The sequence below is a fragment of the Rhizobium sp. CB2179 genome, from assembly GCF_057653455.1.
Genome location: NZ_JBYGKR010000006.1, coordinates 1 through 57671, shown reverse-complemented (window position 1 = coordinate 57671; position 57671 = coordinate 1). Strand labels below are relative to the sequence as shown.

Below are 57671 nucleotides of genomic sequence, written 5' to 3'. Positions count from 1 at the left end.
TCGGAATTTCCGAATATCGGGAACTACACCAAAAACCGTAGCGCATGGTCTATCGCATTATGGGCACCGATGTCGCCGGCTACGGCGGCGTAGACGGACGGCGCGAGATGCGAAGCTTTCTCGAGCGAAGGCTCATCCGCTGACGTCCGGCATATCGTACTTCAGCGCTTTGGATATCCAAGCTGCTTTACTTGAGCTGAATCGAGCCCTCATGAGGCTTCCAGCGCCATTCCCCTTCCACAGGCTGCGTCAGCGGCAATAGGAAGCGTCCGAGATCAGCGACCACCGTGCCCAAGGCGGGTGGTGCGGCCGCCATTCGTTCGCGACCAAGGAACGACCGCCGATGCCCCTACGTTTTTCTTGAGTTCACGCGCCATCGGCCACCGTCGCTTCGACATAGGGTCGCATGATCGACCAGATCCTGGCCTCTTTCGCATATGTCCAGAGGTCGTCGCTTGTGGTCTTGCGCCGACGGAGCCCCTCGCGCAGCCCCTCCATCGCAACATCGAGGCCGACTTTCGCCCGATAGCGGAAGCAATCGACGATCGAACGCGCCGGATTTGTGATCGGCACCTCGACGCCCTCGATGCAAGCAGATCAGGAAGACCGAGCCGATCCGCTGCTCATCGACACGCAGAACGATCCGGCCCAAATCAAAAAGACCACCGGTCGGAGATGGAACTCTACATCCCCAATCCCAAACTCTTCGTGCGCGAAAGTGACCGCTTCAACTCCATCTGCTGGGTGAGCTCCGCACGATGATTACGATCGGCAAGGCGAGCAACCTGGCGGATCCGCTCGACGTCCTCAACCTGATCGGGCCCCACTCGCTTCAGCTGATCCGCGAGATCTGAGGGATCGGCGCGACCGAAGCGCGTTTCGATCGCAGTAGCGATGTCCTTTGCCTCGGCAAGCGCCTGACGGCCCTCCGGTGTCGCCGCCAGTCGTTCGACGAACTTGGCCTTGTCGCTATAGGGGAGATCGTCGAGCTGGCGCAGCAGCGCCTCACTCCGGCGGCTCGGCCCCAGAACCTCGACGACGTCCTGCTTTTCTCGCTTCCAGCGTTCCGAGCCGCATTCGGCCGCAAGGCGACGCTGCCAGGTCTTGGCGGATTGGCGAACATGCGACGCCAGCGCATCGATCCGCGAAAGCGCGTGTTTGCGTTCGGCGTTGCCTCCGAACAGGCCGGTCTTGCCGGCGAGCGCACCGATCGTCTCCGGCAAAGTGCTGAGTTGACTGGCAAGCGCGACCGGATCTGCGTTCTCGTTCAGGATGCGGCCGCGCAACACGTCCATTGCCGCTGGCGCGTCTTTGAACACCTGCGGCGCGAGCTGCTTTGCCGCCTCCCAATCTCGGTCGAATGCCAGCATTGCCCTTGACCGCCCAACCGCTTCGACGCTCATCGCATAGGTCTTAACCGCCGCAACGAGCACGCGGCGTTCATCGTCGCGTTCATCGCCAGTGGGATCCTGGTGCGAAGAGCCGCCATCGGCGATGCTGCGGGCTGCGAGCGGCCGCGGTTCTTGCATTGGCTTGGGAACCGCCGTGTCCGGAATGGGCTGTATCCCTTTGCTGATTTCGTGAGATGCGACCTCGCTCTCGCCCTGCCCCCGGCGATCCTCCATGCCGCGCCGATTGGCAAAGTCATGGGTATAGTCAAGCGTCGTCTCCTTCACGCCTGAGCGGCTCAGTGTCTCTGTCAGGGATCGCACAGTCTTGAACGCATCCAGCCCGGCATAGAGCTGCACCTCCTCGCGATGACGGGTCATCGCCACGTAGGTCAGATGCCGGTCCATCGTCGTCGACGCCAGGACAAAACTCCGGTCGACGGTAGCGCCTTGCGTCTTGTGGATCGTCGTGGCGTAGCCGTGGTCAAAGGATTGGTAACGATTGACCGGTACGGTCAACTGGCGTTGCCCATCTTGCGTCTGCGCCTTGCCGTCAAGCCGAACCTGTATTGCATCCGGTTGGACGGCGATCACCTCGCCCAGCATGCCATTCTTGACGCCGAGGTCGCGATTATTCTCCAGGAAGACGATGCGATCGCCGCGTGCGAAGGATCGCTTCCCATTGTTGGTCTGGTAGCTCAGTTCCCACCTTTATCACCAGGCGGGTTGCCGGATTTTGCCAACTCACCGCGATCCTGCAACCGAGCACGAATGCCGGCATTGATCGCAGCCACATCTATCCGCCGATGGGCCATGGCAATGCGCGTGTCGTTGGGATTGGCCGATCGGTCAGCGACGTAATCGGCAATGATCGCCTTCAGCACGTCGTCGCGGTTTGCTTTCAGCTGGATGTTGCCATGTGCTTGGTAGGCAGCAAGCCCGTCCGCAGTCCGATGCGAGGCGAAGTCGATCGAGGCCTGCTTTTGCCAATCGGTTTTTTGCCGTCGGACGTCCGACAATTGCGCATGGCCGACGGCTTCGGCGATTGCCCGGAACGGCGCGCCCGCTCCGATCGCCTGAAGCTGTTCATGATCTCCGACCAGGACGAGCTTGGCGCCGGCCCGTTTGACCTCGTCGACGAAGCGGGCGAGCTGACGGCTTCCGACCATGCCGCCCTCGTCGATGACGAACACGTCACGAGCATTCAGCCGACCACGATCAGCCTGCCAGCTGTATTCCCAGGACGCCAAGGTGCGGCTGGCGATCCCCGACGATTGCTCCAGGCCTTCCGCGGCCTTGCCGGCCAACGCCGCGCCATGAACGCGATAGCCCTGCGCTTCCCAGGCCTGGCGGGCAGCCGCCAGCATCGTGCTCTTGCCGGCACCGGCAAAACCGATCACCACGGCGATCTGAGAGCCGGCGGTGACATGCTCCATCGCCTGGCGCTGTTCCGCCGACAGCCCCTGCCCCGGTGAAGGATTTCCCGCCTGGATCGATCTGTCCTGATCGGCGATGGCCGCATCGACATTGCGCTTGAAGACACCGTGGTTTTGGCGCGTCTTCATCGCAACAGTGGCTGTTGCCATCGCACCCTCGATCGCCACCATCTCGACCGTCGAATAACGTGCCTCGCCGTCACGGCCGCGAAGGCTTGAACTGTCGGGTCTGAGCTCGACAAGTGCTTTTGACGCCATGACCGATGCAAAAGCATTCTGGAAGGTCTGCGCATCGTCATTGATGGTGCGATGCAGAGCCCTGGCAATGTCATAGCGGCTGAAGACGCTTTTCTCGTTGGTAATCAGCTTCAATATCTCTTCGGGTCGCCGGCGAATGATCTCGGCATTGCGATCGGCCGATTGCGGTGAGATGCGCACGCGCGAGACTGCCCCACCCTGCCGATTGATCTGAGTGGCGTGCACACCGACATGTTCGCTCGGCTCGATCGTGATCCCGGCTTCCAGATGCGAGCGATGATCGATGCGGATATCGTGGCCGGCCCTCTCAAGGTGCGTGTTGGCAAGATGCTCCCACGCCTGTCTGATATCCTTCAGCTGCAGCTGCGATGGCGGCAGGTGATTGGCGAGAAGCCATCTGTTTTCCCGCTCGAGCAGCGTCTTGTCGCCAAGACCGGTTTCCCTCACCTCACGCGTCGTCATCATCAGATGCGCGTGGCTGTTTCTGATATCGCTTGCCCCACCCGGCCGATGGATCGCGAAGTCGACGGCAGCGCCATAACGATTGGCCAGATCTTCGGCAAAGGCCCGCGTCAGCGCCAGGCGTTGATCGGAACTCAATTCGTTCGGCAGGGCGACTTCGAATTCCCGGGCGATACGGGCGTCGCTGCGCTTCTCGGCACGCTCGGCGGCATTCCACAAGGCCGATCGCTTCATCGCCCAATAGGCGGAAGACCCAGTCGGCAAGACGATCTCGGCATGCTCGACACCTGTCCTGTTGCTAAAATCATGGGTTAGCCCATCACGCTCGTTGGTCAGCCGCTCGGCCGCACGATAGGCGGCGGACGCCACAGCGCTACGGCCAGCGCTGCGGGCGATCGGCTTCATGCTGAGATGATAGATCGCCATCGCCATCCCTTTGTTAGCGGGCCGCCGGCCCGCGCCTTGAGTTGCCCCGCAACTCGTAAGTGCGCCCTTGTGCCTTCGTCGCTTCGCGCCTTCGGGCACTGGTGGGAGCACGCGGCAATCTCCCGATGACCTCGTAAGCCGTTCAGCCCGTCGCTTCCACGCGCAGATTTGCGAGTAGCCGACATGCACCCATCGCGGCAGCATCTGCGCATGCGATCGTGTGCGGTCATTGTCCTGATGGCGCTGGGCCGATCGCTGATTGTGGAACAGGGAGACAACGACAGTGGTACGCAAATCCATCGGCGAACGGCTGGCGCAGCTGGAAGCGCAGCGCAAGACATTGCAGATCCGTCTCGGCAAGCAGGAACGCGCCATCGATACGCGCCGCAAGGTGCTGATCGGCGCACTTGTGCTGCATCGGCTGGAGAATGATCGCGATGTGCAGATCGGCGGAGGACTGGCAGCCTGGCTCAGATCGGAACTGCCAAAGTTCCTGACCCGCGATGGCGATCGGGATCTGTTCGACGATCTGCTGAAGCCACAGCTACACGAACCGTCGCGCGGCAATATCGGCAATGTCGGCAACGGGAGTGCGGCATCATGATCCATGCCAACCAGATCAAGATTGCCTTCGCAAACATGATGCGCATGGCGGCCCGCGATCCGCTCTGGGCGATCGTCGCCCTGATCACCTTTCCGCTGCGATATGCCAAGTCGTTTGTCATGGGTGCATTTGGCTATTTGCTTGTCGTCTTCACCGTCTACTTCGGGATCGACTACCTCAGACGCGTGATCCTCAGCGGCCACAGGGGTGACGTCATCTGGCATATCGGCGATTGGGTGGTGATGGCCTTTGCGGTCGTGCTGCTCATTCGATTGTTGTCGGTACCGTTGATCACCCATTTTGGAACTGTCAGCGACGACACGCATGGGTCTGCGCGCTTTGCCGGCCGAAGAGAGATTGCGCCGCTGACAAAGGCGGAACGCGGATTGCTGATCGGCCGCGCGCAAGGTTCCGGTCGCTTGCTGCGATATGAGGGGCCGGCTCATCTGCTCACCATGGCGCCGACGCGCAGCGGCAAGGGTGTCGGCACCATCATCCCGAACCTTCTGACCGCCGACCGCTCGATCATCTGCATCGATCCGAAAGGCGAGAATGCGAAGATAGCCAGTGATGCACGAGAGAAGTTCGGGCCGGTTCATATCCTCGATCCGTTCGGCATCACCGGCAGACCAACGGCTGCCTTCAATCCGATGGACGGTTTTAATCCAGCCGGCATCGATGTTGCCGAAGACGTCTCCACCTTGGCCGATGCACTGGTGTTCGACGAACCTGGTCTTTCGGGTGACGCCCATTGGAACGAGGAAGCCAAGGCGCTGATCGCTGGATTGCTGCTGCATGTGCTTGCCAGCCAGCCAGACGACAAGCGCACGCTGACCACGCTCAGGCATTTGCTGACGATGGCGCCGGCGGCATTCCAGAATCTGCTTCATGAGATGCAGGGGAATGATGCGATTAGCGGACTGATTGCACGGGCCGCCAACCGTCATCTTGGCAAGTCGGATCGCGAAGCCAGCGGCGTATTGTCGGCGGCACAGCGACACACACATTTCCTCGACAGCCCGCGCATGACCGAGGTGCTGTCACGATCGGATTTCCGGTTCGGTGATCTCAAGGCAAACAAGGCGACCGTGTTTCTGGTCTTGCCGCCAGACAGGCTTGCGGCCTACTCGCGTTGGCTGCGTTTGCTGGTGGCCCAGAGCCTGACGGAGATGGCGCGCACGGCACCCTCGCCGCAACCATCTGCGCCACCTGTTCTCTATCTGCTCGACGAGTTCGCCGCCCTTGGTCATCTGGCACCGATCGAACGGGCCATGGGATTGATGGCCGGTTACGGTGTGCAGCTCTGGCCGATCGTTCAGGACATTCATCAACTGCGCGCCACCTATGGCCAGCGTGCCGGCACGTTTCTGTCAAACGCCGGCGTGCTGCAGGTGTTCGGCGTCAATGATCACGACAGCGCCCGTCTGGTCTCCGATCTGCTTGGCCAGGAAACCGTGGTGTTCAACACGGCGGCGCGTGCGCTCGATTCGGAAAGGACCGGCCTCTCCTTTGCCGAGCAGCATGTCGGCCGGCCGCTGCTGACGCCCGACGAAGTGCGCAACATGAATGCCGAGACCGAGCTGCTGTTCATCGCCGGCCAGCGGCCGATCGTTGCGACAAAGTTGCGCTATTATGCCGATCCGGAGTTTGCCGGATTGTTCGCCAGGCAGGAGCGATGAGTCAGGCGGTCCCATCACCCCGATGAATCGATCGGGCCTAACCGATTCACAAATGTCGTTGGACGCCGTGAACCGTTCTTTGCGATTCTGCCGGCATGACAGTTCAGCCCTATCGTCTCTACATCGAACGAATCGATCCATCGAAGAACATGGCCCGCTTTTATGCGCTGTCGATCGAGCCGAACCTCTTCGGCGAGACCTCGCTGGTGCGCAGCTGGGGACGCATCGGCAGTCGCGGGCAGCAGAAGATCCATGTCTTCGACAGCGAGGCAAAAGCCGTCGATCTCCTGCTCAGCCTTTTGCGCAGGAAGCGGTCGCGAGGCTACCTTCCGCTGCGGTGATCGGCATCCGCGTCTCGCATGCCTGAGCGAAGGAAGAGACAGTTGAGTGAAGGAAGAGACGGCTCACGCCGCCTCCTCCTCGTTGCGCTCCGGCTGCAAGGAATGCAGGTAGTCGACGGCGCGCTGCGCATGGGCCGCCGCCGAGAAGATGGCGCGCTTGTCGTTGGCCAGAACCTTGAGCCAGCCATCGAGATAGCTGGCGTGGTCGGGGCGCGGTTCGAGCTCTGGGACGATGCCGAGATCGGCGCAGAGAAACGCGCTGCCGAGTTCGGCAATGAGCTCCTCGCGGGCGCGTTCGCTCCTGTCTTTCGCGTAGCGGCTGAGATCGCGATCAAGGCGTCGCGGTGCGGCGGTCCAGTGCGTCATCTCGTGGCTGAGGACGGCGACATAGGAAGCATCGTCCCTGAAGGCATCCAGGCATGGCATCTGGATGTAATCACGCTGAGCGGCATAATAGGCAGCCGACCCACCGTGGCGGATCAGCGCGCCGGTATTGGCAAAGAAGCGGCCGGCATTGCCGATCCGGCTCATCGGATCCCGGAGAGGTGCGATCTCGTCAAAGCGGCCGTTAAGACCGGCGATCTGATCGGTGTTGAACACCGTGTAGGTCTTGAGGAATGGAATATCCTGTTCGATCTCGGTGCCTGTCTCGGTCGTCTCGGTGCGGATGAACGAACTGGCAAAGACGACGGTCGTGCCGGTTTCGCCCTTGCGCACGGCGCCGCCGAGTTCGATGGCCTGGCGGAACGTCATCCAGCGTGATGAGGCAAAGCCACAGGCGATGGCTTGCGACCAGAGGAGCAGGACGTTGATCCCGGAATAGGGCTGGCCGTTGTGGCGCAGTGGCCGGCCGACCTCGGCTGTCGCATGTCCCGTCGTCCAGGGTTTGGTCCATGGCCGCACGCCGCCTTCGAGATCGGCGATGATCGTGTTGGTGATGCGGCTGTGGATATCGGTTCGTTGGTTGGATTGCTGCCTGCTCATGTCTAAACCTCCGTTTCGAGGTCGCGGCCATCGCGACCTGCTACGGCGGTCCGAAAGCCGGGCTGCAAGCGCTGCCTGCACCCCGCGGGGCCGCAACGCAGTGGAGGACGGCAAAGCCGTTGCGGGCGGCGCGAGCCTGGCAGGACCAAAAGCCGGGGCAGGACGCGATGGTCGAAGTCTAGGTGGGGGGTTTAGACGCAGGCATACGTGGCTGATCCGCGAGGCGTCGTCACATCGCTCGCGTCACAGCTGACCGAAGCGCAGATCGTTTACCTGGCCGGCCGTGCCAGCGAGCGGGCGATATCGACAATGTCGTCGCGCGAGGCGGTTGGGTCGTCCTTGCTCCAGGCAACACCAAGCCCGATCCTGAAGTCGATGCCCCTCACCGCCTTCAGCTCGAAAGCCCGGTTCGGCAGGCCCTCGGTCCATTCCGGCGCAAAGCCGATGCCAAGCCCGGCAGAAACCAGCGACACCAGTGAATAGGTGTCGTCGCAGCTGTAAGCGATGTTGCGGGTCAGGTCGTATTCCTCGAACTTCTCGTTGAAGTACCGCTCAGTATAGGAGAGGTTCTTGCGGTTGAAGGCGATGATCTTCTCCCCGCGCAGATCGTCGATGGCGATCTCCGCCTGCCCGGCCAGCCGGTTGGTGCGGGCCACCGCCAAGAGATAACGCTCATGGGCGATCGAGGAGAAGCGCAACGAGCCGATGTTTTCCACCGGTCGGATGAAGCCGAGATTGATCTGGCCGTTTTCCAGGCCGCGGATGATGTCGCCGGTATTGCCGCTTGATATATGAATGCGGATATCCGGGTACTTGCGGGCGATCTTTCCCAGAAACGCCGGCAGCACGCCGGTGGTCGCCGGATAGACGGTGCCGATCCTGATCTGCCGGATCGTCTTGCCGGCCACGGCCCTGGTGATCTCGGCACTCAGATCGACCTCGCTCAAGATCCCGACGCAGCGTTCGTGGAAGATCTCCCCTGCCCTGGTCAGTTCCACCCGCCTGGTCGAGCGGATGAACAGCGCGCAGCCGAGCTCCCGTTCAAGCGCCTGCACATGATTGGAAAGTGCCGGCTGGGCGATGCGCACCTTGGCGGCCGCCCGGCCGAAGTGCAGTTCCTCGGCCACCGCGACGAAGTAGGAGAGCTGGCGTAGTTCCATGAACCCGACCTTTCAATTTCTAAAACTACAGTTTGTAGTTATAACACTCCATATCGTTCGTGGCCAGATCGTTATCAATGGGGAACAAATCGTTCCCATGGATATTCTTTCAAAGCGGCTTCGCGAAAGAGCTGAACAGCTAGGCATTTCGAACGCCGAGGCAGCAAGGCGGGTAGGCCTCGATGAGCGCCGATATGCGCACTATGTGGCCGGCCGAAGAGAACCAGACCTAGCGATACTGGTAAGAATAGCGTTGTCGCTGGGCACAACACCAAATTGGCTGCTGGGCGTCGCAGGACACGCCGACGGAGTTGCTGAAACGACAGATCTCCTGGAACGCTTTGCAAATGCCGCGAACGGCATGACGCTCGAAGAACTACAGCTATGTATCATACTGGCGGAAGCGATCGTCGCAGCAAAAGGACGGCGCTAATATCTCAGATGGACATGCCCTTGCTCGTCGGCGAAACCCATCCTTGTCGCCTTGAAGGGAAGCGAGGAACCAGCGTAATAACCGTAGGCAGTCAATCCCGACTGCACCTGGATGACGATCCGCCTGACCTTGTTCGAGTTTCCGGGAAGTGGCTTCGCGGGTGCAATTTGCTACGGGGCGGCCGGCGCAGGAGCGGGTGTCGGTGCAATCAGAGAGCCGCCGGTGGGGACCGGGCCGCCCCTGTGGACATCTCGCTCCGACCGAGAGTCGCTCGGGCAAGCCCGGCATCGATCTGTAAGATCAGTCGCCGGAATTCTGACGGACGGCTTGGCCGCCGGCCCTCTTGCGCCGACGCCACGGCAAGGGCGCCCCTCCAAACAATGAGCATACCAGGCGAAGGCGCGTCCGCGCCGACGCCAGTTCGCGCACGGCTTGACCGGTTAAAAGGGCAGCCGCAGGAGGGTTAGCGGAGCGCCGCTCGGGAACGAGCGGAACCCGGGACCGACTGCCCCCGGCAAGCCGTTCCGCTTAGGTCGGCACCGCGATACCCCTCGCCTCACCTGCCCGGCCGTGCCAGTGACCGTGCGATATCGACAATGTCATCGCGCGAGGCGGTTGGATCCTCTTTGTTCCAGGCAACACCGAGCCCGATCCGGAAATCGATGCCTCTCACCGCCTTGAGCTCGAAGGCCCGGTTCGGCAGGCCCTCGGTCCATTCCGGCGCAAAGCCGATGCCAAGGCCGGCAGAGACCAGCGACACCAGCGAATAGGTGTCGTCGCAGCTGTAAGCGATGTTGCGGGTCAGATCGTATTCCTCGAACTTCTCGTTGAAGTACCGCTCGGTATAGGAGAGGTTCTTGCGGTTGAAGGCGATGATCCTTTCCGAACGTAGATCGTCGATACCAATCTCCGCCCTCTCCGCCAGTGGGTTGCTCCTGGCCACCGCCAACAGATATCGCTCATGGGCGATCGAGGAGAAGCGCAAGGAGCCGATGTTTTCCACCGGTCTAATGAAGCCGAGATTGATCTGGCCGTTTTCCAGGCCGCGGATGATGTCGCCGGTATTGCCGCTTGATATATGGATGCGGATATCCGGGTACTTGCGGGCGATCTTTGCCAGAAACGCCGGCAGCACGCCGGTGGTGGCGGGATAGACGGTGCCGATCCTGATCTGCCTTATCGTCTTTCCGGCCACCGCCCTGGTGATCTCGGCACTCAGATCGACCTCACTCAGGATCCCGACGCAGCGTTCGTGGAAGATCTCCCCTGCCCGCGTCAGCTCCACCCGTCTGGTGTGCTGGGTCGGAGATGATCCCGGTTCCGAATGGGGTGAAGGTCTGGTTGGCAACTGGCCATACGGACATGCGCAAGGGCTTTCCGGGTCTGTCGCTGATGGTGCAAGAGACGCTGAAGCGCGATCCGATGTGCGGGTATCTGTTCGCATTCCGCGGTGTGGCGGCGGCCTGATTAAGGTTATATGGCATGACGGCCAGGGAGCCTGCCTGTTCACAAAAAAGCTAGAACGGGATCGGATCGTAGTGCCGATCGCGCCACATTCATGGCGACACTGATCATGAGCGCCAAGCTCAACGACATCGATCCGCAGGCTTGGCTTGCGGACGTCCTCGCCAACATTGCGGACACCCCGATCAGCAGGCTGGAGAAATTGCTGCCGTGGAACTGGACACCGACGCAAACAGCAGCCGTTGCGGCATAGGATCAACGATGGATCGCAAAACCAACCGAGCTATCATTCGGAAAATAATGCTCACCGAGTGGGACCCCATCGGCGTGTCGGGCATTCCTGAAGCGCAAGACGAATATGATGCCCATGCCGATACCGTCTTTGACATGCTGGTCAACCAAACCACCTCAGTTGATGCCAATGCGGCCCGCAGGTCTTCAGCGGCGAGTTGAAGCGATCGAATTGGCGCTGACGAAAAGGGTCGCAGCAACATAGGCGGTTGGGCCCCGAGCCGACACTGGCAGCAGGGCCACGCGCCGCCTCCAGTGCGTCGGTCGCTTCAGGGCGTTCCCCCGCTCTTGCTCCCGTTCTTGGCTGCGTCTCCCTTGGCGACGTCCCCCTTCGCCTCCTCCTGAGCCTTGAAGCCGAGGTAAAGCCCGCTCACCAGCCCCATCAACAGGAGCAGTGTTGGGTCGAAGACAGGCAGGCGAAAGTTGCGTGCGACGGTCCACACAAACAGCGCCCCCAGGATCAGAGTCCAGGCGATCGCCTGGATGCGCTGCAGTTGCGGCGCGCCATCGACACTCAGGACGTCGCTAACGAAGCCGCGAGATGTGCGGCCTTCGGTGGTACCGGCATTGATAAGGACAGACCCGAGACCGGTCGCCCCGCTGATGCCGAGAAGCCAGAGGATCTCGTTGCTAAGGAGGCCGTAGTAAAGGTCGAAGCTCATGGCGATGAAGACATAGCCGGCTATCACCAGAAAGAGCCAGAAGGCCATCTGGGTGCGGCCGAGGCTGTAGGGGCCGATGGCTCGGTCTGCAAATTGCGATGTGGAGTAATTCCGCTGGATATCGGCCACCTTGCCGGCCGCTGGGCCGACTGCAAGTTGCGCGTCATCCAGAGCTTTCTCGGCGTCCTTCAATTGCTGCGCGACCTGGTCAATTCCGGCCTGCTTTTGCCTAATACCCGATACAGCTTCCTTGATGTCCGTGCCGGCAGTCTCGAGCTCTGCTTCGGTTGCCTTGATCAGAGTTTCATTGGTCGAGACGATCCGATCTCTTGCGGCTTTGGCGTCGTCGCGTGCCTGCGTCGAGGCACCGGGCGAGGCAGTGAGGGCAGCCTCTGCTTGGTCAAGCGCAGCCTGCGCAGCGGTCAGACCGCTTACCTCGTCGAAGGTCTTCCCAGCCGCATCACGGGCTGCCTGCGCCGTGTTCCGTCGGGCCCGCAGCCTCGCGACCTCCTCCTGCGGCTTGATGAGCAGGTCTTCCAGCCTCATTCGCTGCACCCTTGCGTTTCTGTGCGCAGGGTCAACGTCGAGAACCGTCTCTAGTCTGCCATTTTCCGCTCTGGCGGCAACGAGGGCACTCCGTGCGGCGTCGTAGGCGGCGAACTTGTCCGCGTCGCCGGGGGCTGCGGCGAGGTCGGTGTCGGCGAGGCCGAACTCGCGCTGCCGTCGCTTCTCTTCGAGCCTCACCGCCTCGAGCCGATCCAAAACATCTCGGCAGGTCAAGCTGTTGTCGCGGAGGAGCGGCGTCCGCGCGGCATAGGCGATGAAAGCGGCGGTAAGCAGGGCCAAAGCAAGCAATCCGACGAGCACCGGGCTCAGCGAGAAAACGTACATCGTGATCTGGTCAATGGTGCCGTTCCGGGCGGTCTCGGGGATGGAAGCTGTCGATCCGGCGTGCGACAGGCCGATATCGATCTGACGCTTGCCCAAGGGCTTGGCAAATGCCACCTCGCTCAACAGTTCCTGCCAAAACTTCGCCGCAGGGTCGGTCGCGTCCTCGGGCGTCCACAGGGGGAAGTAGAGCCGCTGCACTGCGTCAGTCGCGTGCGCCTGCACTTTGAGAAACGGCGCGAGCTTGTCATTGAGAAAGACAGAGAGTGGCACCGGATCGAGCGGCTTCGCGTACGCGGCCTTCGCCGTGCGGAGATCGGTCTTCGGCTTGTCAACAGCGCTTTGGAACTGGGTGATCTCGCTGGCCGGCTTGCCTTCGTCCGTTGCCTTTGTAAGCCTGGCCTCGCTCGCGGTCAGCGCTTCCTGCATTAGCTTGACGTCGTTTCCCCGCTCCTCCACCGTTTCCCTGGAGACGACGCCGGCCACCAAGACGCAGATATTCCGGCCGGGCTCCGTCTCCCCCGGCATCACGCGCACTATGCGCAGGATACCGGCCCGGTCGTTAGCGGCGTCAGCTTTGGTCAGGCTCTGTTTGGCTGTTGTTTCGGCTTGCCCGCATTCCGTGCTGGTGACCTCCCCAACATTCGGTCCGGAGGCGGCCGCGAGGTAAAAGCAAAGAACTAGCGCAGCGAGCCCCAGGAGGACGAGCCGCCCGGCGGGCCACGTGGCAGGATCCATCAGCCGACGGGCTGCGGCATTCACTGAGCTTGCTGCCATAATATCCTCCTCCGCGGTCCGCCGGTGCACGAGCGTGCCTGAATCACTGCAGAAACCGCATACATTTCAGTGTTATGGTACAGCCGGGCCGCACTGGTCTTCATCGCCCTTCATATCGACCCAACAGATGATATCGCAGGCAAGCTGTTTCATACTGTGTTGGCTAAATGGACCCGAACCGGGATTACCCAATCGGAACGTCGAACGAAAATTAAACCGCAGTTCCGTCTCCTTGGGATTGTTTTTTCCGATCGGTTTTAGTTGCCGCTGTATTGAACGGAGGGGTGCAAGAACCTCGCCCCGTTCATAGATCCTGAAGATATGGTCGCCTTTTCTGTTGGCGGCACTTACTCTTGGGTCCGCGCTCGTCGAGCCTGTGACAGGTGAGGAATCAAATGCATAAGCGGTGTGTATGCGCGGGGAGGCGTACGCAGCCTGTTGAGCGAGCCCGCCACCCAGCGAGTGCCCAACTGCTATTATCTCAGCATTCGGGCCGAAGTCCTTATCTACACGGCTTGTCAGTGCTTCAACGAGATCACGGGTCTGGGCATACTGGTCGCGTGTGAAGGGGTTTAGCCGCGTCAGCCACCTCAAGTTAGCAATCCAGTCTCCGAGTTCACCGAGATCGGTCCCTCGGAAAACAAGCGCTAGCCGTTTTTGGTCAGTTGCCTCCGTATCGCGCCAGAGCTGATAGCCAAGTCCTCGGATCTTAATAGGGCCGCCGGGAGTTTCGACTACTGGGTCGCTCTCCAAATAGTCGGGAAGTTGTTTCCATCGGTGTCGAGGCACCACAACAGCTGGACAATAGGCGCCCCCTGCCAGCCTCTCATCATAGGCCGCCGCCGCAAGAAGAGCGTAGTCTGACAGGTGGACAAAGGCTGGATCGCGAGGTTCACGCAGCCAAATGTCAACAGCTTTGCGAGACGGATCAGGATCGCGAACAATGATCCTCGTATCCCGCGGCACCTGACATGCTTGGGTGGCAAGAAGAGCCACTCCGAGCAATACGCTTTTGCTAAAACCGTTCGTCACTGATCTGATCTCCGCATACTGGACCAGTCCGATCTGAAACAACCTTCTCCTGATCGGCAATCTGCATAACCCCCACCTCTCAACGCGACGGCTCTCATATTTATGACAAAGGGACATAATCATGGATGATGGTCTAAGGCCCTCGGCGCTGCGCATGCATCCGGCCCGAGACCGTCAGGCTTCTTCGGGCGGCCGAAGAGGGCACAGCGTCATCTCACACCGTTGCAGGCTCAATGAACTTTGCGAATACAAACCCATCCTTCACCCGATCGCCCTCGAGATCTACGAGCGCCCATCGACCCCTCGTGTTTTCCTCGAATTCAAGGACATTGAGAGGCGTGCCGTCGAGCAGTTCCTTGATGATCGGAAACTCCGGTCCAGGCCCGCCCCGCAGTTTGAGGTCGGTCCGCACCCGGACGACAAACGCGCCAGGCACCACAGCCTGCGCGCCGGCCGCCAGCACGTTCTCGACAACGCAGATAAGCTTGGACCGGATCGCCGATTGATCCAGAAAGCCGTTAACGTCCAGCGCGAAGAACTTTTTTCCGACTGTGCCGGTCCCGTGAGGAATGGCCTCGTTTCCGCCGATCGTCACGGCATGCCGCACGCCATTGCGTGTCTCGAAGCCGACGACGATGGCGCTGTGCGAGGGGTAACCAGTGTTTCGCTGGGCAAAGTCGAAACTCAGTGTAGCACCATCCCGATTGTGATGAATAAGGTCTCCCAGCCTCGGCGCATATTCACTGATACGATGACCGCGGAATACGCCGGTATGCGCGTCACCATTTGCGATGGCGGCGTGAACAAACACGCTGTGACTCAAATTGAACTTAAACTGTTGCGGCGTCGCACCTGATTTCTTGACACAGAAGGATACAAACGCGGCGGACCACGCATTGTCGTTGAGCGTGGGATTGAGATTGCGGCTGCCGCCCCCAGCCTCATAATAATCTGCGATGTGTCCTCGCAGCGGCTCGTCGCCTTCATCGATACCGTTGAACCGATCGAATTCCGCCTTGGCAATGCTTACAATCGATGGTTCAGCAACGACTGCGGCGGCGACCATGATATGGACAGGAGCATCCCCGGTCGCCGGGTTTGGAATCTCCCGCGCGATCTTGATGAACTGGTCGATGTTCTCGCCATAAAAATGCGTTCCGTCGAAATGCCCTTGCTGAAGACCCTTACTTTTCCTGAAATTGCCAAAGCCCGTATTATAAACGATTGCAGTGAACGCCGACTCCAGATCCGTCAGCGATTGCCTATCGTCAAGGTCAAGTTGGCCGAGAGCATGCTTGAGCTCCGTGACCATTTTGTCAACGCAGGCGTCGATGTTCTGCCAACGCTGATCGAGGAAGAAATCGGGGTCGGTTTTGAAAAACTGCAGATCATATTGGAAGATGCCATAACCGTGGACGAACTTCTCCGGTCGCCGCGCCACCCTTTGATACGCCTCGATACCGGTGGCTTCGGCCATTTCGCCAAGCAGCCCATGTGCAAAGTCGAACATTTCCCCACCGCGGTTCGCGTCGACAAGTTCGGCCCGGTTCTTTGGAAAGGCGCTACGGTTCGGCGTGTCGAGCGTATCGCCGACAGACAATCTCAATATCTCCTCACGCGGCAGGTGCAGTCGGAGTTTGCTCCAGAGTTCACCGGACTCCTGAAACGCAATGGCGCAGATCAAGTCGAAAGACAGGGGCGTTCCGGCCAGCGCCGGCACAATGTCCGACGCGAAATTGGTCTTGAACCACTTGATCTCTTCTTTGATGCTCATTGAACTCTCCTAAAGTAAGGGGCCAGTGTGGCGTGAAGGCAACGCGTTCTCTTCGGCGAAATCTGAGCACAGATCGCCGTTCTTGAATGCAATGCCGTCGAATGCTGCTGCTTCAGTTGCCGAGTTTGATTTCGGTACTTCTGAACGCTCTTTGCGAAAGCGGAGTCTTTTCGTCGTCGCAGGTCTGCGAGCCATCATCACTGAGGATTTGAACCATCCCTGAGCCAGGGATCTGCATTAACGCCTCCGGCCGCAACGACCCGAATGCCGGCGCCTTCAATTCCTCAGGCGATGATTTCCCGCCAAGCCAGCGGTACAGCGCGAATGGTCCTTCATCGGAAACTGGTCCGGCAACGATCAGGTAGTGGTCATCAACCCATTCGACACTGCGGATACCCAGCCCACCGAGATCCAGGCGGAAGGGTTCTCCAAGCACGGCACTTCTTTCAGGATGGCTGATAACTTCGGCAGGATTGGCGAATGGGATCACCACAGCTTTGTCGTCGATTGTATCGCGAAGACCGATCAACAGCGCCCCATCTGGAGCCGTCGCCAGTCCCTCGATATTAAGCTCGGATTTCCTGTCGCCGATCACGCCAAGGATCGCGTCGCGAAGCCGGAGGAATTCCCCCTCCCATTTCAGGCTGACTGCATTGCCTGCGGCGACAACCTTTGTGGCAAAGAATATCTTGCGCTTGTCTTTGTCCTCACCGCTGCTGTTAAGCGAGTGCGAACTAATCCAATAGACGACGTCTCCATCTCGGGCGGCAGCTTCGACGTCGGATTTGTCAAATCCACTTGTGCCCTGAAAATCGACAGGGACTCCCTCGGACTGGTCATTTCTCGTATAAAGCCGCAGAATATTTGTTTCGTCGCTCGCAACGACGAAATGATTGTCATCTATGTACGTGGCGGCTGAAGCCTCGCACAGACCTTTATAGTGAACCGCGTCAGCGAGCTCTGAAACGGACGCCGCCCCAGGCAAAACCAATAGCACACTTAATAACCAGATCTGGAATCGCATGCCTCCCCCTATCAGCGCTCCACTGCGGCTGACTTGAACCGGTTCTTGAATCCCACGAGCATCCACCGCAGCCGAGATAAAATCAGTAGCGTCCGTTCGCCGTCCTGTAGAAAACGGCCGACGTCCCAGCTTCCCTCCCAAGCATCCGAAGGGATGCCATTCCGCAATAGTAAAGGCGAAGGCGATTGAATTATGCTACATATGATTGCATCATAGCAAATATTTTAAATAACACAAGTAGTAAAGCGGAATATATAATACCGACATACAAAAGATATATGACTCTCCGCAGTGCCTGTCCCGGAAACATACTTTTTGTCTTTTAAGAACTTAGTTTCGGCCCCGACCTCCTCTGGGCACAGGCTCGTCAGTGATCCAAAGTAGGTGCGCAAAATTCTTCCTGTTTCAGATCTAGGTCTGCCTTTCTCTCTCGGCTCTTCTTGATCGATCTTTTCTAAGGCTGTTGGGATTGACAGCTTCCACTCGGGAAGTATTTCCTCCATAATGAATAGTTAAACGCTTCTATTCTATTGAGGTGGCTCGATGCGGTGACGGGCAGGCAAACGGCAAGCATCGGTGGCCAAGGCTCTCACCTTGCAAACACAAAGAGACCGAGCGCGAGGGCGTTGCGCCGCCTGTTTCGACGGCGCATTTGCTTGCCTGCTCGCGCCTTCAGCGCCGCCATCCTTTCGCCGAGGAGCCAAAGGGCCTTGTTGAGCTTGATATCCTGATCGATGCCGTTCACGGCGCGGGACTTCACCTGCAGAGATCGTCGCGGCCGACGCCCCTCAGCCCGCCGTTGATGGCGATTTCCTGAACCACGTTCCATACGGTCCAGGCGCTCCAAAACAATGAGCATACCAGGCGAAGGCGCTCCCGCGCCGGCGCCAGTTCGCGCACGGCTTGACCGGTTAAAAGGGCAGCCGCAGGAGGGTTAGCGCAGCGCCGCTCGGAACGTGCGGAATCCGGGACGACTGCTGCCATGGAAATTTTCAAAACGGGTGGGTGCATTCCTCTTCAAGAAATCGAAGGCGCGGAGATCATCGTTCTTAAAGTGGGTAATGAATACTGTGATGGCGACGGCGCGTGTGGACTTGAAAAGATTTGTAATATCAATGATGAGAAGTACATTTACGAGAGGCGTGCATCGGATGAAAACGGCGCAGTGGCGATGTTCCGCATAAGCACTGAGTGTGATCTTGGAAGTTCAACAGTCCGAGGCTGTCCAGCGCAAGCGTTCCAGGTCCGTCGGCACCTTCGCATCGATCCGGCCAGCTCTTGAACACGAAGTAAGCGGGCCGTTTACCCATTGGCGTATCCATCCCACGTCTGTTTGTTCACGATCTACACAAAACTTTCGTGAATTTTGCGAGCGACCGTCGGGTCACCAAGATATCCGGTGATCCCATGCCGGTTGGATGTACCGTTCCTGACACCGGAATAATTCTCGATCGGTGGCCGAATAGCGAAATTGGCACTGTCCAGGGCATTTAGCGCTACGACATCCCGGGTATCGTATGCATTGAACCAACTGGTGACGCTTCTTGGAAAGCCTATCGGGCTGAGAGGCGTCCGGATAGCCCTTATGCCTAGCGGCGAGCCAATCGTTACCAACATCGGGACTTTGAAATCTGGGTTTGTCTTCAGCACGTTATAAGCAACGACCGAGCCCAGTGAATGGCCAACTACGATCGTCGGTTCGCGGTTCATCGTTTTCAGAACGATTTTGTCAATTTGGTCTCTCACCAGATCGGAGGTGAGATAAAGGTACACATCGCGCGTGAATGCCTCGATCGCATCAGCGCTTAGTCCGCCGCCATGCTTATCGAGCGCCTGCAATATCGCCTGTACCCACTCCCAGTTCAGTGGCCCACGGGTCTTTGGATTATTTCCGTATTCGGCGTCAATTTGCGCATCACTCACGCCAGCGTTCACGACGAGTTCATTTGCTACCTGCGCCTGGAATGCCAAGAAATCGTCCTGCTGAACACTTCCTCGGGCGCGAACCTGGGAAGCAACTTGAATTTTCGATTGATTGACGAATTTGTCCAGCGCATCTCCGTAATAAGGGAACTCAATATCAATAGAAGCCGGGAGTTTGAGGTTCTGTATCGCCAGCGCGGATATCAACGCGTCGCTCCACGTTTTTTTCAATACCACCGGATCCAGGCCCTGCTGGCTACGGCCGTGGATGAACACGAGCCGCAATGGAGCTGCAGCCTCGGCGTTCATACCTCGCATGCAGGCGATGGCCGACGCCAAAGTCAGAAATGTACGGCGATTAATCATGGAACAGTTCCCAAGTTTCAAGGTACGATTTGAGCGGATGCCACCAGCTGGTCCATCCCTGCGGCGTCGAAAGTCGTCCACAATGACGGCTTCAGATGCCTCTTGAGGTTGTCCAGCTGCGGCGAAGACAGTCCCAACACGCGCAAGAATTCCCATCCCTGCGTTAGCATGGGGCAAAAAGGGATTACTTTACCCACCAAGCTTCTCCCCTTCCACGCAAGCATTTCGACATCGAACAAACCCAGCCCTAAGTCGCCGCTCATGAACTGCGAGACTGAACGAACATCTTCGATGAGATCGGCATCCCAATAGGCATAGGCGGCATAAACGCCAAGCGTCGGATCTACAGATTTGAGAACGCGAATGTCGTCTCCCATCTTCCTACCCTTGATCGCGCGGGTTGCCCGATCCCCCTCGATACGGAAGGCACCGAGCGACGCAGCCGACGCTACGACCGCGTGTAATTCATTCAAACGTTTGCCCTCGCCCGCATATTCGGACCATCGCGAACTGTTGCTAGAGGGGACATAGCTGACATTGCTGACACCTGCATCAGAGGCGACAATGTTGCCGACAAACCCCTTTATGGCAGCCGCTACCGTTCCCGATCCATCAGCAAAACGAATAACCACGGTCTCACCTGGACTTCCAGGTGCCAGGTCGATCCTCACGAGAGCAGACTGGGTTCCATCGCCACCACGGGTGATTGTTGCTTTGCTGCCTCCCAGCGCAAAGGCCTCCGCAGCAACAGCTCCCATCACTGAGAAACCAGTCTGCGACTCGAAGCTCAAGGGTGCTATTGAAGAGAGGATTAGATCTTTAGTCGCGTCGAAACCCGTGGTCACCGAATAGTTGGAGACATCGGTTTTGGACACATTAGCGGATAGATTGGATGACGAAAGCGCATCATTGTTAAATTTCGCTCCAATGTTTTCCAGAGCAAGATCGACGACCGAGTTCAACGGAACCACTTTAATGTCGAACGACGTTTGTTGCGTGACGACATGCGCTTTGCCAATGTACACGTCGTCATTCGAGGTCACTTCGACATCGGGCAGCTGCCGCAAGGTTATCGACTGTTGCTGAACTCGGCGGGAGACTTCTCGCTTGAGATAGTTTTTGAGAGCACGGTTTGGAACCACCACACCAACGCCCTGCAAAGTGTGCACCATATCCGGTTCCGGCCGCTGAAACGCCTCAAGAAAACAGGCCGTGAAGATTCCCTGATAGCCCTGGCGCACGCTATCGGCGACAGGCAACTCAAACGCCGAGCCACCGGCGCGCGTCGCCATGAACTTGTCGATATCTGCAATACTCGTCGAAGGTCCATTGTTCGGAAATATGAAGCCGCCCCGCACTCGGCCGGCGTTCAAACTGTCGGGCGAGGAGCGGCAGGCGTCCGAGATGAAAATAACATTGGGGATCCCACAGTCCTTCGCCAGCACTGCGCTTTCCAACAAGCTTATCGCTTCATTCGGATTGACAGGAGCACCGGATAACATCCACCACTCGTTGTCGCCGCTCATGAACCCGTGCCCAGCGAAATAGATCACCAGCATATCCATGTTGCCGCGATTGACGAAATCGGCAACAGCGTCAAAAACCCCTTGCAGCGTGACCTTGCCGGCGTCATCGGCAAGCAGCTTAACCTCGAAATTCTCCGAGCCAAGCCAGGTCGCCACCGCCTTGGCGCTGTCAGTCGCAGTGAGTTTCGGAAGTCCGTCGACCATGTCGACGCCGATCACTATTGCACCCCTCGTCAAGCCTTCTTGCCCGAGCGCTTTATGCGAAGCCAAAACAAATGCACTCAAAGCTGCGGTGGCAGAAAGAAACTGACGTCGCTTCATTGGCTCAGTCCTTAAGGCATGAGAGAATGGCTTCTTCCATTTACCCACCTCGGCATCCGAAGTGAGGTAACTTCGAAAATCAACGAGGCCGCCAGTTAGCCATCTACGCTGCGTCTGACGTAAAGGTTCGTCTGCGGGATTGTCGCTCGATACTTGCAGTCCAGCCCCGCCACCACAGGTTGCCATTGACTGTATGCCGCTCAGTCACGCGCAACTCATGCCTCCAACCGTACAAGGTGACGGAAGAGGACGGCGTCAATCGCTGCTGCTTTGACGTTGGTAGGTAGAATGATCTGTTCGACGGCATCTACCCAGCGAGCACGACAACCAGCGGAGCAAGAGTACCGACCGGCTATCGCGTTACTCCGTGAAAAGGCAGCTAATGCGCAGATGCTTGAGGAATAAACCTGCCTTTCCTAACAAATCTTCTGGCCACGAAAGCATCGCATCCCTCGATGAACGTCATTAGCGTCACCAGGAAAATAGAGCAGAAGAATATGGAAGGAATATTCCGCAACAGCCTTTGGTTGTCAATGAATTTCGCAGAAGCTCAACCTAGACCGAGAAATCTAGCTGGTAATCTGCCCCTGCGTTAACCTGGCTCCATCGCCTCGTATGCAGCCGCAGCGGTAATCGAGACCCCACACAGCCTGCTTTTGTTTTAAGAGTTGCAATCCTCCAGGCTCATGCTATCACTTATGCGTGTATACACGGCATGCAGGGATTTCAATCCTTGACGCGCTCTCACGTGCCGGCATTCCCAAAATCTGCCCTATCAAACTGTCAGTTCCGCGCAAGCTCAGACCGAGGTCCGGAATGCCGTCTCCATATAGAGAACGTCTCTCTTTCGCCTTGCGCTCCTTGGGGCTAGCAAGCGGCGCGTCACTCTGGGTTTTCGCGAGCCACGGGCCAGCCGCAGCAAGTCCCGCCTGTTCGTCACGTGACGACTTGAGTGCAAATTCGACGATCACCTGGACAGATATACGCGAAGGGTGCGACGCCGAGCGGACCACCTATCGAAAGCAAAATCCGATTGGCTCGTCGTGGTTCATGAACGCGGGCAATGGCTTTACCGGTGTGCCTTACTTGCTCCAGCGCGTCTTGCCCGATCTCGCGCCCGAAATCTGGGGACGGAACGACGAGAATTTCGGGCGTTTCGGCTTCTTTTCCGATCCGGAAGACAAATCGCGGCCTCTGCCGCTCGGCCTCGGCATCGCCTCGGCCGCGGGCCGCCCGCTCGATGCCGACGGCAATCCTTTGGGAGAAATTGATTTCGCCAAGCCTGGGCTCGATGTGGTAACGCTTGCCTGCGGCGCCTGCCACGTCGGACAAGTGCAGACGCCAGATGGGCCGGTGGTCGTCGAGGGTGCGCCGAACACGAAGATGGACGTGCGCAAGTGGCGGGATGCCTACTCGCGAACAGTGGCGGCCTACCTCTCCACCCCTGAGAAGATCAAGGCGTCGGCCGAGCGCCTCGCCGCCATCATCGATGCCAAACCGGGCGGATATTTCTATCCTCCCGCCTATTTCGGCCGGCCCGGATTTCTGAATTTCACGCCGAATGTCGAAGCCGACCAACGCGCCGCCGTAAAGAAGAGTCTAGTCGGCATTCTGGCGACCTTTGCGTGCGGCACCGTTCAGCGCGAAGCCGGGATCGAGCTTCAGAAACAGACGAGCTACGGCAACTGGAACGCACCCGGCTTTTCCGGCTTCAGCACCGGACAGCAGGACGGTAGCGGCGACCTCATATTCCAGTTGTTGGTCGCTAAGGCAATGCCCCCCGGCGAATGTCAGCCGAACGCCGCAGGAGGCCTGAACCGGAACTTCGACGCCACAGCATTTAAGGATAGCGTTCATCCAGAAATCCCACCATTTGCCACCATCACCGACATTCCGAGTGTGTGGAACCAACAGGCGCGCGCGCTCGCCCAGTGGGACGGCAGCGTGAAGATGGCGTTCTGGCGCAACATCGCCGCGCAGCTTCCGATCGTCGGCGATCCCTCCAAGATCGACCTCGTCAATACCGGCGTCGTCGCTAACTTCCTCGAAGGCCTGCCGCCGGCCCCCTTCCCGTTCGACGTCGATATGGCGAGCGCTGTGCGCGGCGAAGTGCTGTTCAAGGACAATTGCGCCGTGTGCCACAGGCCGCACAACGACACGATCTACCAGTTCCGTGATATCGGCACGGACATGAACCGCGCGGCCGTCCTCAACGGCGCGGCGTTCCAGCTTTTCGCCGCCGGCTTCCAGGCGAGCTGCCACGATCAGGATTTCCTCTATCGCACCCCGACGGGCGAAGACGTCCGACCCTGCCGGATGGCGGGCGAAGACGTGATCACTGCCCGCACGGCGCCGGAGAGCCAGGGCTATGTCGCCGAGGTACTTGACGGGGTGTGGGCGCGCGCGCCCTACCTGCACAACGGTTCCGTTCCAACGCTGTACCACCTCCTGGTGCCCGCGACCCGTCCGACGCAATTCCTGCGCGGCGCGATCCAATACGACACCGCGAAGGTCGGATACGCCTGGGATCCGGCCGCTACCGGGCTCGTTGCCGACACCTCGCCGACGCTGACCGTCTATGACACGCGAAAGGACGGCCATGCCGGTACGGGCCACGATCGCAACCTCGTGGTCGATAGCAAGCTCCGTCGCCTTGACTGGAGCGGCCCGCAATATGCCGACGCCCTCAAGGACCTCATCGAATATCTGAAGACCCGATAGCACCGGCCCCGCATTCACCCACTCGCAGTCTGGAGGACTGGTGTAATGACCGAAACAGCCTCGCCCGACATTGATGCCGGGATCGCCGAAATCGACGAGTTGCAGCGGCTGCTAATGCGCAGTACCGGCCCCGGCCTGCGTGGCCAGCACTACAAGCAGCATGGCTGCGTCTTTGCGACCTTCGAGGTGCTTGCCGACCTTCCCGAGCGCCTCAAGATCGGGGTTTTCGCCAAGCCGAAGGCCTACACGGCTTATATCCGGTTTTCCAACGGCGCGCAGCTCGACGACACCAAGCCTGATATTCACGGCATGGCGATCAAGCTAACCGGGGTCGCTGGCCGAAAGATTCTGGAAGGCGAGGAGGACGCCGCAACCCACGATTTCGTTCTGGCCGACAAGCCTGTGTTTTTCATCAGAAACACCAGCGACTATGTCCGATTCATGGCCGATTTCGCCCAGTCGGCGCCTCGCGGCGAACCGCCGCTCGCATTCATCGCATGGTTGAAGGAAAACCGGCCCGAGGACCTGCCTGTGCTTCTCGGCTTTCGCCAGCAGGTGCAGGACAGCCCGCTTGCGGCACGCTACTGGAGCCAGGTGCCCTATGCCTATGGACTCGACGACGCGCAGGTCTGCCGCTATTCCGTGGTTCCCACCAAGGAAAACCTCGTTTCGCCCATTCCTTCCGAGGCCCGCGGCGCCGGCTATCTGCGTGAGGCGATGATCGGCCATATCACCCGGGCGGCGCGGCCAGCGGTCTTCGACTTCTGCGTCCAGCTCAACGACGACACAAGCGCAAGCACCATCAACAACCCAACCGTCGAATGGACGACTCCGGTCGAACCGGTCGCCCGCATCACCATACCACCGCAGACTTTCACCTCGACAGCGCAGCTCGCCTTCGGGGAAAACCTCTCCTTCACGCCGTGGCACGCGATGCCTGAACACCGGCCGCTTGGCGAGATCAATGAGGTCCGCCGGCGGGTCTATCTCAGCAGCTCCGGCCTCCGGCACGAGACCAACCAGGTCGTTCGTCGCGAGCCGACCGGCAACGAACACTGGAGCTTCAACATGCGCCTTTCACCCGAGGAACTGACCGCCGGCATAAACGCCGACTTCAAGGCAGTGCTTGCTAAGCTACAGGCGACGTTCAATTTCATGGCAGCCAATCTCCAGCACGGGCGCGCGACGCACACTTACGGCGTCGTGGCAAAAGGAGAGGCGCGCTGCATCACGCCCGCCGGCTTCCCTGAAACCGACGTCTTCGTGCCTGGCCGCGTCTTCCCGATCATCCTGCGCCATTCCTCGCCGGGCGGTCGCGCCGACGACCGCGCCCGCGACGGTGTCGCCGCCTCGATCAAGTTCTTCGCGCCGGGAGCCAGCACCGATGGCGACGGCTTCTACGACATTCTGATGAATGCCGGCCGGCAGCTCTTCGTGCGTAGCATCCGCGACTTCTCGACCTTCGTCCACACGCCGGACGACGACAGGATAAAGCTCGTCGAGTCCGGCTTGATGCTCGACGATCAACTGCGCGAGGCTTACCGGATCCGCGGCTCGTTCACGGATTCGCAGTATCACACCTGGGTCTGTTTCCAATTCACCGACAAGACTGGCGTCAGCCGCTATGTCCGCTTCCGGCTGATCAACGCCGACCGCGGCCCCGACCGCGGGCTGCCGCGCCCGGAATTCAGGGCCGACGGCCATCCGTCCATGGACGCGACCCCAGACGACGACCGGGCTCCGGACTTCCTGCGCAAGGATTTCATTCATCGCGTCAGGCACAGCGACGTGCGCTACATCCTACAGGCGCAGCTGCGTGACGCGCCGCCGCCGCCGATTGGCAATCACGAGCTATTCGACCCGTCCCAGCCGTGGAACGAATATTGGTTCCCCTGGGCGGACATGTTCGAAATTCGCCTGACCGAGGTCATGGACGACCAGGCGGCCGTGAGCCGATTAGAGTTGAATCCGAATCGGAGCCCGGAATGCATTCGCATTCCTCTTGCAACCAGTCCCGATGATTACGCATCGCTCGGCCACGCACGGGCGATTGTCTATCCGGGCGCGCGAGCGGCACGGGCCGCCGTGCCATCGCCTCAGAACAATTAGAGGGCCGCGCCATGCTGAAGCAGGCGTTTTCAACGCTTTGGGGGTGGAGACGATGAAACGCAAGTCGCGATTTTGGCCCATCCTGCTCGGGGTCATCGTGCTGGTCGCCGCCGGCCTCTATTATATAGTCCGGATGTTCAGCGTCGATCTTCCTGACTATCCGAAGGTGGAAAAGGTCACTTCGCTCGAGCAGAACTGGTCACAATCACAACGCGAGTGGATGCACCATGCCGACCAGGGCACGGTGACCTTCTCGATACCTTACGAATGGCTGGCGGCGCTGGAGCAGCCCACGTTCACACTAACGGCCGGGCCGCCCCTCCTGTCCAGCGACTATCTCGACCGCTTCGGCTTCATCACGGCCGATGCAACCGGCCTTCCGGTCGGCTTCGCCCATGGCGGCGACCTCGTTGATCCCAAAACCGCCCAACCGTGGGTCAACCCGGCAACCGGCAAGCCGCTGACCACCGTTGGGCTCACCTGTGCGGCATGCCACACCGGCCGCTTCACCTACAAGGGCACCGCCGTGATCATCGAAGGCGGCCCGGCGCTCACCGATCTCGGGAAATTGCGCAAGGCGACGGGACTGGCCCTGCTATTCACCCGCTACGCGCCTTTCCGTTTCGACCGCTTCGCCACGGCAGTGCTCGGGCCGCAGGCGGATGACGCTGCCAAGGCCGGGCTCAAGACGCAGCTCGACAAGGCGCTAGCAGGTGGCAAGATCGAAGTCGATCTCGACAAGAAAGTGGCCGCCAAGAGCATCGAAGAGGGATTCGGCCGGCTGGATGCGCTCAACCGGATCGGCAACCAGGTCTTCTCGCTCGATCTCGACCGGCCGGAGAACTACGCCGCCCAGTCCGCGCCGGTCGCCTTCCCGCATATCTGGGACACTTCTTGGTTCGACTGGGTCCAATACAATGCCTCGATTATGCAGCCAATGGTGCGCAATGCCGGCGAAGCGCTGGGGGTCCGAGCCTTCATCAACCTCACCAAGCCGGAGCAGCCGCTCTTTGCCTCGACGGTGAAGGTCGACACAATTTTCGCAATCGAGCAGCAGTTGGCCGGCAGGCAACCGACCGCGGAGACCGGCTTTACCGGCCTGCGTCCGCCGCGCTGGCCGTCCAACCTGTTGGGGCCGATCAATAGGGAGCTCGCGGCCAAGGGTGCCGCGCTCTACGCCGAGCGGTGCCAGAGCTGCCATCTGCCACCGGTCGGCAGTGAGGGCTTTTGGGACCAGAAGCACTGGACGGACGAGAATCCAGCCGGCGAGCGTTATCTTCGCGTTCCCACCATCAAAATCGAGAAAATCGGCACCGACCCAGCCCAGGCAAAGGGCATGGCGGAGCGCAAGGTCAAGGTTCCCGCCGAGCTCGGCATCGATACCGACTCCTTCGGCGACGCGCTCGGCGAGCTCGTCGCAAAGACGAGCGCTCGCTGGTACGGCAGCCAGACGCCGCCGATGCCGCCGGAGCAACGCGAGATCATGAACGGCAATCGCCAGAATGGCATCCAGGCGCCGCTCGCCTACAAGGCCCGGCCGCTCGACGGCATCTGGGCGACACCGCCCTTTCTGCACAACGGCTCGGTGCCGACCATCGATGCCCTGCTATCCCCGGCCAGCGAACGACCGAAGACGTTCTGGCTTGGCAATCGCGAATACGATCCGGAAAAGGTCGGCTACCGAACGGAGGAGCTCCAGGGCGGTTTCAAGTTCGACACCTCGAAGCTGGGCAACAGCAATGCCGGCCACGAATTCAGCGACAACCCCGGCCCGGGCGTCATCGGCCCGGCACTGAAGCCGGATGAGAAGGTGGCGCTTATCGCGTACCTGAAGACATTGTAGGCAGCTGGCAGGAGCCGCGTGAACACGACATCGCCGCGCGCAGAGGCAAACGGCGATGGAGTGCGCATCCTGCGAATAGCCATTTCTTCTTCCTGTTATTACCCTTCAGCTTTGTTCGCGTCTCAAACGATGGTGAAGTGTAAATGCACCACTTGAAGTTTTATTCTGAAAATGACACCAATTAAGAAGGAATAGGCTGAGGGAGATACAATGACGCACGTGACGTTTATTCATGGGATCGGCAACAAGCCGAAGGCCAAGGAACTGCATGACATCTGGTTACGCAGCCTCGCTACAGGAGCCGGCGGGATAGATCTGGGTGGCGAAGGCGTGACTTCGTCTATGGTGTACTGGGCAGACGTATTGTACGCCGATCCAGATCCCAATGTTGCCGCCTATGAAAGCTTCGAGGCGACGACTGCGAAAGAGGTGGAGGCTGACGCGACTGCGCGCACACCTATTCCCGCCACTATTGATGAAGCATCTTTTATCAGCGGGTTGGCCTTGAAACTCGGCGGAACTCTCGCTGCTGCTGAGACAGTGGAGGCTATCCCGCCAAACCGCGAACTTGATGGAATGCCTTATGAGCGCATCCCACTGCCTTGGCCTATCAAGAAAGCGTTTATGGAAACGTTTCTCCGCGACGTCCATCACTACCTATTTAATGTGGAGTTCACTCCGCGACCCGGCACCACGTTTAAAGTTCAGGATGAGATTAGGAAACGCTTCGTGAAAGCAGTTGCCGAGGGATCCAAATCAGGTGAGCCGCAAATTGTCGTTAGCCACAGTATGGGCACGGTGATTGCGTACGATTGCCTCAAACGCGTGCCAGGCATAAAGAAAATTGACGGGTTTATGACAATCGGAAGCTCGCTCGGCCTTGATGAGATCCAAGACAAGTTGCGTCCCGAATGGTCCCGGCCAAATGGATTCCCGTCCGAGCGGGTCGAAGGTGGATGGGTCAATGTGTTTGATCGTCTCGATCCAGTGGCGGGCTTCGACCCTTTTCTTAAAAACGACTATCAACGCGACGGGAAGGGAGATATCGAGGACGTGGCGGTCCTCAACGAAGGCGCCTGGCGTCACAGCATAGTGAAATACCTAAGAGCACCGGACCTGCGGAAAGGCGTCGAAAAGCTGCTAGCGTTGTGACGGGAGTCCGTGATGAAAGAACCAAAGCCGCCACAATCAGCCGTTTCCGAACAGACATTCAGCGTTCGAGAGATTGTGTCCGCCGTTGATCACTTTAAGGCCTTGCAAAGGTCAGACACCCTGAAGTCAGTGTCTGACTTTATAAGAAAAACAGATGTGAAAGATCTGCTAGCTAGAGGCGTTCAGGTCCAAAACCTAGTCGATAACGGTCTCTCGACCGGGGCATCAACGCTCGCAGAATTCGTCCATAAGCACGATACCAACGGGAAAATCTCCGAGGCGATACGTGCAAGGGCGTGGAAAGAACTCGCGATGAAGGCCTCCGAAGCCGGCGTTTCCGGTGCAGGAGAAGCAATCGCAAATGCCATGGAAGCCTACCGGCGCCAGTATGATAGCGACCCGGAATCAAGGGTTCGCTCAAGCTTGAACCTTATCGGTCTGGCAACCCTTGCTCGGCAATTTGATGTCCCTGTCCCTGTCGATATTGATCGCATCAAGCTCGCAACGATAGTCTTGGAAGATCTTCACAGAACCCCGCAGGGGCTCCGAGGAGCACGATTTTACGCGTCCAAAGCGGAAGCGTTCATAGCTCTCAATGACTTGGATCGTGCGCAGTCCGAATTGGCAAGAATCGTCCAGAATAAAACTACAAGCGCCGAAACTCTTGGTGCGGTGACTCGACAGCTTCGCGATCTGTGGCAGCTTGGTACCCAGAGCAACCAGGGCGCAGGAATCATCCAAACGATGGGCGCGGCGGTTCTTACTCGAAATTTCGATGTCGCTTTGCTGCCTGCCGGGGACGTGAAGGCTTTGGCCGAGGCGACTGCTCCCTCGGACCGCCAACTTGAGTCAATTCTCGGCAAAGACGGTCCACTCTCATACGAATGGGTGAAGAGAGGTATGGAGTCCGCTCAATCCGTTGGTGTCGTCAGGATGAAAGGCGTGAATACGAGAGTTGGCACGGGTTTTATAGTTCGCGGAGGCGATGTAGTTCCGGCCCTCGGTGATGAGATTTGCGTGCTTACGAATGCCCATGTAGTCAGTGATAACCCAAGCGATAAAGCCTGCTTTCCCGAGGAGGTCGAGATTGTCTTTGAGGCAGCCGACAAAAATATCTCATTTGGCTTTTCGAAATTGCATAAGACTTGGCCTAAGGAGCATCTCGATGCGAGCTTGTTGAGTATCGACGGCATGATACCCGCCGTCAAACCTCTGTCGTTTGCGCCGCGGCTTCCCCTGAGAGATGGGACTCAACGCGTCTACGTGATTGGCTACCCCAATGGCGGAGAGTTAGCTTTTTCGTTGCAGCATAATCACCTGATCGATCACGAAGGACCTCACGAAGGCACGCCGGTAGACAATTCTGTACGCCATGTGCAATACACGGCTCCTACTGAGCCCGGAAGTTCAGGTAGCCCCGTTTTCAATGCTAGAAACTGGCAGGTAATTGCCCTCCACCAGAAGGGTGATAGAGACGAAGGTCTGCGGCGCCTGAACGGGAGAACTGACAAGTGGGCTGCAAACCAAGGCATTTGGATACAGAGTATTTGTACAGCAGGCGCTATCTAGACAAACAAGGGGCCGTGAAAACCGCGGCCCATAATGTGTAAAGGTTGTGTTCCGGCGTGCATGTGTGGATGCTCCCGGCTATGCAAGTAGGCATCGAGCTTTTTTGAGCTGCGATCGGGTGCGGTCATTTTGTCGGGCCTCACGTTACGGCATTGCATGAACCGCAGGCCGGTATGGCGATACGCGGGCTAAGCTATATCCACATTTGCGTCTAAAGCAGTCGCGTTGGCATCGCGTTCGCGCTATTGACAAACCGGGCGGCTTCCGGGCCGTGGAGAGACGATCAAACTCGATGGACCAACTCACGGCGGATGAAGCGAAAGAGGAAAATTACGGCTGTCAATCGGCGTCCAAAATTTGCACGCCGAAACACACTCTGCGACCTCATTCACCATCGCGCCGGGCCGAAGGCTCTCCAAACGATCTGAGCCTTGACCTCGTCCGGCCACTGCCGGTGAACCTCACGTCCAAACTTCCTGGTCGTGAGAACCTCCAATGTAGTCTCCATGGAGAAACTCCCGTTGCTCATCCACGGAATCCGATCACAGATTATGACGGCCGGGACAATGTGGGAGCGGGACACCGGTTACGGATATCTTGCTCCGATCAGCTGAGCACTGTAAGCGCAGCCCCGTTCACACCTTGACCAACTTTTGAAGACTCCAGAGGTCGACAAGCACTTGAGTACATCTGCGTCGTGATACCTTGGCCTGCCATTGTTATCGGGAGGCCAATATGTGCAAGAGAGTGGTCATTTACGCGCGGTATTCAACAGATCAACAGAACCCAGCTTCTATCGAAACCCAGCTTGACCTGGGGGCTTCATTTGTTGCTGAGCGCGGTTGGAAGCTGAGCGGGACATATGTTGATGCTGGCATTAGCGGCGCGAGTTTCGAAACACGGCCAGGCCTTCAGGCTGCGCTGACAGGGGCGCGAGAGGGAGCCTACGATGTCCTACTTTGCCTTACGCTTGACCGGCTCTCGCGAGACCTAGAACACAGCGCTAAAGTGTTGAAGCTGCTCCAGTTCCACGACATTGAACTTTGGACCGTACACGGCGGTTCTCAAGTGTCAGCCATGGAGCTTGGCCTGAGGGCGGTCCTGAATAGCGAGATGCTGGAGCAGGTTCGATATCGAACCAGGGAAGGCATGAAAACCGTAGCGAAGACGGGCCGAGTTCCCGGCGGCATTTGTTACGGTTACTCGATCAAAAAGATGATTGGAGCGGACGGCGAACCGATCCGTGGCCTGAGGGATATCATTGCCGCCGAGGCGGCTGTGATCGTGTGGATATTTGAGCAATACGTGAAAGGCCTAAATCCTGACGCCATCGCAGAAATCCTCAATGGGCAGGGTATACCAGGCCCTCGCGGGCAGGCTTGGAGAGGAACGGCGATCCGGGGACACCGGCGAAGAGGTAGCGGAATTCTGAATAATCAGATGTACATCGGTCGCCTGGTGTTCAACAGGCTCGTATACCGAAAGAACCCAGTAAGCGAACGCCGGGTGTCTCGGCTCAACTCGCCAGAGCAACATATCATTCAAGAGGTTCCTACGCTTCGCATTGTCTCGGACTCACTCTGGAAAAAAGTAAAACGGAGGCAGGCTTTACCTCGCCACCGGACAACAACTTCGCGCCGACCGTCTAGCCCACCCGGTAATTCCAAGGCAGGAGATGCGCAATTTGGCTCTGCTTATGGCCATTAACGAGAGCCGTTAGCGTGCTGGTGAGATAGCCAAATGGATCGACGGCGTTGAGCTTACAGGTCTCGACGAGCGATGCGATGGTCGCCCAATTCTCCGCTCCAGAGTCATGACCGGCGAACAGAGCGTTCTTTCGGTTTAGCGCTATCGGCCTGATGGTCCGTTCAACGGTATTGTTGTCGATCTCGACGCGGCCGTCGGCCAGGAAGACGCAAAGACCAGCCCAGTATTTGGCGATGTAGGTAAGCGCTTCGCCGAGAGGCGACTTGCCAACAACGCGGGTGCGATGATGGCCGAGCCAGATTCGCATGTCTTCGATCAACGGAGCTGACCGTGCCTGCCTCCCAGCTAGACGAGCGTCTGCGGGAAGGCCGCGCAGCTCTGTCTCGATCCGATAAAGTTCGCCGATCCGCTGCACGCCTTCCTCTGCAATCGGCGCTGATCCGTTCCGGGTGATCTCGACCAGCTTGCGACGAGCATGCGCCCAACAATAGGCAAGTTGGATGCTCGGCCCAACACGATCTGGCGCGATCAGCCTATTATATCCGGCGTAACCATCCACCTGAAGGATGCCCGTAAATCCTTGCAATATCCGCTCGGCATGTCGCCCGCCGCGACCGGGTGCATAGGTGAAGGCTACCCCCGGCGACGAACCTCCGTCCCACGGTCGGTTATCACGGGCCAGCGCCCAGAAGTATCCGGTCTTGGTTTTACGGGAACCGGGATCAAGTACCGGCGCACGGGTCTCATCCATGAACAGCTTCGTCGACCGCTTCAGGTCGGCAAGCAAGGCGTCGAAGACCGGGCGCAGTTCGAAAGCAGCCCGACCGACCCAGTCGGCGAGTGTTGAGCGGTCGAGATCAACGCCCTGGCGGCTCATGATCTGCGCCTGGCGGTAGAGAGGTAAATGATCGGCATATTTGGAGACCAACACATGCGCGATGGTTGCCTCAGTGGGTAATCCGGCCTGGATCAGTCGTGCAGGTGCTGCAGCCTGAGATATGCCATCGGTGCAAGAACGGCAGGCGTATTTTGGGCGACGAGTAACAATGACACGGAACCGCGCAGGAATGACATCCAGCCGTTCGGACACGTCCTCCCCGATGCAATGCAGGCCGCCGCCACAGGTGCAGATCAAGCTCTCTGGCTCGATGACCTCTTCGACACGAGGAAGGTGGGCGGGAAGAGAGCCACGATTGGCGGCACGAGATTTGGGGCGCAGCTTACCCGACGGGCTATCGGCTTCATCTTCGGCATGGATAACCGCTATGGCCGTTTCCAGGTCCTCCAATGCGAGATCGAATTGCTCGGGATCGGCCTTCTCGGACTTGCGGCCGAAGGCAGCCTGCTTGAAAGCGGCGACCAGCTTCTCCAACCGTTCGATCCGATCATCCTTGCGGACTTCACGCGCCTGCGCCGCGAGCAGCATTGCCTTCAAGGCAGCAATATCATCCGGCAAATCGGCAGCGTCCAACATGCAAGAATTTTATCAAACTCTGCCTCGTCTCGCTGCCCGGATTTGTCGGACGAGTCATCGTGTCGCACCTATTCGATTGCGGTCGGCACTCTTGCCTCAACGGCACGAACCCGACGCCAGTCGAGGCCTGCAAACAGCGCTTCGAATTGTGCATGGCCCAGTGTCATCAGGCCATCCTTGATGCCCGGCCAAGTGAACGTGTGCTCCTCCAGCCGCTTGTAGGCCATCACCAACCCGCTGCCATCCCAGTAGATCAGCTTCAACCGGTCTGCCTTACGTGACCGGAATACGAAGACCGTCCCTGTGAACGGGTCCTTGTGCAGCTCGTTCTTCACCAGCGCCGCCAATCCATCATGGCCTTTGCGGAAGTCGACGGGCTTGGTCGCCACCATGATCCGAACCCGGTTTGATGGAAAGATCATGCCGGAACCGCGCAAGCACGCGCGACAGCGGCGATCCGGGCGGCAGACGCGCCTTCCTCCAGGCGTATCGTGACAGCGCCGACGATGATCTCGGGACGGCTGACTTTTTTGATTGGCAGCTCCGAAGCGGGTGGATCAACGATCACCGATGCGAACTCAACCGCATCCTTGGGTGCAGGCAGAACCAACTTGCCCTGCCGGGCCATCGTTCTCCAAGTCGACAGGTGGTTCGGCTTCAGCCCATGTCGCTCAGCGACTTCATTGACCATCGCGCCGGGCCGGAGGCTTTCCGAAACGATCCGCGCCTTCAACTCGTCAGGCCAGTGCCGATGAACCCCACGTCCAGGATTCCTGGTCGTGAGAACCTCCAATGTACTCTCCATGGAGAAACTCCCGTTGCTCGTCCATGGATAGCCGATCACAGATCAGAGCGGCGAGGACAACGTGGGAGTGGAGCAGCGGTTACTGAGCACTTCAGTTGCCTCAACACTGTCGCAGATCGTCACACTTACCAAAGGGTCTCTCGACCTCAACCGGGCTGTGCCCGACCGTGTTCGCAAAGGGCGGGTGTCGATCCTGACGGTACCCTTGCGCCGCCATGAGAAATTATCGTTGGCCAGAGGGGCCGTGACAAGGCGATTGCCGACGCGAGCAAAGCTCTGGGAAAGCTCTTGGCCGAAGGGTGTCGTTATCGGGGAACTGACCACGGACTCGTTAACCGCAGATCACGAATGCAGATAATCCTCTATTTCCGGAGCAAGTTCCAAAAGCTTTTTTCGCAACTCCTTCAAGATCCTCGAACTTGCGAGCGTCTCAAAGGCGAAGTCGCGTCGCTTCTCTTCCGGCAGCTTGTAAAAATGATCGGCGAGGATTTCTGCGGTGACTCTTGTTGCCCGTGCTCTCGTCGGCTGGTTGCCGTCGGGAAAATTGTGGGATTCCGTCTCGATGATTGACTCACCTCTCACGCGGATTTCCCTCAGGAATGATGAGTAAGGGCGTACAAGCGATATGTAGGTATTGGAAGAATCCTGAAGGTCTCGCGACTCAAGGACTTGGGGTACGACTGCTCGGTAAAAGGTCTCTTCGTCATAGGCCATGACTTCAGAATCTCCCGTGCCTAGAAACTGCGGCACGAAGATACGTACCCTTCGATCATCAATGTGGCAGTCGGCGTCGCTCCAGAAAGCCCATGTTCGGTTCGTTGCGATCGTGAGTGTGAGCCCGTAAATAAGGCTGGTGCTCCAGACACTGTCGAGCTCGCGGACGTCGATTCGCCATGGCGCATCGGGCTCGTTTATCAACCAGTACGAAGACAAGACTCGCTTAAGCGAGGTCATCTTTGCCCGGATATAGGTATCCAAAACCATTTTCGCCCGATCGCTGAGGTCCGACTTGTCATCAAGTGCTCCCATCGTCATGATCAAGCGCACCACCCTGATCAGATCCTGCTCAACCCCAGAAAAAACTTGGTCCCGTAAAGTCCGAACCTGGTCTTTGGTGCGATCATCAACCTTGCAGGGCCACTGATCAGTTTCCAGGTAGGACGACATGGTCTGGATGCGTTCGGAAAACTCCTGTGGGAACCTGATCTCGAACGGGACGCGTTCGGTCGTGTTCCATTTCAGGTAAGGGCGGATGGTCTCAAACAAAGCGGTGGCGTTAAAATTATCAACACCATCAAAGTGAATGAATACCGGAGCCGGTCCCTTCGGCTTCTTGATTACGAAGGTCGAACGATCGCTTCCGAATAGATAGGGCAAGGGAACCCTGGCCTTCGGCTCCCTGGCGTTGTGGATAGCCGCACGCCTTTTCAATTCGACAGCCAGATCAATCAATGTCATCGATGCCGGGCGAGGCGCCTCCAATATGGAGCACATGTGATGTGTCATAAAACCCGCACCGATTTCATCCAATTCGCGGGTTCTCTCCAAATGATCGCTTGCGCACAGAATCAGTTCGCTGCCGGCTTTCAGTTCTTCTGGAAACTGCTCGCTGCCTTTGAAGCCTGCAGCGCGTCCTGCATGACAGCAATCCAAGATGAGCAGCTTGTTGCTGGCTTCGCTAAACTGTAGAGAATCCAAAAGGTAGTGGGCGTTGATCGCGCTGTCGAAGATGCTCGGTTTCGTGCCGGACAAAAGCAGGTACAGTCTGCCTCTCAGGAGCTCTCCATGTCCCGAGAAATACACCATCAAGGTATCGGCAGAGGTACACGCGGCTGCCGCGTCTGCGACGCGTTTTTGGATCTCGTGGTAATCCAGATCAGAAGGGAGGCGCTCCACTTCAAAGTCGCATCGCGTACTGAGCGCCACCTCCATGCGATCAGCATCGGTCTCAGCGAACTGAAGTTCCTGCCACGACGGACCATTTGAACCGAGGACGATCGCCTTTCGGACCATGCTCAACCCTTGTGTTTTTCTGTAAGCTCGACTTTCAGGCCGAGAAACGAAATTTTCAATGCACGACTCATTTCCTCTTCTGATTTGCCCTCAGACTTTGAAATGGTTGTCCTTCGGTTCCGGGAAATGGCGTCGATTATTTGAGCTACAGCTGACGCAACTAATGGGGCCGCGGCTGCCGATGCGAGGATAAGAAGTTCGATCGACTTCAATCCAACGTCACTTGGAGGCAGCTGCAGATCTCGATCGGGCATGGAAACGTCGTGAACGCGCTTCCTAATTTCACGAAAGAGATCAAGCTCGTTTTCCGCCAGGAGCTGCACGACCTCGGACGAAAGCGATATTGCTATAACCTGTTGTTCCATTTCCCCCTCCTGCTGCAACCATAACGCAGCATCGCACATATTACACTTTGCGGGAATGCCTTTGGCCGCCTTGAACGGAATCGAACCGGCGGCCGGTAATTGGGAGTCCGGACCGGCCCATTTGAAATCCTCGCAATCAAGTGCGCTTTCGATCGCTATCGGAGAAGGTGGGGAAACCTCTCACGCAACTGCTCTATTGCCTTTTCCGACGATTTCCAAGGTTCTCCCTTGAGCCTAGTAAGGACGTCCTTCCAAATGAGACCGAAAGTATTGATAGCGTCGTCCTCGCTGAATTCCACCCCCGGCGAAAGCAACGGCGCGATGTCTTCCGTCAGGCTTTTTGTTAGTTTTTCGATCATGCGCTGCTCGGCATTGGCTCTGGTTATCACATTCTCTTCAAGCGAAAGGTAGTGCTCGAATGCTGCGACAAGCCGCTCCGGATCGAGAGAAAGTTCTCGAAAACCCTCATGAAGGTCGAATAAGTCGCGGTTCTTTCTCCGCTGCAAAAGCGCCCGGAGCTTTGTGCCGAACAGTTCCTCCTTGTCATAGGATATGATGTCCGCGTCGCCGTTGAACCACCCATTCTCCACCTTGAACGGATAAGCTTGCGTGCCATACAAAGACGTGTGTTCGCGAGTGTTGATCTCCACCTTAAGCTTAAGCGACGCTCCAGGCTCGGCCTCTGGCGCGAAGCGGAAAACCAGGTGCGTCGAATGACCCGCTTGCTCCCTTTTGCACTTCCCGAGCCAGGAAAGAGCATCGCGGATCGCGTCAATCGTTGGTCCGATGGGTTCGGCCGTGATCTGAACGAGGTCGATATCCTCGGAATAGCGCATAGGTCGTTTGAAAAGCAACTTGTTGATGGCAGTACCACCTCGAAATGCGATTTTGCCCTCAAGCTTTGGCGCCGAAAAAAGGTCGCAGAGAGCGCGGGAGATAATAAGGTCCTGCTCAATCTGTCGAGAATCCGGCCATGGTGCCTGGGTAGCCCAAGCTGTGAGGTGAGCATTTGGGATCAAAAGTCGATTTCCACGTTTTCATTGATGTTGAGACGCCACCGATCATCTCTTGCTTCGGAGAATGAAAGGCCCTCGATTAGCGGCCTTACCGATGGGTCGAGCGGCGTATATTTATCGCTTTGCTGGGCAAATGACTGCAACGCGTCGGCCTGTTTTTTGTGGTTTGACAAATCGAGCAGGTAGCCGAGTCGTCGGACCGAAGTGTTTTCGAAATGCTGTGCGGCTGATGCCAGTTTCCTAGGATTCGCGCGGTCGCCAATATCCTTCGCGATCTGAGCCACACCATTGATGCCCGTAGCCCGCTTAAAGTAACGGATACAGTCCAGGAGCGTTAACTCCACACCGGCAACTTGAGCGTATCCAGTGTCCGTCTTTAGGGGCGTCAGCCAATCTTTTTGGTTGGTAGCGCTGAAGATGCTCGGCGCCAAATAGATGAACTGGATCCGGTGACGCCCAATGATAATCGATCGGAACTGCTGCGGCACGACAACTTGAAATACCATTGCTGCCTGGTGCGAAGAACCATGCATGGCCGCCGCGCGCAGAAGGGATATGCGGTAGTCAGTGCCGAGATATTTCATCAGGGGATCGATCCAGCGCGCAGGATCTGGAGCGCCGGCAGTTCTATCTTCAGGCCGCAGGATGATATAGAATCCGTGCCTCGGATTGGCCAATCTTTTCCTGGAGATTTGCCGCGTCAAAGCTGCGGTAAAGGCTTCAGGCTTCAGTGAGAGCTCCGCCAATGCACCTTCGCGGGTAAACGTCGAGTACCCGCTCATCAGTTTGTTTTCGATGTAATCATCCAGTGAAGACATCTGTCAATCATACGCAAAAACAAACAGAAATATAGGGGTTTTGCATATGATTGGCGACAGACGGTCGCCACGAGGTTGGAGCTTGACCACGTAACTTTTTTCCTCCACAAATGAGGGACGAAAAAGTTACGTGGAGATTCGGTATGGCTGCGGTGATTTATCGGGAAGCTCGCGAATGCGATCGCCGACTCTCGCAGTATTTCAACTCGAATCCGTCGCAGTGGATCGATATCGTCAAGGCAATGGTTGCCGCGCGCGGCTCTTGCACTGCCCATAACCCCAAGGCCTCCGCAGGGTATTTCGCCTGGGATGCGGGAATCACTCGTATGCGCCAGATGTTCTGTCGCGAAGGCTGGAATGCCTTGGATGAAAGCGGCGTCGAGCTTATCGCCAACCACGACTTCCGTCGCAAGGTAACGGTGATGAACGCCGACAAGGGCGTGTGCGATCCCTTGCGCTCTCCCCGCAATCGCACCGAAAAGGGTCCGATGGCGGAGAAAATCACGGATCTGAACAATCAACTTGATCTATTCCGTCAAGACCATCCTAGGGAGATCAGGCGCGACATTTACGACCTCTGGCAGTTGTGTGTGTTCGACGACGGGAAAGACGTACGGGCAGAGCTATCACGCCCGATCGAATTTCGCGGTGGCTTCTATGTCGGCTACAGCGAGCGCATATGGATCATTCGCCCCGGCGAGTGGGAACGGATTGCGGTCGAGAAGCCCGCCGACGACGGCGGACAGGATTTCGATATCACCGTGCGCAGGAAATAAGCAGTCATGCTCACACCTGGTCGTCTCAGCCTCGCTCGAAAGCGAAGGGGGCTGACGAAGAAAGGATTCGCAGAGGTCTTGGGCGTAACTCCACACACGGTGTTGCGCTACGAGAGCGGGGACATATCGCCGTCTCCCGAGACTCTAGAGCGAATTGCGCAAATTCTAGACTTTCCCCCTGCCTTCCTCTGTGCTCCGGACGTCGATGAAATCGTTAGCGATGCCGCGAGCTTCCGCAGCCTCACATCGATGACTGCCAAGGATCGTGATGCGGCGCTAGCTGCTGGCACGCTGGCGTATCTCTTCTCCGACTGGGTGGACGAGAACTTTAGCCTGCCAGAGGCAGCTCTGATCGACTTAAAGGGCGAAACCCCAGAAGTTGCCGCACGCTCGCTCCGACAAGAGTGGGGGCTTGGAGAGCAACCCATCAAAAACATGGTGCATTTGCTTGAGGCGAAAGGCGTGAGGGTCTTTTCGCTCGTCGAGGACACACGAACAGTCGACGCATTTTCTGTATGGAGAGGCCCCCGACCGTTCGCTTTTTTAAACACGATAAAAACTGCTGAGCATGGACGTTTTGATGCCGCGCATGAACTTGGCCATCTGGTTCTGCACCGGCATGGAGGTCCAAGCGGGAGACGAGCCGAAGATGAGGCAAATCGCTTCGCTTCCTCCTTCTTGATGCCCGCCGCAGACGTCATTGCCCGGCTGCCACGCATTCACACACTGAATCAGATCGTTGAAGCAAAGAAGCGATGGGCGGTGTCGGTAATGGCGATGATCTACCGTCTTCACACGTTGGAGATCATATCTGACTGGCAATACCGCATGTTCTGTATCCAAGCATCAGATCACGGGTACCGAACTTCCGAACCGTTCGGAGTGCAACGGGAGCAATCAGTCGTTTGGCAAAAGGTGCTGACTGCCCTGTGGAATGAGCGGGTCACAAAGAAGGAGATTGCTGAGCGGCTATCAGTCCCAACGGCCGAGGTAGAGAACTTGCTCTTCGGGTTGGCGGGGAATGTTTCAGTCACCGGCGAAAGAGAAAAGTCCTCAGGGCTACGCCTCGTGCCTCGATCAAGCTGAGACTTATGCGAAGCGCCGTTAAGTGAGGATACATGGAAGTTGACCCACGAAAGAAGCACCGATTATTGGTCAAGGCTGGGCTGTCGAACGACAAGCTCGCATCAATTGGCGCAATCGCTGTTCTTGCGTCCCATACTGAGCACTACGCCGAGCGCGCGATCTGGAGAATTGAAGGACAGCCGGTCACGGGCGTAAGACCGCGCACTGATGCCAGGCCGATCTCTCAGCTGATTGAGATCCTCGACGAAATCGGCCCGACCGCACAAAAGCCTGGGATTGCGCCACTGGTTGAACAATGGTGTCGATCGGCGACTCTGTGCTTTTCATGCAGGAACAGCATCATGCACGGCACGACAGCCTATGCGGATGAAGACTTCACCGTATTCGCCCGCAACCTTCCAACCGACGGCGTGCGCAGAAAGAGAAATCCCTCTGATTTTTACGCGTCTCAGAACACCCTCACCCTTCTCGTAGAAGCTTTCGAAAATCTGCTCGGCGGAATCCATCTCATATGGCTAGCCGCTCAGACAACGGCGCCCCTGGGCGACATAAAGGAGCCGATGAGCGCGCTGCGCCGTGCCTGGTCTATCGGCGCTGAACTCGACAACCTCAGGGCTGCGATCCACCACGAGAAATACTAGGGCTGAGATGGGCCGGAATGACTAGAGATTCGACCGCGCAAGCCTGGAGGACAGAAACCTTTCGACATTGGCACCGACTTCTGGAAAAACGAACTTCAAAAACGATAGTGTATCTCCGTCCGGTAGGTAACGCTGATCACCTTCACGGATTCCATCCCGAATCGAGCGAGCCCGCTTCGCCCACTTCCCGCTCTTGTCTTGCGCCGCGATCAACTCATCACATCCGTAATCGCGAAGGGCAAATCCCATCGCCAGGGCATGCTCGGGATACCCATCGCAAATGCGGTGCGCCACCTCAATGAGATGCTTGAAGTCCCACCCAATCGGGCGCTTCTCACGGGCACTCAGCATACCGTTCATGAGCCCGGTGACTGCCCTGTCATATCGGTCATTGGTTGGAGGTGTGACACCGCAAGCAGAAAGCTCTCTAATCAGACTCCGCCAGGTCTCCTCGTGCGAGAGCGGATCAGGCGTATGTTGGCTCCGCAACATCCAGAAGGCACAGATCCGCTCCCGCAAATCGTTGTCTCTTCTTTGGACCTCCTCTTTTTCCTTCTCAAAGAGCATTTCCGATTGGCCGGCATAGTCAAAGGCCCAGGCCGTTTGCGACTCGAGACTTGTGGTGAGGTCGCGGAAGGCGATGATTTTCGACTCCCACCGATCCCTGATAGCTCCAGAAACAATTTGAGGCACGCGATAGTGAGAGCGTAGGTAAAATGTCCTGCTGTCTTCGGAGAGTGCCGTCGTTTCCTCATCGACAACGAGGATGTTGGAGTTGTTTGAGAATAGGAGGTCGTCGGTTGTCATGCGGCGATAGTCAGGATCAAAGCCGGCCATCACCCACACAAGCAACGCGCCCTCGTTACGATAGAAGGATCGGCGCCCCACCACCACGTCGAGAAAGGTCGTTGAAAGTTGCGCCTCGAAGGCCACCCGCCCAAAGACAGTCAATGCCTGAACATCAGGTTGCCGGCGGCTGCCAGGATCTCGGGTCGAGCGCCACTGCTTTTCCGAAAGAATCTCGCTGTTCGAGGGATCGGATGCGAGGCTTCGGATAACACGCTCTTTGATTGTTCGATGGGCAAGACTCTCGCGCTGCCCATCGTACTTCAATGCCCGAATTTCGTCCCGCCCCAATGCCGATCGAGTGATTGAGGGGCAAGACCCGTCCTCGCGGCAATGCCTGAAGAAGAAGCGCTTCTCGCGCGAGGCGACCAGATAAACCGGCGTCGCGCAGAGTGCACAGCCGAATCGTGGCTTGTTCGCCAAATTCTCGCGTATCGAAACGCGTTCTGCGACCAGTCGATCATAGCGCCTTCGTGAAATGAACGTGGCGACGTCCGAGAATTCCCCGCTTTCCAGATCGAGAATCTCGGCGATTTCAGGATTCAGCACCGGCTCTGCGAATGCAAGCGGATCGAAGGTGACATTTCCCTGCATTGGTGGACCTCGTCGAAGCTTTGTTTCAAGATATGCAGATTCGGTTGCTTTCCTGAACGCAAAATGAGCAGATCCTTTTTACGGGAGATCCTGTGAGGGAGGCCAAATGAACCGATTCTTTTCCGATAGACATGGATACAGAGGGCCTGAACCGGAGATTTCCATTCGGGAAGATGCGCCTGACTTCCTGCGCTTTCAGGCCGCGAGCATCGCGCGAAACTGCGAGCTGAGCCCAACGGCCATCCGGGCAATCGTTTGCGACATCCTGTTAGAGGTACCTGACCCCAACAACTGGAGCGAATATCCAAATATCTGGGAGGAAGTCCTTAGCCTACTAACCACCTGTGAATGGTACAAGGTCTACGATATTGCGGAAGCACTTTGGCGCTCATTTGAGTACCGGCCCGACCAGCAGGAGCGTTTTGAGAACGACCTCAATCGGGTCTTCCGTGAGAAGGGCATCGGATGGGAGCTGAAAAATCCAGATGGCATCGTGTTCCGTGGCGACCAGACATTCGCAGTTGCGACAGAGCAAGCTGTTGACGCGTTTGTAAAGACTGGCAGGTACACCGCGGCCGGCGAGATTCGGGAGGCTCTTAAGGATATTTCGCGGCGACCGGAGCCGGATCGTACAGGTGCAATTCAACATTCGATGGCGGCGCTCGAATGTGTCGCTCGAGACCTGACCAACTCTCCGAACCTGAACCTGGGCCAAATCATCAACGGCCTCTCCCTAACGCCGCCCATGGGCGACGCTGTGCACAAGCTATGGGGTTATGCTTCGCAAAAGGGTCGGCACGTGCAAGAGGGCCACGATGCTAGCGCGGCAGAAGCCGAACTCGTCGTCAGCGTCGCCTGCAGCCTTGCCGTCTTTCTCCTGCGGCGTGACTGAATTGATGATTTAGGCTAGTGAATTCGCGCGAAGAAATGCTCTGAGCGGTGTCTTATTCTCGTGTTGCGAGTATGTTGGCCGGATCGTGATTCATGAAGGATGCCCGATGCATATCTCCCGCGTTCAACTGGTAAATTATCGCAACTTCGAGCGGGCGAGTTTTCATTTCCACAAGGGTATCAATACCGTCATCGGTGAGAACGGTTCCGGAAAAACGAACCTGTTCCGTGCGATCCGTCTCATGTTGGATGATGATTTCCTTCGATGGGCGTATCGCCTGGAGGAGGCAGATTTTCACCGCGGACTCGGCAACTGGCGAGGTCATTGGATCATCATAAGCGTCGAGTTTGCTGAAGTGTCGCAAGATGAAGCCGTTCAGGCGCTCTTCCTGCATGGCACAGGCGTCATCGAGAACGAGGCTGTTGCCCGAGCCACCTACAACCTGATTTTTCGGCCCAATGCCTCACTGCGCACCCGCTTGGGCCAGCTCGCCGAAGGCGATCACGCCGGTCTTGCGACGATCCTGAGCGCGATCACCCTCGACGAATATGAAACTGTCTTTACCGGAAAGAGCACGGCCGACTTCTCCGATCCCGCTGTTTACGACGAGCTTGTTGGTGATTTTGAGTCCGTGCAGTTTCCGGAAGAGTTACACCCGGCAAGCTTGGGCGGGAAGATCCCTGGCATAATGTCGGTGAGCAAGGAGGTCTGCTTCACCTTTGTCCAGGCACTTCGCGACGTCGTCAGTGAATTCCAGGGTCAGCGCACCAATCCGTTGCTGACGCTCTTGCGCAGTAAAAGCGGCGACCTCGATCCAGCTGTGCTCGCGCCGATCTCGGAGCGGGTCAAGGAGCTCAACACTGCGATTGAAGCCATTCCTGACGTTGGGGAGATCAGAGCCGATATAAGGCAGACAATCCGCGATGCTGCGGGAGAGACGTATTCTCCGGCAAGCCTCGCGGTCCGCTCGGCGGTTCCAGCCGAAGCCGACCGCCTTTTTCAGTCCCTCAAGCTTTTCGTCGGCGAAACCGACGACGACTACGAGGGCACCATCAATGAGTTGAGCCTCGGCGGCGCGAACTTGATCTATCTCACACTCAAGCTCCTCGAGTTCAAGTACCAGAAGGCTAAACAGGCCTGCGCGAACTTCCTCGTCATCGAGGAGCCAGAAGCTCATATTCATACGCACATCCAAAAAACACTTTTCGACCGGCTGAGCTATCCGGACACCCAAGTCATTTACTCTACACACTCCACGCAGATTTCTGAAGTCAGCAACGTGGAAAATGTGAACATCCTGGGCCGAAGCGGCTCTCGATGTGAAGCTTTTCGGCCGAGCGCTGGCTTGGATGAACCAGAGATCAGAAGCATTCAACGATACCTCGACGCGGTCCGCAGCAACCTCCTGTTCGCAAAGAGTGTGATCCTCGTGGAGGGTGATGCGGAGGAAATACTCCTTCCAACCCTGGTAAAAGAGGTACTCGGAGTAAGCCTCGACGAGTTGGGGATCAGCCTTATCAATATCCGCAGCACCGGTTTTGAAAACGTCGCGATCCTCTTCCATGACCGACGCATCCGTCGACGCTGCGCGATAGTGACGGATTTAGACGCCGCCTTCTTTAATACTGATCCTAACCCAGCAGACTCGGATTCCTTGAGAAAAGCCAAAGAAAAGGCTCTCGGATCCCAGGCGGCGGGTATCGTTCGTCGTGCGCGCCTGACGGCATTCAAAGACGGGAATGATTGGATTTCCGTACACTATGCTCCACGGACATTCGAGGTTGAATTTGTCGCCGCGGGTAACGCCGAATTGGCGGTTTCGGCAGTCAATTCGGTGTACAGCCAAGCGGCCACGATATTGGCAGCCACGGAAGAACTGCGGTCTAACGACCCCGCAGTCTACGGTAAACGAATCCTCACCATGGCCGAGAGCGCGGGCAAAGGCTGGCTTGCGATTCAACTCGCAAAGCGAGTGACTGGCGCCACCCGTATCCCGGACTATATCGTCGAGGCCATCTTTTCAGCGCATCGTCCTATCAGCCGCGCTGTTCTCGCCAACATGATAGAGCATCGGCTGAAGTTTCATCAGGATCCGGCTGTTATTGCGGACGCTCAGCTTGCCGAGCTGCGTGGGCAAGTGAAGGCCTTTCGCACGGGAGAGTTAGAGATCGATCCGCTTCGCGAAGCGATAATCGGCGTTGTGGCCGGCGATGTGATTATCGACGTCATAGGACATGCCTGATGGTCTTCGTCTGGCAGAGCGGCGACCTCAACGATGAGCAGACCGACGCCATTGAGCATGAGGGCAACGTCTTTCTCGCCGCATGCCCAGGGAGTGGTAAAACAAGGGCTTTGACCTACAAGATTGCCCTCGAGCTTTCGAAGCTCGAAAGCGAACGACATTGGGTAGTCGCTATCACGTATACTCATCGCGCCGCTGAGGAGATTGCAGAACGGATCGAGAGGCTGGGCGTCTCTACGGACAGGCTCTGGATTGGCACGATACACTCTTTTTGCCTTGATTGGATCCTTCGCCCTTATGCCATCTATCACGAAAAGCTCGGAAACGGGTTTCGCGTGATTGACCAGCATGAAACCGAGACCATCCTCACAGACCTTTGCCACCAGTCGCCGTCTTATGTTCGGCCGCTCGATTGTAGATACTTTCTCACGACCAATGGCTGTGAACTGGAAGGTGCGAACCCAAATCGACGGGCGGCCGCCCTCGTGGTCCTGGAGAGATACTGGCAACACCTCGACGAAAACCGCGCGATCGACTTTGAGATGATCCTGGGCTGTGCTCATGAGCTTATAGCCAGCCGACCCTCGATTTCCGTCCTGCTCGGTTCGTTGTTCCGATACGTCTTGATCGACGAGTACCAGGATACTAAGGAGATCCAGTACGCAATCGTTGCTGCGATCCTGAACGCGTCTGCCGGGAATGCGAATACCTTCATCGTCGGCGATCCCAACCAGGCAATCTACGGATCCTTGGGCGGCTACGCGATGAGCCGAGCGGAATTTGCCGCACGGGCAGGGATAGAACTTGCCGATAAAAACCTTGTGAGCAACTATCGATCTTCTGACCGGATTGTCGGGTATTTTTCTAACTACTGCGTCGTCCCCGCAGCTATGGAAGCCGTCGGCCCCGAGCGGGAATACCAGAGCTTGATCTCATTCAATCAGGAGATCAATCAGCAGGAACTCCACGATGAGATCGTTCGGCTTATCCGCTACAACATCGAAACGCTCGGCATTCCGGCTCACGAAGTTTGTGTGGTCGGGCCGCAGTGGGTGCAACTCGCCGCGATCACCAGACGGCTCGTCGCCGCACTTCCCGAGTATAGTTTTGACGGACCGGGTATGGCGCCATTCGCCCGAGACCAAGACAATATCTGGTTTAAGGTTTCTCGGCTTGCCTTGACACGACCCGACCCTCAACTGTTTGTGCGCCGCATGCGCTGGGCTGGCGAAGTGCTCGACCACTTTCGATCTGTGGGAGTCGATATCTCGAAGATCTCGCGGCGGGATCTCCTCCGGCACTGCAATCAGATCGAGATCGATGTCGAAGACGGGCTCGAATACTTGGAGCTATTTTTTGCCGAATTGCTATTGATACTGGGGATAGAGATCGCGCTCTTGCCGGCGCTCGCCGAACATCATACAGCGTTTTTTGAGCGCTCCAGGGTGCAAATCGAACGTCTTGAAAACGCCGGTGTGCAAGCGGTCTCCAACATCGCGATGTTCAGGCGCGTGTTTGCGACCCGCTCCGGGATAACAATTTCTACCATACATGGAGTCAAAGGCGCGGAATTCGACACTGTGATCGCATTTGCGTTGCTGGAGGGAATGGTTCCGCATTTTGCGGATCCCAACGCGATGGAGAGCGCTAGTAAGCTCCTCTACGTCATAGCGTCCCGCCCGCGTAAGAACCTGCATTTGATAGCAGAGGCAGGTCGCGTCAACGGCATAGGAGAGCCATATGAGGCGACCGAAATTCTCGCCAATCAGGCTTTCGGCTACGATGCCCTCGAACACGTGGAATAGCTACGCGATCGAGTGCAGGGGAGGTAGAGCTCAGCATGAACGACGTCGAGAGAGGTCGTAATTCTCAACTCGGCATGGGCGCAGAGTTTCAAGTCGCAATATTAGCGTCGGGCGACGCTGAACTATCGCAACTGCATGGACGGATCTAAGGCGCGATTGTGCTATTCGGTTAACAGTAGCAATCCCTCAAACCTATCCAAAGAATCGTTCGATAGCTAAACCGTCAAAAAGCGAGACGATCAGTGAAGTATATGCCTACTACAAAGTTAGAAGAACATCCGCATTTCCCGATTGTCGTAAGCACCTGCGAAGACCGAAACCAATCTCGGAAGCTGCATCAACTTTCCCCGGTTGAATTTGAACGGGCATCCCTCTTCAGAGTTCAGGATCCATTCGGTTTGCGTAAGGCAATCCTACCGCTGTTTCATGCTGACCGGGCGGGCATCTTGTCCGGAATGGGGACCGGCTTTGCGCTTGATCCATGGGGGCGGTTCCTCACAGCGGATCACGTCATCGACTTCGTGCGCCAGTCGTCTGCTTCGGATGGACAGTACGATGTAACTCCCGACAACCATGTTCTCGCGCTCCTAGGCATTGGACTAGTTTTCGGCGAGGTGGGCGTGCCTTCGGAGGCGATCATCGCGATGAGCAACTATTTCACGCCGGCGGTTCAAGTCGAAAACCCTATGGACTTCACAGGAAAAAAGGAGCGGCGACCTTATGACGTCGCGTTTATCGGATCTCCGGCGCAGCCACCTGCTGAAATGATACGAAATCTTCCCCTACGCTCTCGGCCAACAAGCCCGAGGGTTGGTGAATTGGTGGTCGCGGTGGGTTTTCCAGAGATCGAGCTGGCTCACGGCCCCCTCGCTGAGCTTCCGGTCGCGATTACCGAAGGGATGTTTGCCGCCTATGGTCGAGTTTCGAAGTTACACCCTTCGGGCCGCGATCGCGCCTCACCGACGCCGGCTTTTGAGGTTGAAGCAAATTGGCCTTCCGGTATGTCCGGTGGCCCGGTGATCAATGCGGCTGGAGAGGTGATCGGCTTGGTGAGCAGGAGCATCGCACCTGCAGATGGCGAAGAACTCGGAGTCGCATGGGCAACCTGGTTGGCTGGCGCTGTTGCTCCATCAATGTGGCCCTCAAGTCTCGACGCCGGCGACGCTTATTCCCGGAATGGATGGGGTGCAACTCGCATCGATCCTTGGGCAATCGAAGGGTTCCCATCAACGGAGACCGAGGCCGAAACCTTGGCACAACGGCTAGGCGCGGGCTATTCTGCAAAACGCGTCGGTCAGCGCCTAGGAACCGATACCTTCACTGTCTACGGCTGAACGAGAATGACAACCGGATAGCGGCGGTGGCTACGGGTTAGATGACCCCCACGCCCGAAACCTCCCCCTGCCCGTCATCTCCCGCAAACCCAACTCCTCGACGATCCGCAGCGCCGCCCGCGGCGTGACCTCGAGCTCCTTCGCGATCATCCCGGCCGACACCAGCGGCCGGGAAATCACCAGTTCGATCAGCTGCGGCAGTTTTGAGGAGGTGCGCCGCCCGACCAGCTTTCGCTCCATCATGGTTTTTGCAAGTAGCAGGCGGTCGTGCTCCTTGAGGCCGATCTCGGCGGCAGCGATCAGGCCGTGGGTGACGGCGAGCAGCCGGGTTTCGCGATTGCGATGGCGGCGGCGGTCGACGGGGATGGTTTTCAGGCCAAGATTGATGGCGGTGAGATGCGCGGCTGTTGTCAGCCCGGCCTGGCGCAGGATCGAGGAAGACAACAGCCGGCCGAGCCAGGGTGCGTGTTGCAGAACGGACAATGCGTTCCAGGCATCGAGGGCGACGAGAGCCTGCAGCACCGGCGGCAGGTTTTCAGCTTGCCGCACCACCGCACGCCATTCTTCCAGCCGTGCGTCCTCATCCCAGTCGAGATCATAGACCAGCGGATCTTTTTCCCTGGCCCGCGCGCTTTTGGCGGAGCCAAGGGTCTTTGCTTGCTCGATCGCAGCGTTGGAGCGGGCGAGCAACGCATCAATGGCGGCATAGTCGACGCCAGGCAGGCTGACACTTTCATCAACATCGCCGTTCTCCCCGTGCCCTCCTCCGATCGCACCGTCGTCGGCCGGCTCATCGTCACTGCTCGCAGCGGCGCCATTCAACGCCTCCGAAGCTGCTTGGCCTCGCAAGCTGCGAAGCCCGTCCGGCGACAGTGCCCAGCCGGGTGTCTGCGCGGCGATGCGCCGGCGGGTTTTCAAAACGTCGCGGGCGATGGTCAACTCGTGGGTTGGCGTGCGAATATCCTTCGTGGCGTCGTGCAGGACAAGGTCTTCCAAGTGGACGAGTTCGCCGTCGATCCACAGCGATGCGCAGGCGTCGGCAAAATGCGTCCGCTCGATCCAGCCCTCGCCCACCGGCGAACGGCCGATGCGCTCGTCGAGACGGGTCAGCGCAGAACCCGCGTCGGAAATCGGTCGCAACAGGCTTGAGATGGGCAATTTCTGCAGATCGTAAGACATTGAAATCATGGTAAATGATTTACTAAACCGACACCAGTGGATAGTTTGTGTCCGTCACTGCATGGTTCCGTGGGTTGAGGTCGTAACCATCGATAAGTAGCTCTTATCGGAAGTGACACGTACAGATGGATTGTACGCACGGGTTTACGGTGCTATCGTGCAGCTTGAGAGGCAAAATCGGAGCGCACGATGTCCCAGACCAGCTACAAGATCAGCGAAGCGCGGAAAAATTTCGCCGAGGTGCTCGAGCGCGCCAACCAGGGCGAAGAAATCATTATCATGCGGGGCAGTGAGATCTATGCCCGCATCGGCCCAGCCGATGGCGGCAAGCGCCCCTTCGGCTTGCTGCGCCAGCGCGGCCTGCCCGACGACCTGTTCGACGAGGTCGATGCCGAACAAGTGGCAATCGACGCCGGCGATTGGAACGATGATGTCGGCGTCTGGCAGGGTGGTCCATCCGAGCGCGAGCCCCAGCCATGAAGATTCTGCTCGACAGCCACGCTGTCTACTGGTGGACAATCGGTAGCGAGCGGCTGTCCGGGATGGCCCGGTCGCTGATCGAGGACAAGGCCAACAGCGTCCTCGTCAGCGCCGTGTCCTTCTACGAGCTCGACAACAAGATGCGTTTGAAAAAGCTCGATCTTAGGCCGCAGGAACTGCGCGCTGCCGTCGCTGACAGTGGCCTACAGACACTTGCCATCACCGACCTGCACGCCGAACTGGCGGCAAGCTTCGACTGGGATCACCGCGATCCCTGGGACCGCATTCTCGCCGCCCAGACGCGGTTGGAACATTGTGCCTTCGTGTCGCTCGACACCGCCTTCGATGCGGTGCTGCACGAACGGGTATGGTAAGGAGGTTGGTGATGATGATATTCGCTGATGTCCAGGAAGCCGCGGAACGCTTGGAGGAGCTCATCGAATTGGCCCGTCAGGACGAGGTCTATGTGTGCCGGGACGGACGACCTGTTGCAAGGCTCACCGCGTTTTCTTCGAGCCCTGTTCTCGGATCTGACCAGCCCACGAAGAGCCTTGGCGACGGGGTAGCGGCCGCTTCAGCCAGCAGGATCGCCGAGGCCGGAAGACCTTCTTCGCTCGATGATGTCTGGGCTATTGCTGCGACAGGCAGGCCGAAAGACGTGGATCTGACGTCCGCGCACGATGACTTCTACGACGCAGACGGCGCGCCGCGATGAGTGTCACGCATTCTGCATCCGTCACCAGCCGCGCCGAGGCCCTGGACACCATCGCAGCCGTGCTGCCGATCGACCGCCGTGACAAGCTCGCCGAGCTCTTGACCGACCAGGATGTCGAGACGCTGCGGCATCTCGTCAATGCCGGTATGGGCGACAACACGCTGCGGGCACCGACCTCCGACCTCGCCTATCTCGAAGCCTGGTCGCTTGCGGCGACGGGTAGCGCCCTGCCCTGGCCAGCGGCGGAGGCGCTGCTGCTTAAATTTGTCGCCCACCATCTGTGGGATCCGCAACGGCGCGAAAACGACCCCGAGCATGGCATGCCGGCCGATGTCGAAGACGTCTTGCGCTTTCGCGGCTTCCTGAGGTCTCTGGGGCCACACGCACCCGACACGGTGCGGCGGCGCCTCGCCAACTGGTCGACGCTGACCAAATGGCGCGGCCTCGACGGCGCCTTCACCTCCCCTGCCCTGAAGTCGGCGATCCGGCTGGCGGTGCGCGCCGTGCCGCAGCCACGCCGCCGCAAAAGCGCCAAGGCGGTCACCGGCGAGGTGCTGGCCAGGCTGCTCGCGACCTGCAGGAGTGACAGTTTGCGCGACGTTCGCGATCGGGCGATCCTAATGGTCGCCTTCGCCTCCGGCGGTCGTCGTCGCAGCGAAGTCGCGGGTCTGCGCCGGGAGCAACTGACGGTCGAGGCGCCGGTCACCGGTGAGGACGACATCCCCCTCCCCTCGCTCACCATCCATCTTGGCCGCACCAAGAATTCCGGTGCCAGCCAGGACGAGGTCGTCTATCTGACCGGCCGGCCGGTGGACGCGCTGAATGCCTGGTTGACGGCTGCAAAAGTCGACGGCGGCAGCGTGTTTCGAGCGATCGATCGCTGGGGCAATGTATCCCGACGGGCGCTCGACCCAAAAGCGGTCAACGATATCGTCAAGCGGCGGGTGGCAGAGGCTGGGCTGGAGCCTGGGGAGTTTTCGGCGCATGGACTTCGGTCGGGCTATCTGACGGAGGCTGCGAACCGCGGCATCCCGCTTCCCGAAGCCATGGAGCAATCGCGCCACCGCTCTGTGCAGCAGGCATCCAGCTACTATAACAACGCTACGCGGCGAAGCGGTCGCGCTGCTCGAATGCTCTAGGTGGCTCCATCTAAATGTCCGGTAATTTATCGGACATTATTCGACAGGCTTGAAAATGAAGAAGATTGCGCATAGAAATCTAGAAAGAACGCTATTTTTCTAGACGGAAATTATCGGAATGAGCCTCAGCATCAAGGATCCGGAAGCCCATCGCTTGGCGCAGGCGATCTCCCACGCCACGGGAGAAAGCATGACCCGCGTTGTCACCGAGGCGCTGCGCGAGCGGTTCGCGAAGATCGAACGGCGAAAGGGGCGTGCCAGCGTCGAGGAGCTCCTGGCGATCGCCGATCGCGCCGCAGCGCACGTCAAACGCCCCTATGTCGACCATGCCGAGTTCCTTTACGACGAGAACGGCCTGCCGAAATGATCATCGATACCTCGGCCCTGGTCGCAATCCTCTACCGTGAGCCCGAGGCGGCGAGTTTCGTTAAGATCATCCATGACGCGGAGCTCACGCGGATCAGCGTCGCCAATTACGTCGAGTTGTCGATGGTGGTCGAGGGTCAGCTCGGCCCCGACGGCATGCGCCAGGCCGAGGCCTTCTTCCGGCGCGCCGGCATCATCATCGAGCCTGTCACGCTCGAGCATGGCGAATTGGCAAGGCAGGCGTTTCTCGATTTCGGACAAGGTCGTCACAAGGCCGGTCTCAACTTTGGCGACTGCTTTGCCTATGCTCTGGCGAAAGCGTCCGGCGAGCCGCTGCTGTTCAAGGGCAACGATTTCGCTCAAACCGATGTCCGGGCGGCGTGATCATGGCGGAAGAGAGACTGCAGTCAGGAGTTGAGGCCCTACCGCCTGCGAATGAGCCCCTCCCCTGCCGCTGCCGCGATGGCTTTTCGCCCGTTGTTGCGTCCGGCGCAGCCGGCTTGGTGGATGGCACCCTCTTCGGCCTCTTCTTGGCACGAGAAGATTTTCCGCTGCCCCGATCGATGTCACGGGTGAAGGTATCCCACGATACGGTGTGGCAGTTCCTGCGGCGTGAGGGATTGCGGTTCAAAAAAACACTGTTCGCCCTTGACCGGGCGCGCGCTGACGTCGCGCAACGGCGACAGCGCTGGCGATCCTGGCAGTCTGGCCTCGATCCAAGACGGCTGGTCTTTATCGATGAAACCTGGATCAAGATCAACATGGCGGCGCTTCGAGGGTGGGGGCCGAAGGGCAAACGCCTGCGCAGCTTCGCCCCGCACGGACATTGGCGCACCCTGACTTTCCTCGGCGCGTTGCGCTGCGATCGGCTCACCGCACCCTGTGTCTTCGATGGACTCGATCAAGGGTGAGTGCTTTCGCGCCTATGTCGAGCAGCAACTCGTACCAGTGCTCAAACCCGGCGACATCGTCGTGATGGATAATCTCGTAGCAGCCTGCAGAGTTTTGCCCGAGCTTAGCTATCTATCGGCGCCGCCCGCACGGAGCCGAAGGCCTATCCAACTTTCCGCCCGGCCGGCGCATTTGCCCGCAGAAGCGCCATCAGCATTGGGCCGATCGCGAATTCGCCCTTTTCGCTTCGCCGCGTCAGGCCACGCAGATAGCCCCCGGCCGAATAGATGTGGCCACCTCGCTCCAGGATGCATGCCATCACGGTCGCGGCGTTTTCCGGACCCATCACATTGGCGGCCTCTTCGTAGGCCGATGGACTGACGCCCAGCATCGATCGAACGATGACGGCTGCGGCCATCAGATCGCGCCAGTTGCGGATTAAGCCATCTGGCCCATAGGCAAGGATTTCCGGGCAGGCTTGCAGAACCAGGCCGAGCGGGAAGGCTTTCAGTCCGCCACCATCATTGCGGACCCCCGGCCGTCGACTTTGCTCTTCCTCCGTCTGCGCGAAGGGATGGCCTGTCTCACCCCTTCCCTTCGCGGCCGTCACGGTCCCTCGGTCGTTGTCTGGCTCAGCTGTCGCGCCCTGCTTCGTTTCGAAGCCTGGTTCAACTTCAGAAATAGATTCGGGATTTGAATTCTGTATGTGACGCTCGATATAATCGGCATTGCCGCGCTGTTTTGTTGATTTAACCTGAATTTCCAGCTGGTTAAGGATATTTGTCCGCAGGCCCGTCAATTCATCCAGCAACAGTTCAAGCTGTGCTGTCGTCGGCGATCGCGGCAGGCCTTCGATCAGGTCCCGGAATTCGCGGTATAGGCCTTGCCAATCCCCAGGGATCTCTTCTTCAACGGCCGCTTCGATCAGTTTTGCAATGTCACGGCGGCAAAGGGTGATGCGTTCACGCAGACGCTGGACATGCAGCCGCTCAGCCATAACCTCGGCCGCGAGCTGTTCGATCTCGTCGGCACGGGCAAGGAGCGGCGCCAGCGAGAAGCCGAACGCCTCGTCGACCTCCCCTGCCCTGTCCCTGCGGACGTAACGCTTGCCGTTGGGGCTATCCTTGCGCAGCAGAAGACCTGCGTCGACGAGCGCGGCGAGATGACGCCGCACCGTCTGTTCGGCCATGCCATGCGTTCTGAGCGAAAGCTGGATATTCGACGGGAAGACGATCAAACCGTTTCCCTGGGCCAGTTCGTTCTTCGGATAAAAGCTCAAAAGCGCGTTGAGCACGGCAAGCGCGCGATCGCCAATGCCGAGCAGCGGCTTTGCTTCGCACAGCGCGCGAAACAATTTCCACTTATCGACAGACTGATCCGGTTTGATCTCCCCAGCCATGACCTGGCTTGCAAGCATGCCAAGCGTCATCGACCGCCGCCCGAAGGGCGTCGTTACACTTCCGGTTTCCATGTCTTCCACCTCAACGAGGCAAAAGAAATCCGCTCACCAAAACGGCGCCAAAAACTCTTGACAGCGATTCTCGGAAGTGCGATTCTCGGAGGTGTTCAGGACTACGAGGAAAGCTTCCGCGACGGTGACGTTCGGGGGCTTTTTTCTTTTGCGCGTTATCTCCTATGCGAATTGTCAGCTGACAACCGGCCTAACTGCCTCATTTTCCCTCATTTTCCTCTTCGAACTCGGCGGCGAGGCCTACCAACCGCTGAGCCAGGAATTCCGAAAACGCCGCCGATTTGACGGTGATGCGAAAGGTTTTGCCGGACCGGGCCACCAAAGCAAGCGGAGCGCCGCCTTGGGTCCGGAGCGTCTGCTCGGCCCGCTGAGGTGCACTCTTCTCCTCTACCGCCTTCCAGATGACATCGAAGCGGCTGTTGGTCTCCAACGTCACGAAACCAGCAGCTCTGATGGCAGCCTGCGCCTTTTTCTGCCCGCCCGTCTCCCTGAATTTCTCGGCAAACGCCAACCAGCGCGGGCGTCCGACCTTGGGGGCCGGCCCGATGGCGAGAATGATCTCGGGATCGATCGTCTGAGCCACCTGCAGGAGCCTTGACGTTTCCGGCTTGTCTGTCGCCAGCGCCTTGGAAATCATGTCACGGCTGAAGCCATGCTCGTCCATGCGGCGTGCAAACAGTGCCCGCTCTATAAAACTCAAGTCGACACGCGGGCCATTCTCCTGACCCTGTGCGAGGATCAGCTCTTCATCGGTGAGCTTACGTACAACGGCCTTAACAGGAACCCCGATCTCTGCTGCCGCCCGCAGGCGCCGGTGGCCATAGGCGGCCTGGTAGTGCCCGGCCCTTGCCGGGTCCGGCCGCACCAGAATCGGAACCTGCTGTCCGCTTTCCTGGATAGACTGCTTCAATCGCTCGAACTCGGCATCCTTGTCGACCGGGATGCGGTCGCGGATGAAGGACATTTCGACCGCAGCCGGATCGATCTCCAGCACCTTGTCGCCGGAAGCCAGCGATTCCCGCAGTGCCTTAGCGGCGGCTGCTTCCTCTCCCAGCCGTCCAAGTGACAGGTTCATCGCCTTGACCGCTCCCGAAGGCCGATGCGGCTGTTGCACGCTTGGCACGTCCGGCCGTGTCGGTTCGACAGCGCCGACCATGCTCTTCAGGATGTCGCGTCCTTTTGGGCTCATGTCCTGCTCCATGCACTACGAATGAGTTGCTCGACCTCGGCATTGACGCTGTCGACGGATTCCACCCCGCGGTCATAGGTCTGGCGATGCATCGTGTCGCGTCCGGCCTCGTAGATCGTCTGTTTCGACAGGCCAGCATCCGAGACCGCTGTCGACTTGACCATCATCGAGGTCAGCACACGCTCGCCAAACAGGCTGCGCAGGAAGGCAACGATCTGCGCCTGCGGTCCATCATTGGACTCATAGCGGGTGACCAGATAGCGCATCCAGTCGTAATCAAGATTGCCGCCTGCCTGCTTGACCACGGCCAGAAGGTCGGAGGTCATCGTCAGGAACTGGTTCATCGACGCAACGTCGAGCATCTGCGGATGGACGGTGATAAGGACGGAGGTAGCGGCACAAAGAGCAGAGAGCGTCAGAAAGCCGAGGGTGGGGGGGCAATCGATGATGACGACATCGTAGCTCTGCTCCAGCGAATGCAGCGCATTGCCGACCCGCATGAAGAACATGTCCTTGTCGTCGCGGTTGGTGTCGGCGAGCGCCTTTGGCGTATCGTGTTCGAACTCGTGCAGTTCGAGATTGCCGGGAATGAGATCGAGCCCCGGAAAATAGGTCTGGCGAACGATGTCGGCTACGTCGCGGCGCGTTTCGTCATATTTGATGGCACCATAAAGCGTCTCGTTTTCGCCGACGTCAAATTCGGGTTGATATCCGAGCATCGCCGACATCGACGCCTGCGGATCGAGGTCGACGGCGAGCACGCGGTAGCCGCGAAGAGCCAGGAACTGCGCCAGGTGGATGGATGTCGTCGTCTTGCCGGAGCCACCTTTGAAATTGGTGACGGCGATCACCTGGAGATGGTCACCCGGCCGGCGCATCGGCAGATAGGACGGTTTGGTGCGCCCGAGATGGTGGCGCATCGCATGGATTTCCTCAAGCGAGAAGACCCGTCGACCGGCCGCCGTCTTTTCCGGATTGATGCTTTCCACCTGGGCGGCAAGGTGGCGAACATAGCTGTCCGTAACGCCGAGCAGCTTGGCAGTCTCGGTGCTGCTGAACCGCCGTAGCGATTTGCGGGCGTCGGGCGAAAACAACCGCTCGAACAGCACCTGCAATTGGCTGCTGAGCATCGTCGAGTCCTGCGCGATCGTCTCGTCGATCGAGACTCGACTCGCTCTCTTGGCTTTCTCAACAATCGCGGCCTTAGTCGGCAT

The 57671-nt window shown here is 58.3% G+C and carries 48 protein-coding genes and 7 pseudogenes (1 of these 55 running past the window's edge); 29 read left to right on the top strand and 26 right to left on the bottom strand.

What is annotated here, in order from left to right:
* A pseudogene (locus tag AC244Q_RS35785) lies at positions 1–143 on the top strand (type II toxin-antitoxin system RelE/ParE family toxin); it begins 158 nt to the left of the window's first position.
* A 223-nt stretch (positions 144–366) separates the two neighbouring features.
* On the opposite strand, the pseudogene AC244Q_RS35780 reads toward AC244Q_RS35785, so the two are convergent.
* Positions 367–588: pseudogene (locus tag AC244Q_RS35780) on the bottom strand (type IV toxin-antitoxin system AbiEi family antitoxin domain-containing protein); the annotation flags it as partial.
* Between the two features lie 95 nt (positions 589–683).
* Positions 684–3970: pseudogene (gene traA, locus AC244Q_RS35775) on the bottom strand (Ti-type conjugative transfer relaxase TraA).
* Positions 3971–4253: 283 nt separating this feature from the next.
* On the opposite strand from traA, the gene AC244Q_RS35770 reads away from it, so the two are divergent.
* From AC244Q_RS35770 to AC244Q_RS35760, 3 genes are all read left to right on the top strand, one after another.
* Positions 4254–4574 (top strand): mobilization protein, encoded by a 321-nt coding sequence (locus AC244Q_RS35770; RefSeq protein ID WP_128408290.1) that lies wholly within the window; start codon positions 4254–4256, stop codon positions 4572–4574.
* On the top strand, positions 4571–6253 hold the full coding sequence (locus AC244Q_RS35765; RefSeq protein WP_128408291.1) for a type IV secretory system conjugative DNA transfer family protein: 1683 nt from the start codon (positions 4571–4573) through the stop codon (positions 6251–6253). The genes AC244Q_RS35770 and AC244Q_RS35765 overlap by 4 nt, the downstream gene beginning before the upstream one ends.
* 95 nt (positions 6254–6348) lie before the next feature.
* Positions 6349–6594 (top strand): WGR domain-containing protein, encoded by a 246-nt coding sequence (locus AC244Q_RS35760; protein ID WP_128408292.1) that lies wholly within the window; start codon positions 6349–6351, stop codon positions 6592–6594.
* A gap of 63 nt (positions 6595–6657) precedes the next feature.
* On the opposite strand, the gene AC244Q_RS35755 is transcribed toward AC244Q_RS35760, so the two are convergent.
* Positions 6658–7578 (bottom strand): ArdC family protein, encoded by a 921-nt coding sequence (locus AC244Q_RS35755; protein WP_128408329.1) that lies wholly within the window; start codon positions 7576–7578, stop codon positions 6658–6660.
* Between the two features lie 269 nt (positions 7579–7847).
* A complete protein-coding gene (locus tag AC244Q_RS35750; RefSeq protein WP_128408330.1) occupies positions 7848–8738 on the bottom strand; it encodes a LysR family transcriptional regulator in 891 nt (296 codons plus the stop codon).
* Here AC244Q_RS35750 and AC244Q_RS35745 point away from each other — a divergent pair.
* Positions 8737–9171 carry a helix-turn-helix domain-containing protein gene (locus tag AC244Q_RS35745; protein WP_348630305.1) on the top strand — a complete coding sequence of 145 codons (435 nt, stop codon included), beginning with the start codon at positions 8737–8739 and terminating at the stop codon, positions 9169–9171. The genes AC244Q_RS35750 and AC244Q_RS35745 overlap by 2 nt on opposite strands.
* A gap of 65 nt (positions 9172–9236) precedes the next feature.
* Here AC244Q_RS35745 and AC244Q_RS35740 read toward each other — a convergent pair.
* Positions 9237–9415, bottom strand: a pseudogene (locus tag AC244Q_RS35740) (His-Xaa-Ser repeat protein HxsA); the annotation flags it as partial.
* Between the two features lie 312 nt (positions 9416–9727).
* Positions 9728–10465: pseudogene (locus tag AC244Q_RS35735) on the bottom strand (LysR family substrate-binding domain-containing protein); the annotation flags it as partial.
* A gap of 14 nt (positions 10466–10479) precedes the next feature.
* Between AC244Q_RS35735 and tnpB (AC244Q_RS35730) the strand changes: the two are divergent.
* The 3 genes and pseudogenes from tnpB (AC244Q_RS35730) (at position 10480) to AC244Q_RS35720 (ending at position 11088) form a co-directional block, all read left to right on the top strand.
* The gene (gene tnpB, locus AC244Q_RS35730) at positions 10480–10638 is read left to right on the top strand and encodes an IS66 family insertion sequence element accessory protein TnpB (RefSeq protein WP_245460507.1); all 159 of its coding nucleotides are present in this window, start codon (positions 10480–10482) and stop codon (positions 10636–10638) included.
* A gap of 58 nt (positions 10639–10696) precedes the next feature.
* Positions 10697–10888: pseudogene (locus AC244Q_RS35725) on the top strand (transposase domain-containing protein); the annotation flags it as partial.
* 8 nt (positions 10889–10896) lie between these two features.
* The gene (locus tag AC244Q_RS35720) at positions 10897–11088 is read left to right on the top strand and encodes a hypothetical protein (RefSeq protein WP_128406744.1); all 192 of its coding nucleotides are present in this window, start codon (positions 10897–10899) and stop codon (positions 11086–11088) included.
* Between the two features lie 107 nt (positions 11089–11195).
* On the opposite strand, the gene AC244Q_RS35715 is transcribed toward AC244Q_RS35720, so the two are convergent.
* From AC244Q_RS35715 to AC244Q_RS35690, 6 genes are all read right to left on the bottom strand, one after another.
* Positions 11196–13253 (bottom strand): hypothetical protein, encoded by a 2058-nt coding sequence (locus tag AC244Q_RS35715; RefSeq protein ID WP_128406743.1) that lies wholly within the window; start codon positions 13251–13253, stop codon positions 11196–11198.
* Between the two features lie 72 nt (positions 13254–13325).
* The gene (locus AC244Q_RS35710) at positions 13326–14285 is read right to left on the bottom strand and encodes a Tle-like phospholipase domain-containing protein (RefSeq protein WP_164902319.1); all 960 of its coding nucleotides are present in this window, start codon (positions 14283–14285) and stop codon (positions 13326–13328) included.
* Between the two features lie 214 nt (positions 14286–14499).
* Complete coding sequence (locus AC244Q_RS35705) at positions 14500–16059, bottom strand: DUF2272 domain-containing protein (protein ID WP_128406741.1); 1560 nt, start codon at positions 16057–16059, stop codon at positions 14500–14502.
* Between the two features lie 112 nt (positions 16060–16171).
* Positions 16172–17083: a DUF3616 domain-containing protein gene (locus tag AC244Q_RS35700; RefSeq protein WP_128406740.1), complete on the bottom strand. Its 912-nt coding sequence runs from the start codon at positions 17081–17083 to the stop codon at positions 16172–16174.
* Positions 17084–17672: 589 nt separating this feature from the next.
* Positions 17673–17828: a hypothetical protein gene (locus tag AC244Q_RS35695; protein ID WP_245460505.1), complete on the bottom strand. Its 156-nt coding sequence runs from the start codon at positions 17826–17828 to the stop codon at positions 17673–17675.
* An 11-nt stretch (positions 17829–17839) separates the two neighbouring features.
* Positions 17840–18067, bottom strand: coding sequence for a hypothetical protein (locus AC244Q_RS35690; RefSeq protein ID WP_245460503.1), 228 nt, complete (start codon positions 18065–18067; stop codon positions 17840–17842).
* Here AC244Q_RS35690 and AC244Q_RS35685 point away from each other — a divergent pair.
* Positions 18066–18365 (top strand): hypothetical protein, encoded by a 300-nt coding sequence (locus AC244Q_RS35685; protein ID WP_128406739.1) that lies wholly within the window; start codon positions 18066–18068, stop codon positions 18363–18365. The genes AC244Q_RS35690 and AC244Q_RS35685 overlap by 2 nt on opposite strands.
* Positions 18366–18427: 62 nt before the next feature.
* Here the strand turns inward: AC244Q_RS35685 and AC244Q_RS35680 are convergent, their stop codons facing one another.
* Both AC244Q_RS35680 and AC244Q_RS35675 read right to left on the bottom strand, forming a co-directional pair.
* Positions 18428–19372: an alpha/beta hydrolase gene (locus AC244Q_RS35680; RefSeq protein WP_128406738.1), complete on the bottom strand. Its 945-nt coding sequence runs from the start codon at positions 19370–19372 to the stop codon at positions 18428–18430.
* A 17-nt stretch (positions 19373–19389) separates the two neighbouring features.
* Positions 19390–21219: a caspase family protein gene (locus AC244Q_RS35675; RefSeq protein WP_164902318.1), complete on the bottom strand. Its 1830-nt coding sequence runs from the start codon at positions 21217–21219 to the stop codon at positions 19390–19392.
* A 1050-nt stretch (positions 21220–22269) separates the two neighbouring features.
* Between AC244Q_RS35675 and AC244Q_RS35670 the strand changes: the two genes are divergently transcribed.
* From AC244Q_RS35670 to AC244Q_RS35645, 6 genes are all read left to right on the top strand, one after another.
* Positions 22270–23940, top strand: a complete 1671-nt coding sequence (locus AC244Q_RS35670; protein ID WP_245509814.1) for a c-type cytochrome — start codon at positions 22270–22272, stop codon at positions 23938–23940.
* A gap of 45 nt (positions 23941–23985) precedes the next feature.
* Entirely contained in the window at positions 23986–26049 is a 2064-nt protein-coding gene (locus AC244Q_RS35665; RefSeq protein ID WP_245460500.1) for a catalase family protein, read from the top strand.
* 52 nt (positions 26050–26101) lie between these two features.
* Positions 26102–27892: a di-heme-cytochrome C peroxidase gene (locus AC244Q_RS35660; RefSeq protein WP_128406736.1), complete on the top strand. Its 1791-nt coding sequence runs from the start codon at positions 26102–26104 to the stop codon at positions 27890–27892.
* 210 nt (positions 27893–28102) lie between these two features.
* Positions 28103–29044 (top strand): lipase family protein, encoded by a 942-nt coding sequence (locus AC244Q_RS35655; RefSeq protein WP_128406735.1) that lies wholly within the window; start codon positions 28103–28105, stop codon positions 29042–29044.
* A 12-nt stretch (positions 29045–29056) separates the two neighbouring features.
* Entirely contained in the window at positions 29057–30613 is a 1557-nt protein-coding gene (locus AC244Q_RS35650; RefSeq protein WP_128406734.1) for a S1 family peptidase, read from the top strand.
* Between the two features lie 735 nt (positions 30614–31348).
* The gene (locus AC244Q_RS35645) at positions 31349–32320 is read left to right on the top strand and encodes a recombinase family protein (protein WP_003562103.1); all 972 of its coding nucleotides are present in this window, start codon (positions 31349–31351) and stop codon (positions 32318–32320) included.
* Here AC244Q_RS35645 and tnpC read toward each other — a convergent pair.
* The 7 genes from tnpC to AC244Q_RS35610 all read right to left on the bottom strand — a co-directional run bounded on the left by tnpC (position 32259) and on the right by AC244Q_RS35610 (position 38811).
* Positions 32259–33794, bottom strand: coding sequence for an IS66 family transposase (gene tnpC, locus AC244Q_RS35640; protein ID WP_128406733.1), 1536 nt, complete (start codon positions 33792–33794; stop codon positions 32259–32261). The genes AC244Q_RS35645 and tnpC overlap by 62 nt on opposite strands.
* Positions 33795–33862: 68 nt before the next feature.
* A complete protein-coding gene (gene tnpB, locus AC244Q_RS35635) occupies positions 33863–34216 on the bottom strand; it encodes an IS66 family insertion sequence element accessory protein TnpB (protein WP_003562101.1) in 354 nt (117 codons plus the stop codon).
* Complete coding sequence (tnpA, locus tag AC244Q_RS35630) at positions 34213–34587, bottom strand: IS66-like element accessory protein TnpA (RefSeq protein WP_245460496.1); 375 nt, start codon at positions 34585–34587, stop codon at positions 34213–34215. Before tnpA ends, tnpB (AC244Q_RS35635) begins: the two co-directional genes overlap by 4 nt.
* Positions 34588–34941: 354 nt before the next feature.
* Positions 34942–36612 carry a caspase family protein gene (locus tag AC244Q_RS35625; protein WP_128406732.1) on the bottom strand — a complete coding sequence of 557 codons (1671 nt, stop codon included), beginning with the start codon at positions 36610–36612 and terminating at the stop codon, positions 34942–34944.
* A gap of 2 nt (positions 36613–36614) precedes the next feature.
* Positions 36615–36977 carry a hypothetical protein gene (locus AC244Q_RS35620; protein ID WP_128406731.1) on the bottom strand — a complete coding sequence of 121 codons (363 nt, stop codon included), beginning with the start codon at positions 36975–36977 and terminating at the stop codon, positions 36615–36617.
* Between the two features lie 155 nt (positions 36978–37132).
* Positions 37133–37996, bottom strand: a complete 864-nt coding sequence (locus AC244Q_RS35615) for a nucleotidyl transferase AbiEii/AbiGii toxin family protein (RefSeq protein WP_128406730.1) — start codon at positions 37994–37996, stop codon at positions 37133–37135.
* Complete coding sequence (locus AC244Q_RS35610; protein WP_128406729.1) at positions 37993–38811, bottom strand: type IV toxin-antitoxin system AbiEi family antitoxin domain-containing protein; 819 nt, start codon at positions 38809–38811, stop codon at positions 37993–37995. The genes AC244Q_RS35615 and AC244Q_RS35610 overlap by 4 nt, the downstream gene beginning before the upstream one ends.
* Before the next feature lie 143 nt (positions 38812–38954).
* Between AC244Q_RS35610 and AC244Q_RS35605 the strand changes: the two genes are divergently transcribed.
* The 3 genes from AC244Q_RS35605 to AC244Q_RS35595 are packed head-to-tail and all read left to right on the top strand — an operon-like array spanning position 38955 to position 41314.
* Complete coding sequence (locus AC244Q_RS35605) at positions 38955–39587, top strand: hypothetical protein (RefSeq protein WP_245460494.1); 633 nt, start codon at positions 38955–38957, stop codon at positions 39585–39587.
* A 6-nt stretch (positions 39588–39593) separates the two neighbouring features.
* Positions 39594–40673 (top strand): helix-turn-helix domain-containing protein, encoded by a 1080-nt coding sequence (locus AC244Q_RS35600; RefSeq protein WP_128406728.1) that lies wholly within the window; start codon positions 39594–39596, stop codon positions 40671–40673.
* Positions 40674–40705: 32 nt separating this feature from the next.
* The gene (locus tag AC244Q_RS35595; protein ID WP_128406727.1) at positions 40706–41314 is read left to right on the top strand and encodes a hypothetical protein; all 609 of its coding nucleotides are present in this window, start codon (positions 40706–40708) and stop codon (positions 41312–41314) included.
* Positions 41315–41335: 21 nt separating this feature from the next.
* Here AC244Q_RS35595 and AC244Q_RS35590 read toward each other — a convergent pair whose 3' ends face one another.
* On the bottom strand, positions 41336–42754 hold the full coding sequence (locus AC244Q_RS35590) for a DUF6035 family protein (RefSeq protein ID WP_128406726.1): 1419 nt from the start codon (positions 42752–42754) through the stop codon (positions 41336–41338).
* Positions 42755–42860: 106 nt separating this feature from the next.
* Between AC244Q_RS35590 and AC244Q_RS35585 the strand changes: the two genes are divergently transcribed.
* From AC244Q_RS35585 to AC244Q_RS35570, 4 genes are all read left to right on the top strand, one after another.
* Entirely contained in the window at positions 42861–43646 is a 786-nt protein-coding gene (locus AC244Q_RS35585) for an AbiJ-NTD4 domain-containing protein (RefSeq protein ID WP_128406725.1), read from the top strand.
* A 106-nt stretch (positions 43647–43752) separates the two neighbouring features.
* Entirely contained in the window at positions 43753–45888 is a 2136-nt protein-coding gene (locus AC244Q_RS35580; RefSeq protein WP_128406724.1) for an AAA family ATPase, read from the top strand.
* Positions 45888–47693 (top strand): UvrD-helicase domain-containing protein, encoded by a 1806-nt coding sequence (locus AC244Q_RS35575; protein ID WP_487764175.1) that lies wholly within the window; start codon positions 45888–45890, stop codon positions 47691–47693. Before AC244Q_RS35580 ends, AC244Q_RS35575 begins: the two co-directional genes overlap by 1 nt.
* A 251-nt stretch (positions 47694–47944) precedes the next feature.
* Complete coding sequence (locus tag AC244Q_RS35570) at positions 47945–49027, top strand: S1 family peptidase (protein ID WP_128406751.1); 1083 nt, start codon at positions 47945–47947, stop codon at positions 49025–49027.
* A gap of 30 nt (positions 49028–49057) precedes the next feature.
* Here the strand turns inward: AC244Q_RS35570 and AC244Q_RS35565 are convergent, their stop codons facing one another.
* Positions 49058–50215 (bottom strand): RHE_PE00001 family protein, encoded by a 1158-nt coding sequence (locus AC244Q_RS35565; RefSeq protein ID WP_128406752.1) that lies wholly within the window; start codon positions 50213–50215, stop codon positions 49058–49060.
* A 180-nt stretch (positions 50216–50395) separates the two neighbouring features.
* On the opposite strand from AC244Q_RS35565, the gene AC244Q_RS35560 reads away from it, so the two are divergent.
* The 7 genes and pseudogenes from AC244Q_RS35560 to AC244Q_RS35530 all read left to right on the top strand — a co-directional run.
* Positions 50396–50686 carry a type II toxin-antitoxin system Phd/YefM family antitoxin gene (locus tag AC244Q_RS35560; RefSeq protein ID WP_003555247.1) on the top strand — a complete coding sequence of 97 codons (291 nt, stop codon included), beginning with the start codon at positions 50396–50398 and terminating at the stop codon, positions 50684–50686.
* Positions 50683–51060 (top strand): type II toxin-antitoxin system VapC family toxin, encoded by a 378-nt coding sequence (locus AC244Q_RS35555; protein ID WP_003555245.1) that lies wholly within the window; start codon positions 50683–50685, stop codon positions 51058–51060. Before AC244Q_RS35560 ends, AC244Q_RS35555 begins: the two co-directional genes overlap by 4 nt.
* An 11-nt stretch (positions 51061–51071) precedes the next feature.
* Positions 51072–51401, top strand: a complete 330-nt coding sequence (locus AC244Q_RS35550) for a type II toxin-antitoxin system Phd/YefM family antitoxin (protein ID WP_012760597.1) — start codon at positions 51072–51074, stop codon at positions 51399–51401.
* Complete coding sequence (locus AC244Q_RS35545) at positions 51398–52540, top strand: site-specific integrase (RefSeq protein ID WP_128406753.1); 1143 nt, start codon at positions 51398–51400, stop codon at positions 52538–52540. The genes AC244Q_RS35550 and AC244Q_RS35545 overlap by 4 nt, the downstream gene beginning before the upstream one ends.
* Before the next feature lie 118 nt (positions 52541–52658).
* Positions 52659–52907 (top strand): type II toxin-antitoxin system VapB family antitoxin, encoded by a 249-nt coding sequence (locus AC244Q_RS35540; RefSeq protein WP_003555240.1) that lies wholly within the window; start codon positions 52659–52661, stop codon positions 52905–52907.
* Positions 52904–53290: a type II toxin-antitoxin system VapC family toxin gene (locus AC244Q_RS35535; RefSeq protein ID WP_128406754.1), complete on the top strand. Its 387-nt coding sequence runs from the start codon at positions 52904–52906 to the stop codon at positions 53288–53290. Before AC244Q_RS35540 ends, AC244Q_RS35535 begins: the two co-directional genes overlap by 4 nt.
* 188 nt (positions 53291–53478) lie before the next feature.
* A pseudogene (locus tag AC244Q_RS35530) lies at positions 53479–53893 on the top strand (transposase); the annotation flags it as partial.
* A 67-nt stretch (positions 53894–53960) separates the two neighbouring features.
* Here AC244Q_RS35530 and repC read toward each other — a convergent pair.
* From repC to repA, 3 genes are all read right to left on the bottom strand, one after another.
* A complete protein-coding gene (gene repC / locus AC244Q_RS35525) occupies positions 53961–55268 on the bottom strand; it encodes a plasmid replication protein RepC (protein ID WP_128406755.1) in 1308 nt (435 codons plus the stop codon).
* Positions 55269–55467: 199 nt separating this feature from the next.
* Complete coding sequence (gene repB / locus AC244Q_RS35520; RefSeq protein ID WP_003555234.1) at positions 55468–56457, bottom strand: plasmid partitioning protein RepB; 990 nt, start codon at positions 56455–56457, stop codon at positions 55468–55470.
* Positions 56454–57671: a plasmid partitioning protein RepA gene (gene repA, locus AC244Q_RS35515; protein WP_003555232.1), complete on the bottom strand. Its 1218-nt coding sequence runs from the start codon at positions 57669–57671 to the stop codon at positions 56454–56456. Before repA ends, repB begins: the two co-directional genes overlap by 4 nt.

Excerpts from the sequence above, each read along its gene's own strand:
- AC244Q_RS35765 (WP_128408291.1), top strand. The coding sequence starts at position 4,571 with ATGATCCATGCCAACCAGATCAAGATTGCCTTCGCAAACATGATGCGC.
- AC244Q_RS35760 (WP_128408292.1), top strand. The coding sequence starts at position 6,349 with ATGACAGTTCAGCCCTATCGTCTCTACATCGAACGAATCGATCCATCG.
- AC244Q_RS35755 (WP_128408329.1), bottom strand. The coding sequence starts at position 7,578 with ATGAGCAGGCAGCAATCCAACCAACGAACCGATATCCACAGCCGCATC.
- AC244Q_RS35745 (WP_348630305.1), top strand. The coding sequence starts at position 8,737 with ATGAACCCGACCTTTCAATTTCTAAAACTACAGTTTGTAGTTATAACA.
- AC244Q_RS35750 (WP_128408330.1), bottom strand. The coding sequence starts at position 8,738 with ATGGAACTACGCCAGCTCTCCTACTTCGTCGCGGTGGCCGAGGAACTG.
- tnpB (WP_245460507.1), top strand. The coding sequence starts at position 10,480 with ATGATCCCGGTTCCGAATGGGGTGAAGGTCTGGTTGGCAACTGGCCAT.
- AC244Q_RS35720 (WP_128406744.1), top strand. The coding sequence starts at position 10,897 with ATGGATCGCAAAACCAACCGAGCTATCATTCGGAAAATAATGCTCACC.
- AC244Q_RS35715 (WP_128406743.1), bottom strand. The coding sequence starts at position 13,253 with ATGGCAGCAAGCTCAGTGAATGCCGCAGCCCGTCGGCTGATGGATCCT.
- AC244Q_RS35705 (WP_128406741.1), bottom strand. The coding sequence starts at position 16,059 with ATGAGCATCAAAGAAGAGATCAAGTGGTTCAAGACCAATTTCGCGTCG.
- AC244Q_RS35700 (WP_128406740.1), bottom strand. The coding sequence starts at position 17,083 with ATGCGATTCCAGATCTGGTTATTAAGTGTGCTATTGGTTTTGCCTGGG.
- AC244Q_RS35685 (WP_128406739.1), top strand. The coding sequence starts at position 18,066 with ATGGAAATTTTCAAAACGGGTGGGTGCATTCCTCTTCAAGAAATCGAA.
- AC244Q_RS35690 (WP_245460503.1), bottom strand. The coding sequence starts at position 18,067 with ATGGCAGCAGTCGTCCCGGATTCCGCACGTTCCGAGCGGCGCTGCGCT.
- AC244Q_RS35680 (WP_128406738.1), bottom strand. The coding sequence starts at position 19,372 with ATGATTAATCGCCGTACATTTCTGACTTTGGCGTCGGCCATCGCCTGC.
- AC244Q_RS35675 (WP_164902318.1), bottom strand. The coding sequence starts at position 21,219 with ATGAAGCGACGTCAGTTTCTTTCTGCCACCGCAGCTTTGAGTGCATTT.
- AC244Q_RS35670 (WP_245509814.1), top strand. The coding sequence starts at position 22,270 with ATGAACGCGGGCAATGGCTTTACCGGTGTGCCTTACTTGCTCCAGCGC.
- AC244Q_RS35665 (WP_245460500.1), top strand. The coding sequence starts at position 23,986 with ATGACCGAAACAGCCTCGCCCGACATTGATGCCGGGATCGCCGAAATC.
- AC244Q_RS35660 (WP_128406736.1), top strand. The coding sequence starts at position 26,102 with ATGAAACGCAAGTCGCGATTTTGGCCCATCCTGCTCGGGGTCATCGTG.
- AC244Q_RS35655 (WP_128406735.1), top strand. The coding sequence starts at position 28,103 with ATGACGCACGTGACGTTTATTCATGGGATCGGCAACAAGCCGAAGGCC.
- AC244Q_RS35650 (WP_128406734.1), top strand. The coding sequence starts at position 29,057 with ATGAAAGAACCAAAGCCGCCACAATCAGCCGTTTCCGAACAGACATTC.
- AC244Q_RS35645 (WP_003562103.1), top strand. The coding sequence starts at position 31,349 with ATGTGCAAGAGAGTGGTCATTTACGCGCGGTATTCAACAGATCAACAG.
- tnpC (WP_128406733.1), bottom strand. The coding sequence starts at position 33,794 with ATGTTGGACGCTGCCGATTTGCCGGATGATATTGCTGCCTTGAAGGCA.
- tnpB (WP_003562101.1), bottom strand. The coding sequence starts at position 34,216 with ATGATCTTTCCATCAAACCGGGTTCGGATCATGGTGGCGACCAAGCCC.
- AC244Q_RS35625 (WP_128406732.1), bottom strand. The coding sequence starts at position 36,612 with ATGGTCCGAAAGGCGATCGTCCTCGGTTCAAATGGTCCGTCGTGGCAG.
- AC244Q_RS35620 (WP_128406731.1), bottom strand. The coding sequence starts at position 36,977 with ATGGAACAACAGGTTATAGCAATATCGCTTTCGTCCGAGGTCGTGCAG.
- AC244Q_RS35610 (WP_128406729.1), bottom strand. The coding sequence starts at position 38,811 with ATGTCTTCACTGGATGATTACATCGAAAACAAACTGATGAGCGGGTAC.
- AC244Q_RS35605 (WP_245460494.1), top strand. The coding sequence starts at position 38,955 with ATGGCTGCGGTGATTTATCGGGAAGCTCGCGAATGCGATCGCCGACTC.
- AC244Q_RS35600 (WP_128406728.1), top strand. The coding sequence starts at position 39,594 with ATGCTCACACCTGGTCGTCTCAGCCTCGCTCGAAAGCGAAGGGGGCTG.
- AC244Q_RS35595 (WP_128406727.1), top strand. The coding sequence starts at position 40,706 with ATGGAAGTTGACCCACGAAAGAAGCACCGATTATTGGTCAAGGCTGGG.
- AC244Q_RS35590 (WP_128406726.1), bottom strand. The coding sequence starts at position 42,754 with ATGCAGGGAAATGTCACCTTCGATCCGCTTGCATTCGCAGAGCCGGTG.
- AC244Q_RS35585 (WP_128406725.1), top strand. The coding sequence starts at position 42,861 with ATGAACCGATTCTTTTCCGATAGACATGGATACAGAGGGCCTGAACCG.
- AC244Q_RS35580 (WP_128406724.1), top strand. The coding sequence starts at position 43,753 with ATGCATATCTCCCGCGTTCAACTGGTAAATTATCGCAACTTCGAGCGG.
- AC244Q_RS35575 (WP_487764175.1), top strand. The coding sequence starts at position 45,888 with ATGGTCTTCGTCTGGCAGAGCGGCGACCTCAACGATGAGCAGACCGAC.
- AC244Q_RS35570 (WP_128406751.1), top strand. The coding sequence starts at position 47,945 with ATGCCTACTACAAAGTTAGAAGAACATCCGCATTTCCCGATTGTCGTA.
- AC244Q_RS35565 (WP_128406752.1), bottom strand. The coding sequence starts at position 50,215 with ATGATTTCAATGTCTTACGATCTGCAGAAATTGCCCATCTCAAGCCTG.
- AC244Q_RS35560 (WP_003555247.1), top strand. The coding sequence starts at position 50,396 with ATGTCCCAGACCAGCTACAAGATCAGCGAAGCGCGGAAAAATTTCGCC.
- AC244Q_RS35555 (WP_003555245.1), top strand. The coding sequence starts at position 50,683 with ATGAAGATTCTGCTCGACAGCCACGCTGTCTACTGGTGGACAATCGGT.
- AC244Q_RS35550 (WP_012760597.1), top strand. The coding sequence starts at position 51,072 with ATGATGATATTCGCTGATGTCCAGGAAGCCGCGGAACGCTTGGAGGAG.
- AC244Q_RS35545 (WP_128406753.1), top strand. The coding sequence starts at position 51,398 with ATGAGTGTCACGCATTCTGCATCCGTCACCAGCCGCGCCGAGGCCCTG.
- AC244Q_RS35540 (WP_003555240.1), top strand. The coding sequence starts at position 52,659 with ATGAGCCTCAGCATCAAGGATCCGGAAGCCCATCGCTTGGCGCAGGCG.
- AC244Q_RS35535 (WP_128406754.1), top strand. The coding sequence starts at position 52,904 with ATGATCATCGATACCTCGGCCCTGGTCGCAATCCTCTACCGTGAGCCC.
- repC (WP_128406755.1), bottom strand. The coding sequence starts at position 55,268 with ATGGAAACCGGAAGTGTAACGACGCCCTTCGGGCGGCGGTCGATGACG.
- repB (WP_003555234.1), bottom strand. The coding sequence starts at position 56,457 with ATGAGCCCAAAAGGACGCGACATCCTGAAGAGCATGGTCGGCGCTGTC.
- repA (WP_003555232.1), bottom strand. The coding sequence starts at position 57,671 with ATGCCGACTAAGGCCGCGATTGTTGAGAAAGCCAAGAGAGCGAGTCGA.